56 protein-coding genes and 1 pseudogene (1 of these 57 running past the window's edge) are annotated in these 57,671 nt (G+C 40.8%); 33 read left to right on the top strand and 24 right to left on the bottom strand.

Features of this window, described 5'->3' with window-relative positions; all coding sequences use genetic code 11:
- Both Q0688_RS00485 and Q0688_RS00480 read right to left on the bottom strand, forming a co-directional pair.
- Positions 1-1,719, bottom strand: the 5' portion of a protein-coding gene (locus tag Q0688_RS00485; protein ID WP_299071606.1) for an efflux RND transporter permease subunit. It extends 1,629 nt beyond the left edge of the window; the window shows 1,719 of its 3,348 coding nt (coding positions 1-1,719); its start codon is at positions 1,717-1,719; the stop codon falls past the left edge of the window.
- A gap of 9 nt (positions 1,720-1,728) precedes the next feature.
- Positions 1,729-2,871, bottom strand: a complete 1,143-nt coding sequence (locus Q0688_RS00480) for an efflux RND transporter periplasmic adaptor subunit (protein ID WP_299071603.1) — start codon at positions 2,869-2,871, stop codon at positions 1,729-1,731.
- Positions 2,872-3,158: 287 nt separating this feature from the next.
- Here Q0688_RS00480 and Q0688_RS00475 point away from each other — a divergent pair, with 287 nt between their 5' ends.
- Both Q0688_RS00475 and Q0688_RS00470 read left to right on the top strand, forming a co-directional pair.
- Positions 3,159-3,605: a YaiI/YqxD family protein gene (locus Q0688_RS00475; protein WP_299071859.1), complete on the top strand. Its 447-nt coding sequence runs from the start codon at positions 3,159-3,161 to the stop codon at positions 3,603-3,605.
- A gap of 215 nt (positions 3,606-3,820) precedes the next feature.
- The gene (locus Q0688_RS00470; RefSeq protein WP_299071601.1) at positions 3,821-4,549 is read left to right on the top strand and encodes a hypothetical protein; all 729 of its coding nucleotides are present in this window, start codon (positions 3,821-3,823) and stop codon (positions 4,547-4,549) included.
- Between the two features lie 81 nt (positions 4,550-4,630).
- Here Q0688_RS00470 and Q0688_RS00465 read toward each other — a convergent pair whose 3' ends face one another.
- Positions 4,631-5,938, bottom strand: a complete 1,308-nt coding sequence (locus Q0688_RS00465; RefSeq protein WP_299071599.1) for a DEAD/DEAH box helicase — start codon at positions 5,936-5,938, stop codon at positions 4,631-4,633.
- Between the two features lie 201 nt (positions 5,939-6,139).
- Positions 6,140-8,989, bottom strand: a complete 2,850-nt coding sequence (gene rne / locus Q0688_RS00460; protein WP_299071856.1) for a ribonuclease E — start codon at positions 8,987-8,989, stop codon at positions 6,140-6,142.
- Positions 8,990-9,603: 614 nt separating this feature from the next.
- On the opposite strand from rne, the gene rluC reads away from it, so the two are divergent.
- Positions 9,604-10,557, top strand: coding sequence for a 23S rRNA pseudouridine(955/2504/2580) synthase RluC (gene rluC / locus Q0688_RS00455; protein WP_299071596.1), 954 nt, complete (start codon positions 9,604-9,606; stop codon positions 10,555-10,557).
- Positions 10,547-11,188: an HAD family hydrolase gene (locus Q0688_RS00450; RefSeq protein WP_299071593.1), complete on the top strand. Its 642-nt coding sequence runs from the start codon at positions 10,547-10,549 to the stop codon at positions 11,186-11,188. Before rluC ends, Q0688_RS00450 begins: the two co-directional genes overlap by 11 nt.
- Here Q0688_RS00450 and Q0688_RS00445 read toward each other — a convergent pair.
- Complete coding sequence (locus tag Q0688_RS00445) at positions 11,162-11,788, bottom strand: nucleoside triphosphate pyrophosphatase (RefSeq protein WP_299071582.1); 627 nt, start codon at positions 11,786-11,788, stop codon at positions 11,162-11,164. The genes Q0688_RS00450 and Q0688_RS00445 overlap by 27 nt on opposite strands.
- Before the next feature lie 118 nt (positions 11,789-11,906).
- Between Q0688_RS00445 and yceD the strand changes: the two genes are divergently transcribed.
- The 12 genes from yceD (at position 11,907) to Q0688_RS00385 (ending at position 21,424) form a co-directional block, all read left to right on the top strand.
- Complete coding sequence (gene yceD, locus Q0688_RS00440; protein ID WP_299071573.1) at positions 11,907-12,434, top strand: 23S rRNA accumulation protein YceD; 528 nt, start codon at positions 11,907-11,909, stop codon at positions 12,432-12,434.
- A 10-nt stretch (positions 12,435-12,444) separates the two neighbouring features.
- Positions 12,445-12,615 carry a 50S ribosomal protein L32 gene (gene rpmF, locus Q0688_RS00435; protein WP_299071569.1) on the top strand — a complete coding sequence of 57 codons (171 nt, stop codon included), beginning with the start codon at positions 12,445-12,447 and terminating at the stop codon, positions 12,613-12,615.
- Between the two features lie 17 nt (positions 12,616-12,632).
- A complete protein-coding gene (plsX, locus tag Q0688_RS00430; RefSeq protein ID WP_299071566.1) occupies positions 12,633-13,649 on the top strand; it encodes a phosphate acyltransferase PlsX in 1,017 nt (338 codons plus the stop codon).
- Positions 13,650-13,784: 135 nt separating this feature from the next.
- Positions 13,785-14,711, top strand: coding sequence for an ACP S-malonyltransferase (fabD, locus tag Q0688_RS00425; RefSeq protein ID WP_299071561.1), 927 nt, complete (start codon positions 13,785-13,787; stop codon positions 14,709-14,711).
- A 24-nt stretch (positions 14,712-14,735) separates the two neighbouring features.
- Positions 14,736-15,473, top strand: coding sequence for a 3-oxoacyl-ACP reductase FabG (gene fabG, locus Q0688_RS00420; RefSeq protein ID WP_299071558.1), 738 nt, complete (start codon positions 14,736-14,738; stop codon positions 15,471-15,473).
- Positions 15,474-15,632: 159 nt separating this feature from the next.
- Positions 15,633-15,872, top strand: coding sequence for an acyl carrier protein (acpP, locus tag Q0688_RS00415; RefSeq protein ID WP_299071555.1), 240 nt, complete (start codon positions 15,633-15,635; stop codon positions 15,870-15,872).
- 72 nt (positions 15,873-15,944) lie between these two features.
- Positions 15,945-17,183, top strand: coding sequence for a beta-ketoacyl-ACP synthase II (gene fabF / locus Q0688_RS00410; protein WP_299071552.1), 1,239 nt, complete (start codon positions 15,945-15,947; stop codon positions 17,181-17,183).
- 59 nt (positions 17,184-17,242) lie between these two features.
- On the top strand, positions 17,243-18,085 hold the full coding sequence (gene pabC, locus Q0688_RS00405; RefSeq protein ID WP_299071549.1) for an aminodeoxychorismate lyase: 843 nt from the start codon (positions 17,243-17,245) through the stop codon (positions 18,083-18,085).
- A complete protein-coding gene (gene mltG / locus Q0688_RS00400; RefSeq protein ID WP_299071546.1) occupies positions 18,085-19,080 on the top strand; it encodes an endolytic transglycosylase MltG in 996 nt (331 codons plus the stop codon). Before pabC ends, mltG begins: the two co-directional genes overlap by 1 nt.
- Positions 19,081-19,091: 11 nt before the next feature.
- Positions 19,092-19,721: a dTMP kinase gene (gene tmk, locus Q0688_RS00395; RefSeq protein WP_299071544.1), complete on the top strand. Its 630-nt coding sequence runs from the start codon at positions 19,092-19,094 to the stop codon at positions 19,719-19,721.
- Positions 19,722-20,609: a DNA polymerase III subunit delta' gene (gene holB / locus Q0688_RS00390; protein WP_299071541.1), complete on the top strand. Its 888-nt coding sequence runs from the start codon at positions 19,722-19,724 to the stop codon at positions 20,607-20,609. It abuts the gene before it with no gap.
- A 35-nt stretch (positions 20,610-20,644) separates the two neighbouring features.
- Positions 20,645-21,424 carry a TatD family hydrolase gene (locus Q0688_RS00385; protein WP_299071538.1) on the top strand — a complete coding sequence of 260 codons (780 nt, stop codon included), beginning with the start codon at positions 20,645-20,647 and terminating at the stop codon, positions 21,422-21,424.
- A gap of 51 nt (positions 21,425-21,475) precedes the next feature.
- Here the strand turns inward: Q0688_RS00385 and Q0688_RS00380 are convergent, their stop codons facing one another.
- From Q0688_RS00380 to yfbR, 6 genes are all read right to left on the bottom strand, one after another.
- Positions 21,476-21,949, bottom strand: coding sequence for a YchJ family protein (locus Q0688_RS00380; RefSeq protein WP_299071535.1), 474 nt, complete (start codon positions 21,947-21,949; stop codon positions 21,476-21,478).
- A gap of 98 nt (positions 21,950-22,047) precedes the next feature.
- Entirely contained in the window at positions 22,048-22,425 is a 378-nt protein-coding gene (locus Q0688_RS00375) for a hypothetical protein (protein ID WP_299071532.1), read from the bottom strand.
- 63 nt (positions 22,426-22,488) lie between these two features.
- Positions 22,489-23,148: a protein-methionine-sulfoxide reductase heme-binding subunit MsrQ gene (gene msrQ, locus Q0688_RS00370; RefSeq protein ID WP_299071529.1), complete on the bottom strand. Its 660-nt coding sequence runs from the start codon at positions 23,146-23,148 to the stop codon at positions 22,489-22,491.
- A 12-nt stretch (positions 23,149-23,160) separates the two neighbouring features.
- Positions 23,161-24,165, bottom strand: coding sequence for a protein-methionine-sulfoxide reductase catalytic subunit MsrP (gene msrP / locus Q0688_RS00365; RefSeq protein ID WP_299071518.1), 1,005 nt, complete (start codon positions 24,163-24,165; stop codon positions 23,161-23,163).
- A gap of 113 nt (positions 24,166-24,278) precedes the next feature.
- A complete protein-coding gene (locus Q0688_RS00360; RefSeq protein WP_299071507.1) occupies positions 24,279-25,601 on the bottom strand; it encodes an anti-phage deoxyguanosine triphosphatase in 1,323 nt (440 codons plus the stop codon).
- 88 nt (positions 25,602-25,689) lie between these two features.
- The gene (gene yfbR, locus Q0688_RS00355) at positions 25,690-26,301 is read right to left on the bottom strand and encodes a 5'-deoxynucleotidase (RefSeq protein WP_299071504.1); all 612 of its coding nucleotides are present in this window, start codon (positions 26,299-26,301) and stop codon (positions 25,690-25,692) included.
- Positions 26,302-26,534: 233 nt separating this feature from the next.
- On the opposite strand from yfbR, the gene Q0688_RS00350 reads away from it, so the two are divergent.
- The gene (locus tag Q0688_RS00350; RefSeq protein WP_299071500.1) at positions 26,535-27,053 is read left to right on the top strand and encodes a hypothetical protein; all 519 of its coding nucleotides are present in this window, start codon (positions 26,535-26,537) and stop codon (positions 27,051-27,053) included.
- Between the two features lie 63 nt (positions 27,054-27,116).
- Here Q0688_RS00350 and Q0688_RS00345 read toward each other — a convergent pair whose 3' ends face one another.
- Entirely contained in the window at positions 27,117-27,476 is a 360-nt protein-coding gene (locus Q0688_RS00345) for a hypothetical protein (RefSeq protein ID WP_299071498.1), read from the bottom strand.
- A gap of 132 nt (positions 27,477-27,608) precedes the next feature.
- Between Q0688_RS00345 and Q0688_RS00340 the strand changes: the two genes are divergently transcribed.
- Entirely contained in the window at positions 27,609-28,370 is a 762-nt protein-coding gene (locus Q0688_RS00340) for a Nif3-like dinuclear metal center hexameric protein (protein WP_299071495.1), read from the top strand.
- Between the two features lie 14 nt (positions 28,371-28,384).
- On the top strand, positions 28,385-29,173 hold the full coding sequence (locus Q0688_RS00335; RefSeq protein ID WP_299071491.1) for a methyltransferase domain-containing protein: 789 nt from the start codon (positions 28,385-28,387) through the stop codon (positions 29,171-29,173).
- Here the strand turns inward: Q0688_RS00335 and Q0688_RS00330 are convergent.
- Complete coding sequence (locus tag Q0688_RS00330; RefSeq protein ID WP_299071488.1) at positions 29,159-29,647, bottom strand: glutathione peroxidase; 489 nt, start codon at positions 29,645-29,647, stop codon at positions 29,159-29,161. The two genes, Q0688_RS00335 and Q0688_RS00330, sit on opposite strands and share 15 nt — an antisense overlap.
- A 101-nt stretch (positions 29,648-29,748) precedes the next feature.
- On the opposite strand from Q0688_RS00330, the gene Q0688_RS00325 reads away from it, so the two are divergent.
- Positions 29,749-30,618, top strand: a complete 870-nt coding sequence (locus Q0688_RS00325) for an NAD(P)-dependent oxidoreductase (RefSeq protein WP_299071485.1) — start codon at positions 29,749-29,751, stop codon at positions 30,616-30,618.
- A gap of 17 nt (positions 30,619-30,635) precedes the next feature.
- On the opposite strand, the gene Q0688_RS00320 is transcribed toward Q0688_RS00325, so the two are convergent.
- From Q0688_RS00320 to Q0688_RS00310, 3 genes are all read right to left on the bottom strand, one after another.
- Positions 30,636-32,291, bottom strand: coding sequence for a DUF342 domain-containing protein (locus tag Q0688_RS00320; RefSeq protein ID WP_299071853.1), 1,656 nt, complete (start codon positions 32,289-32,291; stop codon positions 30,636-30,638).
- Between the two features lie 118 nt (positions 32,292-32,409).
- Entirely contained in the window at positions 32,410-33,840 is a 1,431-nt protein-coding gene (gene sbcB, locus Q0688_RS00315) for an exodeoxyribonuclease I (RefSeq protein WP_299071482.1), read from the bottom strand.
- A 323-nt stretch (positions 33,841-34,163) separates the two neighbouring features.
- The gene (locus Q0688_RS00310; RefSeq protein ID WP_299071480.1) at positions 34,164-34,403 is read right to left on the bottom strand and encodes a CPCC family cysteine-rich protein; all 240 of its coding nucleotides are present in this window, start codon (positions 34,401-34,403) and stop codon (positions 34,164-34,166) included.
- Between the two features lie 146 nt (positions 34,404-34,549).
- On the opposite strand from Q0688_RS00310, the gene Q0688_RS00305 reads away from it, so the two are divergent.
- The 8 genes from Q0688_RS00305 (at position 34,550) to Q0688_RS00270 (ending at position 44,950) form a co-directional block, all read left to right on the top strand.
- Positions 34,550-35,359: a lytic transglycosylase domain-containing protein gene (locus tag Q0688_RS00305; RefSeq protein WP_299071851.1), complete on the top strand. Its 810-nt coding sequence runs from the start codon at positions 34,550-34,552 to the stop codon at positions 35,357-35,359.
- Positions 35,360-35,434: 75 nt separating this feature from the next.
- Positions 35,435-37,051: a hypothetical protein gene (locus Q0688_RS00300; protein ID WP_299071477.1), complete on the top strand. Its 1,617-nt coding sequence runs from the start codon at positions 35,435-35,437 to the stop codon at positions 37,049-37,051.
- Positions 37,038-37,571: a hypothetical protein gene (locus Q0688_RS00295; protein ID WP_299071474.1), complete on the top strand. Its 534-nt coding sequence runs from the start codon at positions 37,038-37,040 to the stop codon at positions 37,569-37,571. Before Q0688_RS00300 ends, Q0688_RS00295 begins: the two co-directional genes overlap by 14 nt.
- A gap of 23 nt (positions 37,572-37,594) precedes the next feature.
- Positions 37,595-38,854 carry a hypothetical protein gene (locus Q0688_RS00290; RefSeq protein WP_299071472.1) on the top strand — a complete coding sequence of 420 codons (1,260 nt, stop codon included), beginning with the start codon at positions 37,595-37,597 and terminating at the stop codon, positions 38,852-38,854.
- 2 nt (positions 38,855-38,856) lie between these two features.
- Positions 38,857-41,892, top strand: a complete 3,036-nt coding sequence (locus Q0688_RS00285) for a bifunctional serine/threonine-protein kinase/formylglycine-generating enzyme family protein (protein WP_299071469.1) — start codon at positions 38,857-38,859, stop codon at positions 41,890-41,892.
- 176 nt (positions 41,893-42,068) lie between these two features.
- Positions 42,069-42,254, top strand: coding sequence for a tetratricopeptide repeat protein (locus tag Q0688_RS00280; RefSeq protein ID WP_299071456.1), 186 nt, complete (start codon positions 42,069-42,071; stop codon positions 42,252-42,254).
- Positions 42,255-42,274: 20 nt separating this feature from the next.
- Positions 42,275-44,356, top strand: coding sequence for an FKBP-type peptidyl-prolyl cis-trans isomerase (locus tag Q0688_RS00275; RefSeq protein ID WP_299071444.1), 2,082 nt, complete (start codon positions 42,275-42,277; stop codon positions 44,354-44,356).
- Positions 44,357-44,464: 108 nt separating this feature from the next.
- Positions 44,465-44,950, top strand: coding sequence for a protein kinase (locus tag Q0688_RS00270; RefSeq protein WP_299071441.1), 486 nt, complete (start codon positions 44,465-44,467; stop codon positions 44,948-44,950).
- An 18-nt stretch (positions 44,951-44,968) separates the two neighbouring features.
- On the opposite strand, the gene Q0688_RS00265 is transcribed toward Q0688_RS00270, so the two are convergent.
- The 8 genes from Q0688_RS00265 to Q0688_RS00230 all read right to left on the bottom strand — a co-directional run bounded on the left by Q0688_RS00265 (position 44,969) and on the right by Q0688_RS00230 (position 52,123).
- Positions 44,969-45,985: a serine protease gene (locus tag Q0688_RS00265; RefSeq protein ID WP_299071438.1), complete on the bottom strand. Its 1,017-nt coding sequence runs from the start codon at positions 45,983-45,985 to the stop codon at positions 44,969-44,971.
- A gap of 22 nt (positions 45,986-46,007) precedes the next feature.
- On the bottom strand, positions 46,008-46,481 hold the full coding sequence (locus tag Q0688_RS00260; protein WP_299071436.1) for a hypothetical protein: 474 nt from the start codon (positions 46,479-46,481) through the stop codon (positions 46,008-46,010).
- 32 nt (positions 46,482-46,513) lie between these two features.
- Positions 46,514-46,780, bottom strand: coding sequence for a hypothetical protein (locus Q0688_RS00255; RefSeq protein WP_299071434.1), 267 nt, complete (start codon positions 46,778-46,780; stop codon positions 46,514-46,516).
- Between the two features lie 50 nt (positions 46,781-46,830).
- Positions 46,831-48,258 (bottom strand): S8 family serine peptidase, encoded by a 1,428-nt coding sequence (locus tag Q0688_RS00250; protein WP_299071431.1) that lies wholly within the window; start codon positions 48,256-48,258, stop codon positions 46,831-46,833.
- Between the two features lie 70 nt (positions 48,259-48,328).
- Positions 48,329-49,210: a hypothetical protein gene (locus tag Q0688_RS00245; RefSeq protein WP_299071428.1), complete on the bottom strand. Its 882-nt coding sequence runs from the start codon at positions 49,208-49,210 to the stop codon at positions 48,329-48,331.
- Positions 49,211-49,232: 22 nt separating this feature from the next.
- The gene (locus Q0688_RS00240; RefSeq protein ID WP_299071425.1) at positions 49,233-49,961 is read right to left on the bottom strand and encodes a hypothetical protein; all 729 of its coding nucleotides are present in this window, start codon (positions 49,959-49,961) and stop codon (positions 49,233-49,235) included.
- 12 nt (positions 49,962-49,973) lie between these two features.
- Positions 49,974-50,894 carry a hypothetical protein gene (locus tag Q0688_RS00235; RefSeq protein ID WP_299071423.1) on the bottom strand — a complete coding sequence of 307 codons (921 nt, stop codon included), beginning with the start codon at positions 50,892-50,894 and terminating at the stop codon, positions 49,974-49,976.
- Entirely contained in the window at positions 50,882-52,123 is a 1,242-nt protein-coding gene (locus tag Q0688_RS00230) for a hypothetical protein (RefSeq protein ID WP_299071420.1), read from the bottom strand. Before Q0688_RS00230 ends, Q0688_RS00235 begins: the two co-directional genes overlap by 13 nt.
- A gap of 481 nt (positions 52,124-52,604) precedes the next feature.
- On the opposite strand from Q0688_RS00230, the gene Q0688_RS00225 reads away from it, so the two are divergent.
- The 5 genes and pseudogenes from Q0688_RS00225 to Q0688_RS00205 all read left to right on the top strand — a co-directional run.
- Positions 52,605-53,510 carry a hypothetical protein gene (locus Q0688_RS00225; RefSeq protein ID WP_299071417.1) on the top strand — a complete coding sequence of 302 codons (906 nt, stop codon included), beginning with the start codon at positions 52,605-52,607 and terminating at the stop codon, positions 53,508-53,510.
- 4 nt (positions 53,511-53,514) lie between these two features.
- Positions 53,515-54,084: an OmpA family protein gene (locus Q0688_RS00220; RefSeq protein WP_299071414.1), complete on the top strand. Its 570-nt coding sequence runs from the start codon at positions 53,515-53,517 to the stop codon at positions 54,082-54,084.
- Between the two features lie 73 nt (positions 54,085-54,157).
- A complete protein-coding gene (locus tag Q0688_RS00215) occupies positions 54,158-55,048 on the top strand; it encodes a hypothetical protein (RefSeq protein ID WP_299071411.1) in 891 nt (296 codons plus the stop codon).
- A gap of 124 nt (positions 55,049-55,172) precedes the next feature.
- Positions 55,173-57,482 (top strand): serine/threonine-protein kinase, encoded by a 2,310-nt coding sequence (locus Q0688_RS00210; protein ID WP_299071408.1) that lies wholly within the window; start codon positions 55,173-55,175, stop codon positions 57,480-57,482.
- Position 57,483: 1 nt separating this feature from the next.
- Positions 57,484-57,671: pseudogene (locus tag Q0688_RS00205) on the top strand (hypothetical protein); the annotation flags it as partial.

Here is a 57,671-nt window from a genome sequence, read left to right as displayed (position 1 = left end):
GACTTTGCATAGGACCCTAAATAGCAAAATAACACAAGCACTCAACGCAAACGGGATAAAGTGAAAAATCACTTTTACTAGGCCATGAAATGGCAGAGCGAGATAATGAAAAAACCAAGCCAACTTAGTTGAAGGCTGTGTTTTAACCGGACTATCCCCTAAATCTAATGGCGCATAAGTATGCTCTGAGTCCCTTGATTTTTCTCTGGCGGCCAACATAGGAATAAGGGTTAAGGCAACCACCAGAGACGCTGCTAACGCAAAAGTAACGGTTAAAGCTTGGTCGCTAAACAATTGTCCTGCGATACCCTCTACAAATACTAAGGGGAAAAACACCGCCATAGTAGTAAGGGTTGAGGCAATAATCGCCATTGACACTTCTTTAGTACCCTTGGCTGCCGCTTGCTTAAAATTTCTAGTCTTGCTTTTATGCTGAGCGATGTTTTCTAACACCACTATGCTGTTATCAACCAGTAGTCCAATGGCCAGTGCTATTCCTCCTAAACTCATGATATTTAGACTTATATCATTGGCGTACATGAGGTTGAAGGTGGCAATGATTGACACCGGAATGGAGATTGAAATGATTAAGGTAGTCCAAATATTCTTAAGAAATAAAAACAGCACTAACATTGCCAACAAGCCGCCAATTAGGGCGGCGGACTTAACTTGATCAATGGCGCTGGCAATAAACTTGGATTGGTCGTAAATCAACTGTAATTGATAATGGCTGGGAATATGCTCTTGTAGCTGGGCAATACGAAACTGAATATTTTGTGCCACTTGCACAGTGTTGGCGTCTCCTTCTTTGTAAATGGCTATTTCTACGCCCTCAAAACCGTCAAATCGGTTGATTGAAGTAGGCTCTTTGTGGGCGTCTTGAATAATGGCAATATCGCCTAAACGAATGTTTTTGCCCATTTTATTAGCAATAAACAGATTACGAATATCATCCAAGGTTTGAAATTGATTTAGGGTGCGCACCAAATATTCTTGGGAGCCGTCTTTAACCCGACCGCCAGAGCTATTAATGTTCTCTTCTTTTAAACGTTTAACTACCTGACCTACCGAGATATTTAACTGACTGGTTTTTTCTTGATCGAGCAATACCTGAATTTGATGCTCTAAACCACCGCCAACTTTGACAGATGCCACGCCTTGAACCGATTCTAGTTGGCGCTTGATTTGTTCTTCACCGTAAAGCCGTAATGCCATAATAGCTTGCTGGCTTAGTGGCGTAATTTGGCTTTGTTGTTCATGACTGGCATCGGTTGATGCTAAGGCTGAAACGCCTCCTAAGCCATAGCGCATAACCGCATCTAAACTAGGGTTAAAACGCAGTAAAATGGGCTTTTTTACCTCAAGGGGCAATTGTAAGGTATCTAGTTTTTCTCGGACTTCCAGACTAGCTAAGTCCATATCGGTACCCCATTCAAACTCTAATAGCACGTCAGATTGACCGGCTTTAGAGGTTGACGTGACACTACGCACACCTTTTACCACCCCTATGGTTTCTTCAATCGGCTTGGAAACAAGTTGTTCAACTTCAGCCGGTGCGGCGCCTAAATAATCAGTACGAATTGTTAAAGTAGGGTAGGATAATTCGGGCAGTAAATTAATCGCCAACCGTGACAAGGACACCATGCCAAATAAAATAACCGCTAAGGTAAACATCCATACCGTAACGGGGCGTTTAACCGCAATATCTACAATCTTCATTGGTATGCCTTACCCGTTAGCTAATTGATTAGTTGCATCCTGAACAATTTCAACCAGTTCACTCGGGTTATTGTCATTCACAACATCCACCGGCGATTGATCCTTAAGATTTTGATGGCCAGTGATCACTACCGTTTCTGATCCAGTTAGGCCAGCTAACACCTCGACTACTTCACCCTCTTGATAACCTAGTGTGACCGATTGTTTGCTAGCAATACCGTCTTTTACGGTAAATACATTGACGCTATCGTCTATGGCAAGTAGGGCTCTACGAGGTAAAAGTACCGCATTCTGTTTAGTGTCGTAATTTAATTTAACTTGAGCAAACATGCCGGATTTGAGGAGGTTACGAGGATTGGGGACCCGTAACGTCACCTTAAAAGTGCCAGTTTTGGCGTTGATAACGGGGCTAATACGCTCCACGAAGGCAACAATGCTCTTTTGATCGAAAGCCGTTAAATCTAATGTGGCATGCTGTTCTTTATGTACTTTAGACAGCTCTTTTTCAGGTAAATGTACAATGCCGTATAGTTCTTTTTGTTGCACTATATGAAACATGCGTTCCCGCTGAAATGATTCACTTAAATTACCAACCTTGGCATTTCGCTCTGCAATAAAGCCTGCGATAGGCGCGGTAATCGTGGCTTCTTTAAGATCAAGCTGTGCCAGTGAAAGCGTCGCTTTGGCCGACTCGTATTGAGCGGTTAATTTGTCATAGGTGTCGTCGCTGACTAACTTTTTATTATACACCTTGTTAATTTTAGCCAACTCTTTTTCAACACCTACTAGATCGGCCTTTGCTCTATCAAGGTTTAAGTGATAACGGCGCGTCTCTATTTGCGCCAAAATTTGGCCTTTTTCTACATAGTCACCTTCTTCAACATAGATATGCTGAATGATCCCAGAGGCTCTAGGTACCACAAATGCTTCTTCTTTTGCTTCTAATACTGCAGTAGTGGCGTAATTTGATGAGATATCACCGATCGATACTGATGACACTTCAACTGGAACCGATATCACTACCTGTTCTGCGGATTTGTCATCTATCGCCTCGGCTTCACCGCAACCACTCAGTAGACTCACTGAAAGTAAAATGGGCAATATCGAAAGTAATTTGAAACTGATATTTTTGTCTATTGTGGCTAGTTGCATGGTTTATTTCCTGAAAGCGTATTAAAGTCGCGCATGAGTTGTTTATAATCACGGATATAGCACCGACCATGCCACAAAAACAAAATCCTTTTAAAACAATTGGATAGCGGGTATCTGCAGTTGGTGTTTGCAAATCAAAATCGCTATTTTAGTGAGATTAGCCACTTGTTGGTGTAAATGATTAAGTCATCACCCAATGAAATTATTATATTCACCCCAATACTAAAGTGGCAGCCCGTACAAGGTTCATAGAGTTTGGGGCGTTAATCATGCAGAGAGAATTAAAAATGAAAATATGGGTAGATGCCGATGCGTGTCCTGTGGTGATAAAAGACATTATCTGCCGCGCCGCAGAGCGTACACAAATCGAAACCATTTTTGTCGCCAATCAATATATTCGTACACCACCATCAAAAGTTATCCGCTCTATGCAAGTGAGCGCAGGCTTTGATGTGGCAGATGATGAGATAGTAAGGCTAGTGGAGATGAATGATTTAGTGATCACTAGCGATATTCCCCTAGCTGCCGAAGTCATAGAAAAAGGTGCACAAGCACTAAGCTCAAGAGGGGAGTTGTATACTACAGAAAATATCCGCGCTCGGCTCAATATTCGGGATTTTATGGATACCATGCGCGCCAGCGGCGAACAGTCAGGTGGGCCAGCACCGTTAAATCAGAGTGATAGGCAAAACTTTGCTAATCATTTAGATAGGATATTAACGGCTTATAGTTAAGATAAACCGCCTATGAATGCACCCTAAATCAATGGCCTACAATAATTTTAAGGTGAAAAATAAGCTATGCTTTACTGGATGAATTGAGTCAAATAAAAGGATGGCCGTTGGTTTTTGTTACTTTAACTTTTCGTTAAATGAACGGTTTGAAGTTGTCCTATTAGGGCCAGCTTGCGATATGCACATAATACCATAAATGGTATAAGGAGAGTTCAATGAACACCACAAGGGCCTTACCTATATGGGTACAACATTGGTGGGTCTGGTTCGCAGCAATCTTTGGCATTTCGTTTGTATCATTCTGGCCTAGCTTCTTTTCAGCTATTGTTAATGTTGAAACGCACCTTGTTATTCATGGCGTCAGCGCAATCGCCTGGATGTTACTGACAATTATCCAAGCAGGTTTAATCAAAAGTGGCTGCCGAAAATATCACCGTATCGTAGGTTATTCATCTATTCTGTTTGCTGCGGTATTAGTGGTGAGTGGCTTATATGTTGTGCAGACCATGATTTTGAAAAATGGCGGTATGGTAGACGGGATCCCCACCACGGCCATTAAGTTTTTCTACATTGATATGACCGCTCTGATGTTGTTTTGTGTTTTTCTTGGGTTGGCGATCAAAGCCGCACGAAGGGGCGATATTGCACTTCACTTACGGTTAATGGCCTGCACCGCCATTCTGCCACTCGAAGCTGCGCTAGAGCGAACTTTTATTTATGGGACCCCAAGTATTGTCCCTAATTTCAATACCGCTCTTTATGCATCTGTTATCACTCTTATTGTTCTCTGCGCTGTGCTTGTAGCGCTCGAGTGGTGGTACAAGCGAATACGTTGGCCTTTTTTAACCATGCTGGCCTATTATGTGGTCACACTTCTTACGACAGATATTCTCGCACGAGCTCAGTGGTTCAACGCTATGGCCATTAGTTACGCTAACCTATAACCCTAAAAAAGAAGCCATTCACAACGTGCGATCCTATATGACTAAAACTTACACCTAAACCGGTGCTAGTGTCATTGCAAATTAACGATTACCACTATTATTGTTTCTGCTTGTATTTCTACCACGGCTAGTGCCTGAAGGGTTGCCTCCTGCGCGGCGTGCTCCTGATCGTTGGCCATCTCTGTGGTCAATTTTTGGCTTTTTAGGTTTTTTCGCTTTAATGGGACGTTGATCGGGTTTTGATTCTGGAAGTGCCTGCGTTGGTTCAAATCCCGCTATGATTTTACGCTGAATAATTTGTTTGGTGAATATTTCAATGTCTACCAACTCTTTAAATTCATCTTGGGTCACCATAGAGATGGCTTGACCTGTAGCGCCAGCGCGGCCGGTTCTGCCAATTCTGTGTACATAGTCCTCAGCTACATTGGGCAAGTCAAAATTGACCACTTGTGGTAATTGGTCGATATCTAAGCCACGGGCGGCTATATCTGTAGCAATAAGGGCTTTTACCCGGCCTTGCTTAAAGTCGGAGAGGGCCTTTGTGCGAGCGCCTTGGCTTTTATTACCGTGAATAGCGGCGGCACTGATACCGCGACTATCAAGTTGTTTAACTATTCTGTTGGCACCGTGCTTAGTGCGGCTAAAGACTAAAACTTGTTGCCAATCATTGTCTTTAATTAAATGGGTGAGAAGTTGAGATTTACGGCTTTTATCCACCGGATAAACCCATTGTTCCACTAAATCAACTGTAGTATTGGCAGGAGTTACTGACACTTCTACGGGGTTATTAACTAAGCCTTTGGCAAGTTTGCGAATGTCGTCGGAAAAAGTGGCGGAAAACATCAGGTTTTGACGTTTTTGAGGTAACAGCTTAATTATTTTTTTGATGTCGTGAATAAAACCCATGTCTAACATACGGTCGGCTTCATCGAGCACCAAGACTTCAAGCTCACTAAATTTCACTGCATTTTGTTGATAGAGATCGAGCAGACGACCTGGGGTCGCCACTAGAATATCTACACCCTTACGTAATTTTTGCATTTGCGGGTTGATGCCCACGCCTCCAAATACTACGGCAGAGCGAAGAGGTAAGTCGCTGCCATAGGTTTGTACACTTTCTGCAATTTGTGCTGCCAGTTCACGAGTAGGCGTAAGTATTAAGGCCCGTGCTTGATTAGGTCTCGCAGATTGACCTTGGCTTAATAAATGTAATATGGGCAAAGTAAAGCCAGCCGTCTTACCTGTACCTGTTTGTGCTGCTGCCATAACATCACAGCCTTGTAGTACGGCAGGTATGGCTTTTGCTTGAATGGGGGAAGGAGTCGTATAGCCTTTATTGGCAACTGCAGATAATATTTTGGGTGAAAGGCCTAGATCGGCAAAACTCATAGATAATTCTCAAATAAGGTAATTGGTTTATATGTTAGACCAAGTCATTAACATTGCATTACTTCAGCTTGAATTTCAAACAGCTAAAAATAGTCGCGGGAGGATACAGTAATTTACTGTTAATAGCACTTAGCGCAGTAATAAAAATGCCGCAAGACTTATAGTCTTGCGGCAGGATTTATACGCTTGAAAAAGCCTTGTTTAGTCGCTCAGTGAACCCGGGCGAGTAGCGGGAGCAGTGGCTGCATTGGCGGCACTTAAAAACACTGCTGATTTACCAGAACGTGTCAATTCCGGTCTAGCTGCATCGTCTAAAGAGCCAACATTGATTTTTTCAAAGGCATCATTAATGGTCTCTGGTCGCGCCATTGGTGCAGACACAGCTTCCTTTTTAGCTCCTTTAGTTGCTACTTTTAAAGAACTTGCCTTCTTCACCACTTTTTTAGCTGGTGCCTTTTTAACCGGCTTTGCCGCTTTTTCTGGTTCAGGTTGAGAGTCGACAACAACACTTTCCGTCTCGCTAGTTTTCTCAATTGCCTCTGGCGCTACTTCAGCTCCAATTGGGTCGGCTGCTAACTCCATAGTGACTTGTTCTGGCTTTTCTGCAATTGTGTCAAGCTTTGCTTCTGTTTCAACTTTTGGTTGGGCTGATACGGCAACCGGCTCATCAAACTGCAGCTCGTCTTGAGTGACTTCAACAGTATTTTCCGTAACAGCTTCGTTATTTTCGTTGGCTTCTTTGCTGTCTTTACGACGCTTTTGACCTGCGGCTCGTATGTGACGTGGGGAGCGACGACTACGAGTTCGAGGTGCCGGCGTCTCATCATTACTAGTATTTGAAGCGACCTCATCAGTTGTTTCAGAAGGTGTCGCAGCGTCCACTTTTGCAGAAGCAGATCCAGGAGCCTGTTGTTCGCTAACTGGGTTACTGGCTTCAATTGCCGTACTTTGAACAGTAGTCTCAACTTGTTCTACTGCAGCTACTTGGGCTTCTGGCGTTGAAGTGATTACCTTATTCTTTTCTTCATTGGTTGCTTCAACTCTTACACTGCGTCTGGTATCACGACGTTTTCTACGCTCGGCAACTTGCTCTTTTTTCTTAGCTGGTGCGTTCTGCTTTGGACTTAACGCAGCGTCTTGAGTTGCATCTTTGCTATCACGACGAGGTTTACGATTATCTTTTCTTGGTTTGCGTTCAGAACGCTCGTTTCTATCTTGGCGATCGTTCCGATTAGTCGTTTTATCACCTTGATCTTTGCGATCAAAGTTTTTGCCATTACGTTTATTCCTATCAGGGCGTGCATTTTTATTTCTACGTTGATTGGTACCTTGGTTGCGGGTACGTGTTGTTTTCTTAGGTACTACTTTTTCTTCTGCCTTAAATAACCCAGAAATCCATTTGCTGGCTTTTTCGAGTAAACTTTCAGAATTTTTATTAGGCGTTGAAGGCGCATTTTTTTTCTGCTCGGGCGCAATTAAGCTTTGCAAAGCAGGTTGCTCTTTTGCCATGGCGGGAGCAACGGTTTTATCAGTAATATTTTCCGCTTGTTCAATTAAAGGTAAGTTGTAGCTCATTTCTTGAACCGCATCATCTGGGCGTCTGCGAGCTACACTATACTGAGGGGTTTCCATACCTGGATTAGGAATAATAACCAATTGTACATTGTGACGTTTTTCAACGCTGCGTACTGATCTGCGTTTTTCGTTAAGTAGATAGGTTGCAACATTAACAGGCAATTGCGCTTCAATTTGCCCTGTGTTGTCTTTGATACTTTCTTCTTCCATGATCCTAAGCACAGACAATGCTAATGACTCAGTACCACGAACTGTGCCATGACCACTACATCTTGGGCACACATTATGAGCCGAATCACCCAAGGAAGGACGTAAACGCTGGCGTGACATTTCAAGTAAACCAAAACGCGAAATACGCCCTAGTTGTACGCGCGCTCGGTCTCCACGAACCGCATCTTTCATACGATTTTCAACTTCACGTTGATGACGTACCGGTGACATATCAATAAAGTCGATAACCACTAAACCACCGGCATCACGTAAACGCAATTGACGGGCAATCTCGTCTGCTGCTTCAAGGTTGGTATTGAAGGCTGTTTCTTCAATGTCACTGCCTTTAGTGGCGCGGGCCGAGTTGATGTCTATGGAGATGAGTGCTTCAGTTGGATCAATAACAATAGAGCCACCTGAGGGCAGCCTTACTTCACGTTGAAATGCCGATTCAATTTGACTTTCAATTTGATAGTGACTGAACAAAGGTACATCACCTTTGTAGAGCTTTACACGGTTGGCGTAGTCAGGACGCATTTGTTCAACGTGTTTTAAGGCTCTTTCGTGTACGCTGGTTTTATCAATTAGGATTTCACCAATATCACGTCTTAGATAATCACGAATTGCACGAACAACTACGTCACTCTCTTGGTGAATAAGGAAAGGAGCAGGGCGTGAATCGGCCATTTCTTTGATACGGCCCCAACCAGATACGAGATAATCTAAATCATATGCGAGTTCTTCAGAAGATTTACCCACGCCAGCGGTTCTAACGATTAAACCCATACCATCAGGCAATTCTAAACCACTTAGAGCTGCTTTTAATTCGGTACGCTCATCGCCTTCGATGCGACGAGATATACCACCCGCTCTAGGGTTATTTGGCATCAGAACTAAATAGCTGCCTGCTAAACTGATAAAGGTAGTGAGTGCCGCGCCTTTTTGGCCTCGCTCTTCTTTATCGATTTGCACAATGACTTCTTGGCCTTCTTTGATCACCTCTTTAATATTAGGGCGACCTTCAAATCGATAACCTTGTGGGAAGTAAGTTCTGGCAATTTCTTTTAAGGGTAAGAAACCATGACGGTCAGCGCCGTAATCGACGAAAGCCGCTTCTAAGCTAGGTTCAACGCGGGTAATAGTTCCTTTGTAAATATTGGCTTTTTTCTGTTCGTGTCCTGGACTTTCTATATCCAAATCATACAATTTTTGGCCATCGACAAGTGCCACGCGCAATTCTTCTTGCTGAGTGGCATTGATTAACATTCTTTTCATTCTTGTTAGCTCGGTAATGTACCGACCACCACAAGTAAAGAACTACGCAGTAATGTGACAATTATTCTAATGCAGCCTCACGACTGTATCTAACAGGTTAAGTTTTTGCTTAAGTGTTTATTTCATTAATTATGTAATGCATTGTTTTTAAACACCTTTACCTACAATTAGTAGGCGCTAAATATGACTTTGTATTTAGCTTACTGATATATAATTTAAAACTTAGCGATATTCAAATCTCGAGTGCTTGTCTGGCTATTTCGTTATGCAAATATCTTGTCAATTCTTTTGTATTCTTTACATCTATGGCGATCAATAGGTTAAATATATCGCTGATGTAAGGGCTCTGTTTAATAATCAAGCCTGTGAAAAGTTACTCACTTCACGGTTGACTAGTCGTATTAGACTTGCAATTTACGCTATATATTAGCGAGGTACGACAATTGGGTCGTTGTTGCATACAGGGCTGATTCATTCATCTGTTTGTTTCATCAATACATTTTATGTATGGAAACCGGCATATTATCACATTAAAGCACTGACACTGGCAAGAGATTAAAAATACTAGACAACTAATAGCCCAATTCAGTTACAATACGCGGCTTATGACAGACTTATCATTTCAAAAAGTTCAATTTATAACTATCGATCCTGACCTAGAAGGCCAAAGGATAGATAACTATTTACGGGTTTTCTTAAAAGGAGTGCCTAAAAGCCTTATTTATCGCATTTTGCGTAAAGGCGAGGTAAGGGTGAATAAAAAGCGGGTTAAGCCAGAGTATAAGTTACAGGCTAATGATGAATTGCGTATTCCTCCTGTTCGCGTATCCGAACCAACTGATTTACCTTCTACAAAGCTAAGTAAAGTATCGAGCTTAGAAAGCCATGTTTTATATGAAGATGACTGGTTGATAGTATTGAATAAGCCATCTGGTACGGCTGTTCATGGTGGTAGTGGCTTAAGCTTTGGCGTCATCGAAGGATTAAGAGCATTGCGACCGCAACAAAAATTTTTAGAATTAGTGCATCGATTAGACCGAGATACATCGGGGTGTTTACTTATCGCCAAAAAGCGCTCTGCTTTAAAGAATCTGCATGAGCAATTAAGAGACAAAAAAGTAGATAAGCGGTACCAAGCACTGGTGGCAGGAGAGTGGCCCGCCAATCGGTTTAAAGTAAAAGCGCCACTTTTAAAAAACACCTTAAAATCTGGTGAGCGGGTAGTGCTTGTTAATGAAGAAGGTAAACCATCAGAAACACGCTATCGTATTTTAGAAGCCTTTAATCAAGCGACGTTAATAGAGGCTTCTCCTATTACGGGGCGCACTCATCAAATTCGCGTTCATTGTTTACATGCCGGTCATCCTATCGCCGCTGATAATAGATACGGCGATAAAGAGTTTGAGCAAAGATTACAAAAGTTGGGTCTTAAAAGACTATTTTTGCATGCTCACTCTTTGGCATTTATTCATCCAAATACTGACGAAAGAGTTAGTTACAAAGCACCACTAGAGCCAATTTTAGTCAGCGTGTTAAAGAGACTTAGAAGTGAAATATAAAGCCATAGTGTTTGATTGGGATGGTACCTTGATGGACTCTATCGCCAAAATTGTTGAAAGTATGCAGGCCAGTGCTAGACATTTGAATTTACCAGTACCTAGTTATGATCAAGCTAAAAATGTTATAGGCATCAGTCTTTTACCTGCATTACAGCAGCTATTTAATATACATGATGATAAAGCAGCGATGGATCTTTTTTATACCTACAAAGCGCAGTTTAAAGATCATAAACAAGTCAGTAGCCCACTGTTTGATGGGGCGATAGAATTATTGACGACTCTTAAAAACAAAGGCTATGTGTTGGCGGTTGCCACTGGAAAAGCCCGTTTGGGTCTTGAACATAATTGGCAACACTCAAATACTGGGCATTTTTTTAGTCTGTCTAAAACTGCTGATGATGCAAAAAGCAAACCTTCGCCTGATATGCTGCAACAGATCTTATCAGAGTTAAATTTATCAGCTGATCAGGTTTTGATGGTGGGGGACACCACTTACGATATGGCGATGGCTGAAGCCATTAATATGGATAGAGTTGGGGTGAGCTTTGGTGTGCATAGCACAGCAGCCTTGCAAAAGCATAAACCCGTGGCGGTGATCAACGAGTTAAGTGAGTTGTTGCTGCACGTTTAAATGGTGTGGTTGCATATAGTCAAACAAATCTACAGACATAGATGTAAACATATCTATCAGGGCAATCAATGGTAAGCCAACTAAGGTATTGGGATCTCTGCCTTTTAGAGATTCAAACAAGGCTATGCCTAAACCTTCACATTTAAAACTACCGGCACAATCAAAAGGCTGCTCAATGTGCAAATAAGTTGCGATTTGACTTTCAGTCAAAAGTTTAAAGGTCACGTCAAAGGTTTCTGTTCGTTGCAATAATTGATTTGTTGCAGTGTGAACTAGGCATAATCCAGTATAAAATGTAACAGTTTGACCACTACACATCATCAGTTGTTGTTTAGCTTTTTCAAACCCTCCCGGCTTACCTAATATTTGACCGTTAATGCTAGCTAATTGATCTGAGCCTATAACATAGCTATTAAAATGAGCATGTTGTGTGGCTATGGCTAGTGACTTTTCTTTGGCAAGCCGTTGTACTTGAGTTGAAATAGACTCATTGGGCACCGATGACTCATCAATATTGGGAGCAATACTCGAAAACGGCACATGTAATTTTTCTAAAATGGATTGGCGGTAAGAAGAGCTCGATGCCAGAATGATTTTCATAGAAAGGGTTACTAAATTATAGATTGTGCCTCAAAGCATATAAAATGCCGCACTTGGTGTCACTAGCTATGATTTTTTCTTTGACTAAATGCCATTGTCGCTATAATATGCGCGCGCTATGCAGAAAGTGAAACTACCCAAGCAGGTAGACCCAGTTAAAAGCGCCACATTACGCTCTGATTATCAGGGTGTAGTTTTGTCGTCTGAGATGCCAAGATTGCTTGGAGCTGTAGCCGATATTGCTAAAGAAGTTGATGTTGAAGTTAAATTTGCGAAAGACGAGCAGGGTCTAACGTATTTTCAAGGTCATATGGCATGTGCTACATCACTAGTATGCGAGAGATGTAATGAAGTCTTTGATCATCCATTGGATGTATCTTTTTGTTTTAGCCCCGTGCAGAGTGCTAAAGAAGAAGATGAAGATGAGTTACCGGAAGTTTACGAACCGGTTGAGGTCGATGACCATGGAGAAATCAATTTATTTCAAATTTTTGAAGACGAATTGATTTTATCATTGCCTATAGTAGCCCTTCATGCAGAGAAGGATTGCAAACAAAAGCGTGATAAAATGAGTTTCGGAACAATTGAACCGGTCGATGAACGTCCAAACCCGTTCGCGGTTTTGAAAGAACTTAAGCGAGACTAGGAGTAAAGTAATGGCTGTACAGAAGAGTAAAAAAACTCGTTCAAGACGTGGTATGCGTCGTTCACACGATGCACTTGGTACTGCGACTTTGTCTGTAGATTCAACGTCAGGTGAGACACATGTTCGTCATCACGTGACCGCTGATGGTTACTACAAAGGCAAAAAAGTTTTACCTCTTTAATTTAAAGAGTTAGAACTTTGAGTCGTCTAACCATAGCGTTAGATATCATGGGGGGCGATCACGGCCCCCATATTATTTTTCCGGCTGCGTTAACTGCACTGCAACAAACACCCCATCTTCACTTTATATTTTGTGGTCCTTTGACTGTTATGTCTAAGTGGCTGGATAAACAACTTCCCGATATTCAACAGCGGATTACCTTATCTGATTGCCCAGAAACAGTGGCAATGGATGATGCGCCCGGCCATGCATTACGTCACAAAAAAAACTCATCCATGCGACGCATTCTCGATTTAGTAGAGAATAATGACGCCGACGCTTGTGTAAGTGGAGGAAATACTGGTGCTTTGATCAGCATGGCATATTATGTATTAAAAACGCTTCCAGGTATTGTTCGTCCAGCCCTTGTAACTTTAGTACCTACCCTTAATAACGGTAATGTGTACTTTCTGGATTTAGGCGCAAATATCAGTTGTGATTCAGAAGTGCTATTTCAACATGCGGTTATGGGCTCTGTATTAGCTGAACAGGTTGCAATTATTAATGAGCCAAAAGTTGGGCTCCTAAATGTTGGTTCTGAAGAAATAAAAGGTAATGACCAAGTCAAGCAGGCCGCTAGATTATTAACTGAAAGTAAAGATATAAATTACATAGGATTTGTTGAGGGCAATGATATCTTCTCCGAAAAAGCTAATGTGATTGTTACCGATGGTTTTGTTGGCAATGTTGCATTGAAATCTTGGGAAGGATTAGTGAATTTCGTTATTCAAGAAGTTAAAAATGCATCTCAGCGTAGCTGGGGTTCAAAAGTTTTGGCTAAACTCGCTATGCCTTTGTTTCGCAGTATTTTTAAACGGATGAAACCCGACCAGTATAACGGTGCAAGTCTGTTAGGATTGCGCGGAATTGTAGTAAAGAGCCATGGTAATGCATCGTCTAAGGCTTATTTATATGCTATTCGAGAGGCTATCCAGCAAGTTGAACTACAAGTGCCAGAAAAAATAAAAGATCGAATAGCCGTTGTTTTAAAGTAAAATCCATTTTGTAATTAAGATAATTGCAAAAGTTATTTTAGAGTCTTACAAGGTATTAATAACTACAGTTTTAGCCATTTTGACTGCGCAGCAGCATAAACACATGACAAAAATAAAATTTTTAGAGAAACAAATATGAGTAAACAAGCATGGGTTTTTCCTGGTCAGGGCTCCCAAACCTTAGGTATGTTAAGTGATTTAGCCGCCGAAAATACAAGCATCCATACCACCTTTGAACAGGCCAGTAATGTCTTAGGCTACAATTTATGGGATGTGACTCAGAATGATGAGCAGAAGCTTAATCAAACCCATATAACTCAACCAGCATTACTCGCGGCTAGTTATGCAATTTATACCCTGCTAGTTGAAAAGGGGGTGAGTGCACCTGCCTATATGGCCGGCCATAGCTTAGGAGAGTACTCGGCTTTAGTATGTGCAGGTGCTATAGATTTTGCTGATGCTATTAAATTGGTAGAGGCACGAGGACAATTTATGCAACAAGCAGTACCAGCAGGTGTTGGTGCGATGTATGCCATCATTGGCCTAGATGATGACAAAGTAATGTCGAGTTGCAATCAAGCTCAGTTAAGTACCAATGAAATAGTCGCAGCCGTCAACTTTAATTCACCGGGTCAAATAGTTATTGCTGGAAACAAAAGTGCAGCTGAAGTCGCCGCTGAGCTCTGTATAGAACAGGGGGCTAAACGAGCTTTGCCTTTAGCTGTGAGTGTTCCTTCTCATTGCGCATTAATGAAACCTGCAGCGGAGCAACTGGAACGTTTACTAAAAGAGATAACAATTCATACACCAAAAATCCCCGTCATTAATAATGTTGATGTTGCAAGTCCCACAGTTCCAGAAGAGATAAAACAGGCTTTAATCGAACAGTTATATAGCCCTGTTCGCTGGACAGAAACCATCACTAAACTGGCCAAGTTAGAAGTCGACTCGTTATTAGAAGTGGGACCATCAAAAGTTTTAACTGGTTTAACCAAGCGTATTGATAAGCGTATAAGTTGCACCGCAATTAACACTGTGGAATCAATTAATTCATTGATTTAATTTACTATTTTTAGAAGAGAATGTATGGCTAATTTAAAAGGCAGTATCGCACTAGTGACAGGCGCAAGTAGAGGCATTGGCAAAGCAATAGCCGAGCGCTTGGTTGCCGACGGCGCAACAGTAATAGGTACTGCGACATCCCAAAGTGGTGCTGAGGCGATCAGTGACTATCTGCAAGGCAGCGGGGAAGGGAAAGTACTTGATGTTTCAAGCCCCGATTCAATGCAAAGGTTATTGACCGAGATCACTGAAAAACATGGTGGTGTGGATATTCTTGTCAATAATGCGGGTATCACTCGTGATAACTTGCTGATGCGTATGAAAGACGATGAATGGCAAAGTATAATGGATACTAACTTAACCTCTATCTTTAAAATGTCTAAGGCGGTACTTAGGGGGATGATGAAAAAACGTAAAGGACGGATTATTAATATAGGCTCAGTGGTCGGCTCTACGGGCAATGGTGGACAAGCCAATTATGCAGCTGCCAAGGCTGGCGTAATAGGTTTTAGTAAATCCATGGCCCGTGAAGTTGCCTCAAGAGGCATTACTGTCAATGTTGTAGCGCCGGGTTTTATCGATACAGATATGACCAAATCACTCACCGATGAGCAAAAAGAAAGTATATTTAAAGATATTCCAGCGAACCGTTTAGGCAACCCTAAAGAAATTGCCGCAACTGTTGGATTTTTAGCCAGTGATGAAGCTGCATATATCACTGGAGAGACAATACATGTTAACGGAGGCATGTATATGGGGTAAAGTGTCAGTAATTGATGCTTTACTAAACGAATAAATATTTATTAAGCTGCGAGTGGTTAGACCAGAAAGAAAGATGAATCTCTTGCTTGCAAGGGGGCACTTAGCCCAATACACTACTCGCAAAATTTATATCTAGCGACTTAAAGGAAAACTAGAATTATGAGTACTATCGAAGAACGTGTTAAAAAAATCGTTGTTGAACAACTTGGTGTTAAAGAAGATGAAGTTAAACCAGAAGCTTCTTTTGTAGATGATTTAGGTGCGGATTCATTAGACACTGTTGAGTTGGTAATGGCGCTCGAAGAAGAGTTCGATACTGAAATTCCTGACGAAGAAGCTGAAAAAATCACAACTGTTCAGTCTGCTATTGATTACGTCAACGCTAACAAAGACGCGTAAAATATAAAGCGGTCCTTTCTGGGCCGTTTTTTTTCTCAAATAATCATTTTCTATAGATAGTCGGAGGACGATGTGTCTAAACGTCGCGTAGTTGTGACTGGCCTTGGCATGTTTTCACCTAACGGCAATACAGTCGATTCTACTTGGAAAAATATTCTTGCCGGAAAAAGCGGCATTGCTCCCATTACTTCATTTGATACTGATTCTTTTGCTACTCGTTTTGCTGGTGAAGTCAAAGATTTTGACGTTGAGCACTATATTCCCAAAAAAGAAGCCAAGAAAATGGATCGGTTTATTCAGCTTGGTATAGCTGCTGGAAAACAAGCGCTTGAACACTCTGGCTTTAAGGTAACGGCAGAAAACGCAGGCCGAATTGGTGTCGCTATTGGCTCTGGAATTGGTGGCTTAGGCTTGATTGAAGAAAATCATCGAAAGTTGATTGAATTTGGTCCTCGTAAAATATCCCCGTTTTTTGTACCTGCCACTATTACTAATATGGTGTCTGGTTTTTTCTCGATATTCGAAGGTATCAAAGGCCCAAATATCAACGTAGTCACCGCTTGTACCACAGGGGTGCATAATATTGGTATTGCAGCCCGGACCATAGCTTACGGTGACGCCGATGCCATGATAGCAGGTGGCGCTGAGTCTACAGTCTGTGCTTTGGGTATAGGGGGCTTTTCGGCCGCTCGGGCTTTATCAACCCTTAACGAAAATCCAACTACTGCCAGTCGTCCTTGGGATAAAGACAGAGATGGATTTGTTATGGGAGAGGGCGCAGGGGTCATCATGTTGGAAGACTATGATTCAGCTATTGCCCGTGGTGCCACTATTTATGCAGAACTCGTTGGTTTTGGTATGAGTGGTGATGCCTACCACATGACATCGCCCCCAATTGATGGGGAAGGTGCCGCCGCTGCTATGAAAAATGCCATCAACGACGCTAAGGTTAGCCCAACAAAAATTGGTTATATTAATGCCCATGGTACCTCTACATCAGCCGGAGATTTGGCCGAAGTCGCAGCGATTAAACAAGTCTTTGCTGATCATGCTGACAAGCTATTGGTGAGTTCAACTAAATCGATGATAGGGCACTTACTCGGAGCGGCTGGTTCAGTAGAGGCTATTTTTACGATCCTGGCGTTACGTGACCAAATCGCACCTCCTACCATTAATTTGGATAACCCTAGCGAAGGTTGTGATCTCGATTTTGTTGCTCATACCGCCAGACCAGCTAAGTTGGAATACGCCTTATGTAATTCATTTGGTTTTGGTGGCACTAATGGTGCGTTGTTGTTTAAAAAACACTAGGCAAATTTTAGCATTTGAGTATGATTGAAGCTCTATTATCCCTCTCAACCCAAGAATAAATGATTGTAAACGGTAGTCAGCAACAAAATATCGATATTGCAGACCGAGCCTTTCAATATGGTGACGGTTGCTTTACAACTATGGCGTTTAGAAACGGACATTTAGAGCTTTTTGAAGCTCATATTGAACGCCTAAAGTGGGCCTGCCGTAGGCTGTTTATAGAATTTGATAAGTGGTCTAAATTAAAAGATTGTATTCTTGACTCTATAAAATCTAGTAACGAAATTGTCGTAAAAGTTATGATAACCCGAGGCTCGGGTGGCAGAGGGTATCATCCTGAAGGAGCAGTCAACCCACGATTCATCATAACCCATCACCCTTTGCCTACCCATTACTCGGATTGGCAAAGAAAGGGTATCAGTGTCACAACTAGCCCTATCGAACTCGCTTTGCAGCCACTATTAGCTGGGATCAAACATTTGAATCGATTAGAGCAAGTTTTGATTAAACAAGCGCTGGCAAAAACGCCATTTGATGATGCGATTGTGTGTGATACTCGACAACAAGTCGTTGAGTCCTCAATGGGGAACCTATTTTGGTACAACAAAGATGTATGGTATACCGCAGATCTTAGCGGTGCGGGTGTTGAAGGGGTTATGCGTAACCTTGTTTTGGATGTTATGCAACAAATTGGGCAAGAAGTGCTGATTGTTAAGCAGGGTATTCATACTTTGTTTAGTGCCCAAGAGATTTTTGTGTGCAATGCCTTGATGAAATTAGTACCCATCACTAGTGTATTTGATCATATGATTCAAAAACGAGTGAGTTATCCCATCAAGCACTGCACGCAACTACAGCAACATGTTCATCAAGCCATTAAACTCAAGGCGATAAAAGTCTAATGAAAGTTGTAAAGTGGTTATCTATTATTGGTTTGATTTTAGGTTTGCTTTTTATTGCGGTACTGTTCTATCTAGACAAAAAAGTGCATCAACCGCTTAATCTTTCTAAGGCAACGAGCTATACAGTTAAGTCTGGAGCGTCTGCTAAAGGATTACTTAATCGTTTAAAGAAGCAAGGAATAATTAGCGATAATCTTGGCCTTAAAATTAGACTGAAACTCGAACCAGAGCTGGCCAATGTTAAGGTGGGCACCTATGAATTATTGCCCTCTATGAGTGCCTTAGACTTACTAGAATTGTTTTCAAGTGGTAAAGAAATGCAGTTTTCAATTAGTTTGGTTGAAGGACTCAACTGGCGTGAATGGTTGTTGGTGCTGAAAGCTCATCCTCAGATTGTGTTTAGCAATGACTTTCAGCAGAAGCTCGAGGAGATATCCAGATTATTACCGCATCAGTCGATTGAGGGATTTCTTTTACCCGATACTTATCATTTTGTGGCACAAACCAAGGCTATTGAGTTGGTTAAACGTGCCCATTTAAGTATGCAACAATATTTGAATACTGCATGGAGTAATCGAGCACTCAATTTGCCTTATCAATCTGCCTATGAAGGTTTAACTATGGCCTCCATAATAGAAAAAGAAACGGGAGTAGCCAGTGAGCGCCCTCGGATATCAGGTGTTTTTGTTAATCGACTCAATTTAAAGATGCGTCTACAGACCGATCCAACGGTTATTTATGGAATGGGCGATAGATTTGATGGCAATATTAGGCGAAAAGATCTAAAGACTGCCACTCCCTACAATACTTATGTAATTAAAGGATTGCCGCCTACACCAATAGCTATGCCAAGTAAGGCTGCTATTGACGCTGCTTTTAACCCAATGACCACTGATGAATTGTATTTCGTGTCAAAAGGAGATGGAAGTCACCAGTTTTCAGTCACTTTGCAACAGCACAATTCTGCTGTGCGTAAGTATCAATTAAAAAAATAAGAGAGTATTCGTTGCAAACATCGGGCAAATTTATTGTTATTGAAGGCTTAGAAGGTGCAGGGAAAAGCTCCGCCGTAGCTATTATCTCTAAGGCAATCTCTGCCTCAGGCCATACTGTGGTACAAACTAGAGAGCCTGGCGGAACGCCTATGGCAGAAGCTATTAGGGATATCGTTAAACATGACTGGAATATTGAAAATGTCACAGTCGAAGCCGAACTGTTATTAATGTATGCCGCAAGAGCGCAATTAGTGCAAAACGTGATCCTGCCTAACTTAGATAAAGGACATTGGGTACTAGGAGACAGGCACGATATGTCTTCCCAAGCTTATCAAGGGGGCGGTCGTCAGATTGATCAACATATGATTGAAAGTTTAAGGGCTATTACACTAAAAGAATTTAAACCTGATCTTACCTTGTACTTGGATGTTGAACCCAAAGAAGGCCTAAAGCGTGCAAAAGGTCGAGGCGAACTTGATAGAATCGAACAAGAAGATTTGAGTTTCTTCGAAAGAACCCGCCAGCGATACCTAGACTTAGCTCAGCAAGATACAAATTGTATCCTGATCAACACTATGCAAAGTATCGAAGCGGTGCATAAAGATATTGAACGGGCAATTCAACAATATTTGGAGCGATAAATGTATCCTTGGCTAACGTCTTCTTTTAAACATTTAAGTAAGCGGATAACCAATGCAAAACTGCATCATGCGCTGCTTATTCAAGGTCCTTCTGGACTAGGTAAATCAAGTTTTGCATTGCAGTTAGCGCAGTTACTTTTATGTAACCAAAAGCAAGAAGATAAGGCTTGCGGTCATTGCCAGTCTTGTTTGTTAAACTCCGCATCAACCCATCCTGATCTGCATATTATAGAGTCTGATAAGCAGATTGGTGTAGATCAGATACGCGACGCTATAAAGATCTTGAACGGCTCTGCTCATTTATCGGGTACAAAAGTATTGATTATTGCTGCAGCCCACACCATGACCGAATCAAGTGCCAACGCACTACTTAAAACCCTAGAAGAGCCTACCGCGAATACCTTTTTATTGCTGACTACCGACAAGCCTGAGCGCATCTTAGCAACAATCAAAAGTAGGTGTGAAAAGGTCGCCTTGCCATTACCTACTTTAGACACCACTCTTGCATGGATTAACACCCAATATGCAGATGAAATTGATATTAATTTGGCCCAGCTATTTAGCGCAAGGCCACTGGCCCTGTTGGCAGAATTACAAGAGGAGCAGAGCTTTACCTATGAAATTTTCAGCCAAGGCATACAGGCTTTATTAAAGGGTGAAACCCATGCGATGCAATTGGCAAGCGACTGGCAAGAGAATGCAGATAAAATGCTCAAATGGACCCAATACTGGGCTAGGCAGCAAAGCCAGCAACAAATATCAGACGCCCAGTGGCAACTAAACCAACAGGCGATTAAGGTGGTTAAGCAGTTGCGCAACCCAGGTGTAAATAAAACCTTAGTCTTAACCTCGTTATTAACTCAATTAGCAGAAGCTAAAACCGCATAACCCTTTTAAACCCCTTATTATAATGGAAAAATTACGTGTTTGTTGATTCTCACTGCCACTTAGACCGATTAGATAAAACCCCAGAAGAACTGTCAGAAGTACTCAATTTTGCAAGAAATAGAGGTGTAGAGCACTTTTTATGTGTCTCTGTATCTGTCAAAGACTTCCCTGTGATGTTAGACGCCGTGAAAGGCTTTAACGATGTATCGGTCTCTTGTGGTGTACACCCATTACATCAAGAAGATGCCTGTAGTTTTGATGAGCTCCTTGAAATGGCTGATAGAGAAGAGGTGGTGGCCATAGGTGAAACCGGCTTGGATTATTTTTACAGCGCAGACACTAAGGCCGTACAGCTCACTTCCTTTGTTGACCACATTAAAGTCGCCAATAAGCTAAACAAGCCCCTGATCATTCATACCCGAGATGCGCGTGAAGATACAATTGCTTTGCTCAAGCAGCACAAAAGCGAGTCAACCCAAGGTGTATTACATTGTTTTACTGAAAACTGGGAAATGGCGCAAGCAGCGATAGAACTGGGTATGTATATTTCCATATCAGGCATAGTCACTTTTAAGACCGCCACTGAACTACAAGAAGTCGTCAAAAAAATCCCACTAGACAAACTCCTGATTGAAACCGACTCACCTTGGTTAGCGCCTGTTCCTTACAGAGGTAAACCCAACCAACCAGGATTTGTTCGGGAAGTAGGGGAGTTTATTGCCAATTTAAAAGGAGTAAGTGTTGAGGAATTAGCGAGGGTGACCACTGAAAATTTTTATGCGCTGTTTGATTTGGTTGAAGGTAAAAGAAGTTGATAATAATTTAAAAAAAGGGCGTTGATCTCAGTTCTGAGTTTGTTAAAGATACTAAGCGCCACAACACTTTTTAAATTTTTTGCCGCTAGCGCATAAACACTGACTATTTCGTTCTGGGAAAAATTTTCCAGAGCCATTTTGAATTACTCCGCTGGTATACAACCACTTTCCCGCCTCAAAAACAAAATCTGACAGTTCGTGCATCACAAAATAACCATTGTCTACTTGATAGAAAGCTTTAAATTCAACTTGGGCAGTACTTTTTTGAACATGATGTGCAAGAACTTGTAAAGATAACCAGTGAGTATCCAGACTGCTATTGGCTAGTTCGCTTACAGTGAGCTGAGCACGCTGGGTTGATGCGTAGGTTAGTAAGATGTACTGATAATTTTTTATCACATAAGCGGAAAAGCGCGAACGCATAAGCGCTTCGGCATTTTTGGCAGCCACTTCGCCATTAATAAGCCCTTGGCAACATTGTTCAAATGTGAGCCCGCTACCACAAAAACAGTTTTTAATAGTCATTACCAAAATCTAAAAATAAAATTATAAGATTGGCAAGCCTAGGCGATGACACTGAGCTTAGTCAATAGCCAACAATAGCTGTATCTTAACTTAAATATCTACCAAGGACCTTTTACGACATTGTCTTTTTGCTCATTTTGAGGCATTAAGTTAACCAGTGCCACATTGAAGTCGATACATAGTTGTTTTAAACGCTTAAAGCTTATTTCGTCCAAAGACAAATGTTCAACAAACAGGTTTGCACATTGACCTGCAGTCACAATTTTTTCAAGCCATAGTGATAAATCGCTTTGTTTAGGCTTAGTTAAGCGAATGCAATAAGCTGACTTGTCGGTAAAGCGAATATGATTGGCCACTAAGAAGGTCCATTTGTTGGCATGGCTAACATTAATATTGCCGTTATGCCTGTTGTCTGCAGGCACTTGCATGGTGGCGAGTGGAGTAGAGCTATGGGTAAATGCATGTAAACTTGCCATGATGATTTCTCAGTAGTGATGTTATATACAGTGGTTGGATATACAGTAGTACTGTATAAAACATCATGCAAGCTTTTTTTTGTTTTGTTGTCTTTTATTTCGCCTATTTAACGCAGATCTGAATGGTTTTAGAAACTTATCCTTTCGGGTAGCTAACAAAGTCAGTAGCACTACAGCGTAAATTATTGGCTGAATCAAATCCGATTTTACTGACCAGAGATAGTGTAAAGCTACCAGTAAACTCGCCACATACACCCAGTTGTGGGTTTTTTGCCAGGTTTTCCCCATACGTCTTTGTATGGCTTTCGTAGACGTAGTGGCCAGCAGAGTTAAAATAAGTAATGCGCTAAAGCCAACAGTGATATACGGGCGTTTGACGACTTCTGAAAATATAAGAGACCATTCAAATTGTAACTCAAACATAATGTAACTTGTGACATGGCAAAGCCCGTATGCAAACGCGTACAGGCCAACGGGTCTTCTAAGCGTAAGTAACTGACCTAGGCGTAAATATTTAGCAAGAGGGGAAATAAGTAATGACAGCAGTAATAGGTTAAATGCGCCAATGCCTGTGAAATGTAATAGTGCTTCCACTGGATCTGCGCCGAGTTGATCACTGTAAGCTTGATAAAAGGTTAATGACAACAGCGACAAGGCCGCAACATGTAGCACCATTTTTAACCAAAAAGTTTGCCCTAGTGTAAGACGTACAAATTTATTCACTATAAAACCCACTTAATAATACTTTCTCAAATCCATATCGGTATACATAGACGCCACTTCTGGGTAACCGTTAAACATTTGGGTGTCGATGCGATTGCGAGTAAACAAGCCACCCGATGTGATACGCCGTTCGCTGGCTTGGGTCCATCGCGGGTGATCAACCTTGGGATTAACGTTAGCGTAAAAACCATATTCGTTAGCGGCGAGTTGATTCCAAGTTGTAGCTGGCATTTTATCGGTGAGTCGAATACGCACCACAGACTTAATACTCTTAAAACCATATTTCCAAGGCACAACAAGCCTGATAGGTGCGCCGTTTTGTGGGGGCAGGGTTTTGCCATATAACCCCACTGACATCAGTGTTAAAGGGTGCATGGCTTCGTCTAGTCTCAAGCCTTCAATGTATGGGTAATCAATCCCGCCACCAGAAAATCGATTACGCTGTCCGGGCATTTGATCGGGATCGTATAAGGTTTCAAACACCACATATTTTGCTTTGCTCAGTGGGTTGGCTTTTTTAATCAAGTCAGCAAGAGAAAATCCAATCCACGGCACCACCATAGACCAGGCTTCAACACAGCGTAGTCGGTAGATACGCTCTTCTAAATCGAAGTGTTTATATAAGTCGTCGTATCCTAATGTGACAGGTTTTTCTACCAGCCCATCTATGCGTAAAGACCAAGGTTCCACCTTGAAAGATTGTGAGTTTGCAACGGGATCAGATTTGCTAGAGCCAAATTCATAGAAGTTATTGTGGCTAATAATTTTTTGTTCGGGAGTGAGTATTTCATCTGAATGGTAAATTTGGGGTTGTGAGAATGTCAGTGCGGTGGTTTTGAAGGTGGTAGCTTCATCCTCACCAAACCAATTTACAGCCCTTGCATGGGGACTGGCCATTAAGGCTGAAGCCCCTAAAAATCCCATCGACTTGAGTATTTGTCGTCGGTTTTGATAAATGTGCTCGTCAGTGACCTGATGCTCTTTTATCTGACTGGACTTAGGTGTGCGAATTAACATGTTATTCCCATGATTTTGATTCAGTGACTTGTACCAGTAGACAGCTAACTCAGCGAAAAAATTTCCTCACATTTTTATCACAGAAAATCCACCCGACTGTTTGGCACCTCTTGTTATCCCATTTTTTCTGACACAACGGAAGAAGAGGGCATAAACAAACTGCCATATAATTTTGAAGCAAATCCGTCGGTCATGCCTGAGATATAATCGGCAATCACTCTGCGACCGTTACCCGCCTCATCTGCTTCTATCCAACGCTGGCGCGTATTGTCGGGGAGCAACCTTTGAGGATCTGACGCAAAGGCCTGAAATAATTCCATGACTATTTGTTGACCTTTATATTCGAGCATTTGGATGTCCGGTTTTCTGATGACGCGATTAAATACGTAGGCTTTAAAAATACTCAGAGCTTGATTGAAATGCGCAGGGAACACGGCGTTGTATTTTAATAAGTCTTGTTCAAATTCAGGGGCCGTCTGGGTTATTTCAATATTGGTAATAAAACAATTAACCAAGGCCCCAATGGCGTCTTTGCGTTCATGATGGTGTTGGCTAAATAGTTTTTCGCTAAGGGCCGTTATGTTTTGGTTCATCCAATCAATATTTAATGTCAGCAACGGCTCAGTCACTTCTTGATGAAATTGGGAGTGGTTAACTATGCCCATTACTATGGCATCTTCAAGATCATGTATGCCGTAGGCAATGTCATCCGCCAATTCCATGATTGAACAGTCAAAAGATTTATATAGGGTTTTATGATGGCCTTTAGCTGTGCTGGTAAATTTCATAAACCGCTGAGTATCTTGAGTAGAAAATCCCTCGAATAACCAGTCAAAAGACGCTTTATCACACTCATACAAACCTTTGGGCGGATGCCAAAGCGATGCCTTTACTTCTCGATGTGACGTTGGCTTTTGCTCTTGTGGCTGTTGATTAAGTTGCGACAGGTAGTTGGGGTATTTGATTAGACCTAACAAGGTGCGCCGACTGAGGTTCATGCCATGTTCGGCGGTATAAGGTTCGAGTTTAGTGACTATTCTAAAGGTTTGGCCATTGCCTTCAAAACCACCATGCTCACGCATCATATAGTGCAATGCGACTTCACCACCATGTCCAAAAGGGGGATGGCCGATATCATGAGCTAAACACAGCGCTTCAATCAAGTTGTCATTAAGGTCTAAATGTTGGGTTAATTCAGCGTATTTACTTCTCAGCTGTGCCGCTATGCCCTGTCCAATTTGTGACGCTTCTAAAGAATGGGTAAGGCGAGTGCGGTAAAAGTCACTCATGCCCGCACCCAATACTTGGGTTTTGGCTTGTAAGCGCCTAAATGCAGCCGAATGCAGTATTCTGGCTTTGTCTCGTTGATAAGGCGTACGATGATCACCTTGGCGTAGTAGTTTTTGACTATGTTTGCGCTGTGTCCATAAATCCATCACTTACATCTACTCCATTGTGAGTTTTTAGGCGAATTACATCTAATCTAATGTGACCAGATGCTGCCAGGTTAATCAAGTTTTGTTGTTACTGATCATCTTGGGTGATTTCATCTAGGCTAAGGCTAAAACTGGGTATATAAGCTTTCATAAAATAATCGACTTCCTTTGAATGGTAATCTTTCAATATTTTATCTAAACGTTTTTTGGCGAGTTCAAACTCTTTATTTCCAGCAGAAAGCTCTTCCAGTGTTTTAAGATAGGCACAGATCACATCGGCGGCTTTCACAATAAACCCTATATCTTGGTCGTGATGGTGGTGATCAATCAGCTTCGCATAATCTTCTGCAAACTCATCAGGTGCCATGTTGATCAGTTTTTGCTCTGCGAGTTTTTCAATTTTTTTGTATTCGTCGCGAATGATCGGGTTTGAATATTTAACAGGGGTGGGTAAATCCCCCGTGATGACTTCAGAGACGTCATGAAACATAGCAATAGTCGCTATTTGATTGGGATCAACATCACCGTCAAAATATTTGTTACGAATAAGTGCTAAAGCATGGGCCACCATAGCCACTTGTAGACTATGCTCTTGTACATTTTCAGTTCTGACATTACGCATTAAAGGCCATCGATTAATCAACTTCATACGTGATAGATGGGCAAAAAAGTGACTTTGTTTTGGGGATATGTGGTTCATGTATGCGACTTATTAGTGTTTTTCATTAAATGTGAATAATTTCCTGCTTGGGCGACAGATTAAACCAACAAGGGTAGGGGTGTTAAGTGTTTAATTAAATATGTGGCAAAATTCAATTAGTCAATTATGCCCGTGCCACCTCAATACGCTGTTACATCCCATTACATTCGAAATTTGCTTTTTGGTAGCGTTTCATTTTATCTAGAGCTAAATCTTTTGCTGAGGAACGCTATATGCCTGCTCCTTTATTGTGGCTCGGTGCTGGTGTCATCGCTATGTTGGCGGGTACCAAATATTCAAATGGTAAAAAATTAGAGCAATCTGTTAGCCGGTTACCCGGTAATTCTGATGAAAAAGTTAAGCCCATTAATGGCGCCGTTGTGACATGTGGCATTTACGGCCTGTTTGAGCACACCGGTATATGGGTGGATGGGAATATCTTGGAGCTTAAAGGAAACGGTTTAATTCGTGGTATATCACCAAACAGGTTTCTTCAAGAACGCAGTGGTGATGAAATTTACGTTGCCTGTGGTGGCAATAATACTCCGTTAATACAAGCAGGTACCGCAGATAGAGCGGTCTCGCAGCTGTTTAGTTATTCAGAATATGACGTCATCAAAAACAATTGCCACAAATTTGTATGGCAGTGCATCTCTGGTGAAAGCAACCCACTCACGCGCTTTTCTGAATTAAATCAAAAATTAGCAGAACGTTTTGATACCACTATCCACTGGCATCCTATTGATGAGTAATTGTTTGGGGCAATAAAAAAGCCCCATGATTAATGTGTCATGGGGCTTCTTAAAACTTTTTGCTTATCGGGGTAACTTAGAACCAGTATTTTGTTGTAACACTTTTTCAGCCCAAAATGCTTTGACTGAAAAATCTGATTTTTTAGCCTTTTTCTTAGCTGGGGCTTTAGCTGGTTTTTTAGTGGCTGCTGGTTTTTTAGCTTCGGATTTTTTGGGTTTATCCGCATCAGCTTTTGATTTTTTAGCGGGGGCAGCTGAACCGAGCTCAGCAATCATCCCATTCAAATCTGCCAAACGCATATTTTTGCCACCATCAACACTATACCAGCCACCTTTAGCTTCTACGGTGGGCGCCTTACCATTGGCTGCTGTGTAAGCTTCGGTAAAAGCTGCGATTACTTGATCTTTATCCAATTTACTCATAGTCAGGTCTTTGCCTTTTATATGTTTATTTTCAGAATATGGACAGGTTTTATACCTTTTTTTATTTATAATGTCTAATTAGTCCTAGGTTTTAATATTTGAGACCTGTTTTTGGGTTGTTAAGGAAATAGAATGTCAGTATCAAATAACCATTTATTACAATTACTTAATACTTTATTAAGGCCTGACAAGGTCAAAGATTTTTGTCCTAATGGTTTGCAAGTGGAAGGTAAAAATACTGTGGCTAAGCTAGTTACGGGAGTCACGGCTTCACAAGCGCTGATCGATCACGCCGTGGCCATCAATGCCGACGCAATTTTAGTGCACCATGGGTATTTTTGGAAAGGTGAGTCGGCGTGTATAACAGGCATGAAAAAAAGGCGCATTCAAAGTTTGTTACACCATGATATCAATCTATATGCCTATCACCTGCCGTTAGATATTCACCCTCTACTTGGGAACAACGCTCAGTTAGCGAGATTATTTGGGATTGTCGATATTTCACCTTTAGAGGAAAATAATCCCCAGTCGGTGGTGATGCAAGGCCGATTCGATGGTGGGATTTCACCATCAAAATTAACACAGTTAATCTCCACTGAACTTTCTAGAGATCCTTTATATGAGGCGGGGGAAAACCATACAATAGAAACTGTCGCTTGGTGTACCGGTGGTGGTCAAAGTTACATTGAATTGGCTGCAGAAAAAGGCATAGACGCCTATATAACCGGTGAAGTATCGGAACAAACAATCCACACGGCACGAGAAATGGGGATTCATTTTTATGCTGCGGGGCATCATGCCACTGAACGCTATGGGGTAAAAGCACTAGGCGAGTATATCCAAACTGAGTTTGGCGTAGAAACCGTATTCGTTGATATCGATAATCCAGCTTAAGGGAACTTGTATTAATGCAATCAAATACACAAGATCAAAATTTTGATGCCTTTGCCGATAAGTTTGAGAAAAATATCTATGGCTCAACCAAGGGGCAATTGCGCCATGAACTGTTACTCCATCATCTACAAGAATATACCTTGGAACAAGGTAAACCGTTAGATATTTTAGATGCCGGTGGCGGCACGGGTGTGATGACTAAGGCCTTGCTTGAGCTCGGTCACAACGTCACCCTAACGGATATCTCAGGTGAAGTATTGGAGCTTGCTAGACAAAAGTTAGGTAAAGATAGCCATCTTGAAATATTGCATAGGGATATTTTGTCCCTAAGCACTGATAAGCAATATGATTTAGTGCTGTGCCATGCAGTTTTAGAATGGATACAAGATCCAATTGAAGTGATCAAAAAATTGCTTGCCTCAGTTAAACCTGGGGGACACCTGTCACTTAGCTTTTTTAATTATGATGCCCAATTATTTGGCAATATGTTGTACGGTAATTTTGATTATGTTGAGCAAGGCATGGCCACCAAAAAAAATATTGTGCGATTAAGCCCCAATAATCCTCAAAAACCTAAGGTTATATTATCTGAGCTCGACGCCTTACCCGTAAATATTATAAAACGTGTGGGCATACGTTGTTTTCATGATTATTTAAAACAGCCAGAAAAACAGCTAAGCGATTATCAGCAGCTTAAACAGCTAGAAATTAAATATGGCTCCACAGAGCCATATTTATGGTTAGGTAAGTACTTTTTAATTGTGGCTCAAAAAAAACAAACCATTGAATTATTCAGCGAGTAACTTTTCAATATCTTTAATCATCTCAGCTGGTTTAGTGGTAGAGGCATATCGCTTGGTCACTTTGCCTTGTTTATTTACTAAAAACTTGGTGAAGTTCCATTTTACACTTTTACTACCCATAACCCCAGGGGCTGCTTCTTTAAGGTATTGATAGACAGGCGCAGTGTTTGAACCATTTACTTCAATCTTCTTAAACAAGGGAAAATTAACATTGAAGTTTAAACTGCAAAACTCTTGGATCTCTGCGTCTGCACCTGGCTCTTGGTGACCAAATTGATCGCAAGGAAACCCCAGCACTTCTAAACCTTGAGCTTGATAGTCTTTATAAAGGCTTTGCAGACCATCATATTGAGGCGTAAAACCACATTTGCTGGCAGTATTCACAATTAACAGTACTTTGCCTTTATAGTCTTCAAAATTAATATTTTCGCCATTATTTAAAGTGGCTTCGAACTGATATATGGTATCTGACATGAATATTCTCTTGGTATATGTGTTTAATATAGCTATATGTTGTCACTAATTTACTGTGTTTCAAGCATTTAAGATCAATAACTTCAAATTAGGAAAATAAATTGGGACAAAAAATTGCGTTTATTGGATTAGGAGTAATGGGTTATCCCATGGCCGGGCATTGTCAAAAATCCGGTTATGAGGTCACAGTGTTTAATCGCACCACAGAAAAAGCCCAAGCTTGGGTTAAGGCGTTTTCTGGCTCTATGGCCGACACCCCCAAGCTGGCTGCAAAATCAGCTAATGTGATTTTGTTATGTGTGGGAAATGATCATGACTTACGCTCAGTTATGCTCGGTGAAAACGGCGTCTTAGCGGGCGCAAGTGCCGGTGATATCATTGTTGATCATACTACCGCTTCAGCAGAAGTCGCTCGGGAAATGGCCATGGTTTGTGCAGATATAGGCGTGGGGTTTTTAGATGCGCCCGTGTCTGGCGGCCAAGCGGGGGCCGAAAATGGCCAACTAACTGTGATGTTAGGTGGGCAACAAGCGCATTATAATACTGTTGAGCCGGTTATAAATTGTTATGCCAAATTCAGTCAGTTACTGGGTGATGTGGGAAGTGGGCAACTCGCTAAAATGATGAATCAAATTTGTATTGCAGGCACAGTGCAAGGTTTAGCCGAAGCCATAAGTTTTGGCGAAAATGCTGGGTTAGATTGCCATAGCGTTATAGATGTTATATCCAAAGGCGCGGCGCAATCTTGGCAGATGGAAAATCGTTTCGAAACTATGTTAGCGGACAAATTTGATTTTGGGTTTGCCGTTGATTGGATGCGAAAAGATTTAGATATTGCTTTAAATGAAGCAAAAAGAAATGGATCAACTTTACCACTAACGGCCTTAGTTGATCAGTTTTATGCTGATGTGCAGAAGAATGGAGGAGGGCGCTGGGACACATCTAGCCTATTAACTAGGTTGAAAAACTAACTTTAGAGAATTAATTTCTACGTTAGAGTCTCAAAACTCCATTGATGTTCGCGAAAGCATATATTTGCGCGATCGTATTCTCTATCAGCTCGCCAGGTACGATTATTTAGTTTGACAATTACACCTGGGTAAATACGTTTATTTCCTACGAGCTGAACATCACTTTGATATTTATCTTTGGAGTCTTGCATCTCAATGGCTTTGTTTTCAAGCCATTGAAGTAAATGAGTTTCGTCTTTAAACAACTGATTAGCTTCGTCGACCCGTTTCTGCATTTCTTTAGGAATAAACTTGGAGTTAATGATACTCATTCGCTCCATATGCCTGTAGTTATTTTGTTTAATTTGCTTAAGGAGTTCGTCAAGGGTGTCTTTTCGTTCAACTAACGTATTAAAACCTTCACTAAAATCAACACTTAAACTACTCCCAGAGACTGCGCCTAAGGTACCAGCGGATACTTTGTCTTGGCATTTAATTGAGCAAGCAAAAAGGTTTCCATTAGGTTTATCTTCACTACCCACCGAAACTTTTCCTTGGCAATTTATCCTACTGTAAGCAAGCTGTCTTCCAACCGTTACGTTGCCTTGACAAATAATATCTAAACCTTGGCCGTGTTGAATATGTATATGGCCTTTAGATGTTAGACTGGTGCTATATTGGGTGCCACTATCATTCACTTTACCCATAGCGCCTTCAGTAATGATGATATCTCCATCAGCATGAATGGTTGCCGACTCAATAAAGCCATTGATGGTGACATCTCCAGAGGCTTTGATTATCATTTTCTCAGTGACATCACCATTTACTAAAACTGAACCATCATAGTCAACATTGCCGGTACCTACATTTACCCCTTTGCAACTAAAAACATTATCTACCCACATTTTTTGGTCTTTAAACTTGGGCATACCTGAAATATCTGCAAGCAGTAAGTTTTCATCATTATCACTGATAACGGTGCCATCACCAGGCGTAAATTTCAGCCAATCTCCTGCTTTAGCAGAAAGCACACCGCCCCCTACTGTGTAACCATTTCTACCTTTAGTTGGCGGCATTCTACGTAGAAGTTTGGTTCCCTTTTGAATGCAAAGTATGGCGCCGAGGTTCCGCATATCAACCCGCGAAGCACTTTCTTCTTGAGGCTTTAAAATTCGATCTAGAGCATTTTGTACTAATGGGAGTAAATGCGAAGGCTTGCCTGGTTTTGGTGCTAATCCTTTGGCTACTACCTCTTCAAAAACTTCGCCAGGTAGAGCCTGTGCGCTTTGTTTCACTAAATTGGATAAACGTTTATGGCTTATTCCTCGTTTTACCCCTGATTCGTCTAATGCTTTACGCAATGACTCTATCGAAACTTGAGTGCCTGCATATTCAGATGTGACAGTTAAAATCGCAGACAGTTGATCGTCAGTCACTTTACATTTTATTTCGGCATCTCTTCGCTCACCAATGCGTTGTTCGATGATTGTTACGCTATTGCTTTTGACCGCTGACTTATAACTGTTAATTGCATCGACGATATTTTCATCAAAAATAAATAATTCTTTGTATTTGCTACTTTTAATAAATTCATGAACAATGGCCACATCAATCTTATCTTGCACTAGGTCTGGGCTAATATTTAAATTCAAATATTGGTTTGAGTTGTCAATATTAAGTGTTACGCCAAGCATGTAATCGCCTTTGATTATTTCAATCACTTCTTATCGGCCTATCACAAGCTAACATTAGGTAATAAGAGTGAATCGAGGTTAAGTCGCAAAGTGTATATTAACAATATATGCGATTCGTTTATAAATTTTTTGCATAATTGTATAGTGCTTTCAATATCGCAATTTTTTCTGGGACGCGGGCATACTCGGTACTCATTTGTTCGAGCAGGGCTAAAAATTCCGACATTTTTATGCTGGCCGGTGATTCATTGTCGAAGAATTTGAAGTGCCGATAGCGCTGCCATCGTTCAATTTCATGCTCATTTAATGACTCAGGCGCATTCCTTGCACGATATCTAAATAACAGTGTATGTAGGCGCTCATCCTCAAAAGGTAAAGAAAGGTCGGTTAAGTCTTGCACATTGGCATTAACAACTTGGCTCATAAGGTTTTTGTCGGCTGACGAAAAGAAGCCGCCAGAATATAATGCATGTTCAGGATCAAGCTTAGTGCTTTGCTCATTTTGAGTGAATACGTCTTGCAACTTTTTTTTGAAATCCAGATTAGCTTTAATTTTCTGTAAATTGCTTAGACAAAGTTGTCGGTCGATCCCTAAACGTTCAGCACTCTCTGCACTGAGTGTTTTGGCTGGAGCAATCACGGGGCATTTATTAATATGAATAAGTTTAATCGGTAAACGCTGTTCGTCATCCGCTAACATAGCACTGGGTGTATACAATTTTTCTCGTATTTCACTCGCCGTAAGAGCAAAAAGTGGAGTGGGATCTAAGGCTAAATTAAGGACAATAATGGCATTTTTATTGGTTGGATGCTCTGCTACAGGCACTACCCAAGTGCAGCAACCTTGGCTTGCAGGAATTTTGGAAGAAACATGCACCAAAGGTGTAAGTTGCGTCACATCGATTTGTTCTAGCACTTTTCGTTTGTTTCTTAAGTTAAATACGTAATCGAATAATTTGGGTTGTTTCTTTTTAATTAGCTTGGCTACTTCAATGGTGGCATACACGTCAGACATGGCATCATGAGCATCTTGATGCTGAATATCATTAGCTTTGGTTAATTCTTGTAACTTAAAACTAGGAGTTCCATCCTGATTGACGGGCCAATTAATACCTTCTGGTCGAAGAGCATAGCAAGCTCTTGCTAAATCAATAATGTCCCAGCGACTATTGCCATGTTGCCATTCTCTAGCATAAGGATCATAGAAATTTCGATACAAGGTATAACGGGTAATTTCATCGTCAAAACGAATGTTGTTAAAGCCCGCAACACAAGTATTAGCGACAGAAAACTCTGCTAATATTTTAGCGATAAACTCTCTTTCAACTACCCCTTCTTTTAACGAACGTTGAGGAGTAATACCTGTCACTAAGCAAGCTTGAGGAACGGGTAGACAATCATTAGCTATTTGGCTGTATATCATTAACGGCTCACTAATGATGTTCAAGTCAAGATCGGTGCGAATACCGGCAAACTGACAAGGAAAATCCTTCTGAGGATTGGCACCCCAAGTTTCAAAATCGTGCCAATAAATACTAGGGCTGTTCATAGATGTACCATTTACGTATTAGAGTGTATTTAATGCTTCTAAGTCCTTGCAAAATAAGTCTTTAATTAATTTGAAAATGTTAATAACAGTACTTGGACATATTTTACTAGTAAATAAATGTGTCACTATTGTGTCGAAATTTCCAAAAAGGTGTGTCGCAGACAATTCAGCTTTTAAATGAGTAGGGTACAAAGAGAAAGTCTAGCATACAACTGCTGTATCAAGTTGATTTGCTAGCAAGTTGAGAACTGTCCGGAAAAATACGTTTTGTTTATAGTCCCCCAATACTTAAAATCGTTGTTATTGATAGCTTCCATCCTTTCTTATTGTAATTTAGCTTGTTTTGTAACGTAACAAGCGCCTAGTTCATCACAAGCACCAATAGTTAGAAAGTTATCTTGTTCCTGCCTCAAAAATATATGATTTGGCTTACTGTAGTCATCCGGATTCTGCGCACCATCGTCTTCCCAGAAACATACTTCACAAATTTCATACATACCTAGTTGGGGTAACGTTAAGTAGTTGCAACATGGGCATGCAACTAGCTTTTTAGTGTCATTCAAAGTGAGTCAATTCAAATTGTTGTAAATGTTAAGCCTAATGTTGACTGAAAAAACTCTCAATGAGCGAAAAATAATGACTCAAACCTTTTTATATATCATGTCAACCCAAATCGGTTGGATTTATAGGAGTGTGAAACGTGAAACTAATGATTAGAATGTGTATGGTTGCTTTTTTAAGTATAAGCACAACTTCTTTTGCTTATTCTGAACAAGAGGCAGAGATTAAAAAAATTGTTATTGAGCAGGCAAAAATAATAGGGGTTGAACCTGCACTAGCGTTAGGTATCGCTAGGGTTGAGTCAAATTTTAACCCCTTAGCTTTAAGTTCTGCGGGTGCAAAAGGCGTGATGCAAATCATGCCGCAAACGGCAAAGTTGGAATTTGGTGTACCTAGCTACAAGTTGTATAATCCTACAACCAATATAAAAATTGGTATCGAATTTATTAAACACTTAATTGAAGTATACGATGGCCGAGTAGATATAGCGCTATCTCACTACAATGGTGGGTCAAGAGTACGTTCGGCCACTGGTGAATTGGGGGTTATTCCAGCAACTAAACAATATGTTCGTTCAGTACTACAATATGCTCATCAGTATAAACTTGCAGGTTACAACCAAGAGTTTACACCTCAATTTCAACCGTCTTTCGTAGATAAAACAAAACACCAAGCGTTACTATCAAATTTAGATGACTTCACAGGAAAAAATAGAATTAAACCAGCATCAAGCTTGAGTAATCAACATCAATCAATTAACCACGAGTCAATTGTCTATTCTGCTCATCAGTCCAAAATAGAAATTCTAGATCGATTACAAATACACAATTTAACTCGGCAAATTTCCCAACTAAGCCCAGTAGTTAAGTCGCATGCAAATGCTAGGCAAGTATCTCGCAACATTGAAAAAAGAGGCAAACAAGCCTTGGTCGATAGCTGGGAGTCGGCATTTAACTAACGGATTGAATTATATTTAATTTCTTGACGTTTTTAGCTACAGTGGAGGGCATAAATAAGGATAAAAGGAATCAATATGCCAACAACAGCTGGTTTTGGCGTAAGCGATACATTACGCAGTATATTTGATGGATTAAGGCAAGCAGAGGGAATAAACGGTCTTAAGTATATTAGCCGTGATGTGAATCTAATACAGCAATATGTCAGTTGTCGTAACTATGCCAAAGCCTGTTTAGAATTGGTTTACCTTAATTGGGCTGTGGTTAACGCTTATCCAAATAAAAGAGTAGGCACACCAATTGAGCGTTTTTTTTGGCTAGATGAGGCCTACACACCAAAGCGAGTCAGGGCCGCCTTTGCAGAGCCATGGTCTTCGGGCGAGAACAGCGTCAAGGTCACCCCCGAGGTGATTCATTTACAATTAGCCCATCATCAATTTGATATTTCCCCCGTTAGGGTAAGTACTTTGGCAGTATTAATGGAATTTGTATTAGCCGTTGATCCAAGTTTTATTGGTCTATTTGATAAAGAGTTAAGGGCGGCAAATCAAACACAGGTCGACCAAATAGCAAAAAAACTTCAGCAAGCTATTTACCGATTTTTGAAAGAGCATTTACCCGAAGCGCAAATGCAAAACCGATTTCGGTATTTCGAAAATTGGATGAAGAATCAGCAAATTACCCCTGATGACGTGAATGACCAACACATTTTAGATTTTTGGCAACAGGCAAGTGACGACCCACATGCAGAAAGTTATGTATTATACGCTACAGCGTTGTTTGATGTATTTGATGCAATGAGTGCTATGGATGTTGTTGAGACTCAATCACAGATCCTTTATGCCAAGTCATTAGGTGCCAATGCTGAAAACCAAGAACTCGATCTTGAGCGCTTATTCTCTGAAGAGCCAAGTCAAGGGGTGCAGTGGGAACAGCATATACAAGATACCGTGTTTTCTGATAGCAAACCTATAACAGACGTTAAACAATTGTGTTTAGCACCAAAATGTTTAACTCAGCAAGAAGCTGACCGACTACAACCATTAATGAGTTACTCGGCTTATTCACAAAGATTTCTTCGTTCATTTTTACGCTTACAAGTGTTTGCTAAGTGGCAAGCCGTGCTAGTACAAGCTAAGCGAAAATCCGTTGCTAGATTGCAAGATAAACTCACTCAAATACCAGAAAACGCTTATGCAACATACCTTGAGGATGTAGTCGACTGTAGTAATAGTATTCAGCAAGCATTGTTGTGTATCTGTCATGTGATGTCCGAACTACAACCAGAAACAGCCTGCTCTGAATATTTAGACGCAATTGAACCTAAACAAATCCCACCTATTGGCCAAAAAATATTGGAACTGAAACAACAGAAGCTAGGTTGGAACGCTATTTTTAGTGCCTTAAATCTACAATTTCCAGCGTTTCGCCAACAACGAGAAAAAACAGAGAAAGCCTTTAAGAAAAATAACAAATCAGGATTTAAAAATTTAGATGAGTTATTAGATGAAGACGAGTATTACCACGCACAACAAAATCTGCATGCGGCAAAAGCTTCAATAGCTGAACATATACACTTGATTCAGCAATTAGATGAGCAAACCACTTCGTTAAAGCAAATTTTTGCCTCTGATGTTTGTATATTCACTAGCAGATTTAATTCTTTTTATGGAGTCGAACATGCAGTCCAATAAATCGGCACAGCCAGAAAGACTTTTCACAGCAAAGGTTGCCTTTCGTGAACTGTCTCAGCCAACAGGCACGCCTGCTGTGCTATATAATGATTTAATACAGCTCGCTCTAGGCAATAACATTCAGCATTCTGAGCAAATTATGCGGGCTTTAAATTCTCAACTGCCCTTGCGTAGGCAATATCAACAAATTGTTAAATCTTTAAGTTTCTCAGAAAGCCCAGCTCAAGCCGCAGCGAGTACCACTAATGCCTTGAGTACTCGGCAAACCGATTTATTTACAATTAAGTTTAAGCGAGATAAACAGCAAGCATCTCAAATTTTTGTGATACTCCACATTCCACATCCCACCACTAATCAAATTCAGCAAGGCGTTGTGTTGAATGTTATAAGCGATCAAAAAACCCAACAGATTAATTTTCCGGCCCTCATCGAAGGTACCTCGCAGTACCTTTTTGATGAACAAGACCCACGTTTACAGTTGTTACTTGATATACAATCTCATATCAGCATCATGCCGTAATTCTCGCCAGGACTAGCATTCATATGAAATTACACGTTTTTGTTGCGACTACACAGGGATTGGTCGCTATTCAAAAAATATACGCTCAAGACGCAGATATTCAGTCTGTGGTGTCTGTTCGAGGAACACCAACCGTTTCTCCTATAACCTCGGCATACCATAATTTTGTCCGAAAAGGGGCAGGGATCATAGAAGCTGATTTTGGTGACTCGTCCTATCGTGTCAATGTAAGTGCATCAATCGATCAAGGGAATAGTTGGCAACTTGGCTTTTATTTGGCTCATGCTGCCCATTATCGCGAATTATTAGGTGATGGCTCCCCAAAAGCGGGTGACAAAGTATTAATTGCAACGGGCGAACTCAATACCAGTGAAAGGCTTGTCTTACCTGTGCAACAAGTACCGCTAAAAGTCGCTAAAGCCGCTGATACTATTGCAGCATGGCAAAGCAATATCGACATTAGCTTTTTAGTGCCTACTCAAAATCTACATGAGTTAAATATACAGACATCAAACATAGCTATTTTGGGTGTTAATACCCTTGAACAAGCAATGGCCACCTTTCCTGCGCAAGCCGCAACATCAAGCAGTCATAATAGTTCACCAAAAGCAACGCCCAACACCCAAGTAGTACAAGTCGCAACAGCTAAAACAATCCGTGTCACACATTGGTTGATAATATTCATGCTAGCTTTGTTGGTAGGAGTAGCTGCATTTAGTTTTGATTTTTCATTACAAACACAATCTGCTGCGCTCCAACAGGTTAAACCTAACCCTATAAAACAAACTACACAAAGGCCTAATTCATTAGCCAATTCCCAAGCCACTAAGGTAAATTATCCTCTTGGTTTAACAGCCAATTTTAGCTATGCAAATCAAAATAATTGTTCACAGATTAATAAGTCAGCAATCTCGCAATTTTTAACTGTACAAAATCCTGTTAGCCAGCCCCACCAAAACTTATGCAAAATTAGCATTGTAGCGGCTGAACAAGTTGCGTCGCTTATGGCCGTTAACCTGCAATCTCATCTATTTGTATTAGGCAAAAAGGTGAAGGAACACTGGGCAATTCCCGTACCTAAACGACCAGCTAAAGTTATAGTAATAACATTCTCGTTAGCTTTATCAGAAGATGATGTGAGCCAAATACGCCAATATTTATTTAATTACCCTGACAATCAAACCTTGGATATTCAAGGCTTTATAGATAGTATTCAATCAAACAATAAGCATTTAAAGAATAATATTCTAAGTCATTATTCATTGCAGTTAACAGGGTCGTGACCATGGAAAAAATAGGTAAGTACAAGGTTATAAGGGAATTAGGCGCCGGCGGCTTTGGAGCAGTGTATTTAGCCGAAGATACTCGCTTTAGCGACATCAAAGTAGCCATTAAAGTGTTCAAGGTGCGCGACGAAAACTTAGCCGGACAGGCAACGTCTAGTTCAACCGATGCTATAGGTGTATTACAACAACGCTTCATGGACGAATACCAAACGCTACATAAATTATCGGCTAATCCATACATAGTGAATATTCGCGATTTTGACGAACTTGAAGACGGTACGCCTTATTATGTGATGCCGTATTTGCCTCAATCACTTGAAACCGAAATTGGCAAAGACGCTTTTAGTCGCGGTAAATTAGAAGACACACCAAAACACCTACACCCAAGAAAGCTGGCCAGCCAAAAAGCTCTAAGTATACTCGAACAAATTCTGGATGCCTTAAGTGCGGTGCACCAAGCAGGGTTAGTGCACAGAGATATTAAACCAGCCAATATTTTATTTGACGAGCAAGGTAACGTGCAACTGTGTGACTTTGGTATTGCCAAACTACCCGACGCGGAACACAGCCAAAGTGGCGTAGGTATGGGCAGCCGTAATTACATGAGCCCAGAGCAAAGAGAAAGCGCCAAACATGTGATGCCCGCCAGTGACGTATATAGTGTAGGGGTATTGGCTTACCGAATGCTCACTGGGCAGTTGCCCAGTATACCGTTTAAACCCCCCAAAGAGTTTGCACCGGAAATAGGTGATAAACTAAATGAATTGTTAATCAACGCTATATCACAACAAGAGCAAGACAGACCCCAAGACGGCGCAGACTTTTTAAAACAATTTAAACAAGCGATAAAAGGTGTCACAGAATCTCAAGATGTAGACGAAGCCACAGGCACCTGGGTAGACGACAAGACAGCCGATATCAAGGCTGAGTTAAAGCCCTTAAAAAACAAAATCATTGCACTGCTGCACACCCAAGGTGAAATAAAAGACTCAGACAAAATTGTATTACAAGCGTTAGCGGACATAGGCAATGTGGATGCGGCTGGACTGTCTGCGTTAATTGAACAAATCATTCAACAACAGGTTGACATCGACCCACAACAAAAAGCGTTTCAGCAATGGGTGTTGGGGGTAAACAAACAGCATCAACAACATAATAAAACATTAAGTCAAGCACAGATAAGTGCCCTAGTCAGTGCAGGTGAAGCCACCACAGGTAAAACAGCAGCAGAGCTGACTCAGATAATCGAAGGTAAAAACACAAAAGCCCATAGCCATGATAAGGCCAATAACCCACCTACAAAGACAACCAATAAAGGTGTGGGTAAAAGCGTGATGTATAGTGTTGTGCTTATTTTATTAATAGGCGGTGGGTATTTTGGTTACCAAGGTTATCAACAACAGCAAATTGAGCAGCAACAACAGGCTATTGCCCAAAAGAACGAACAAGCCGCGTGGCAACAAGCGATAAAACTAAATACAGTTCAAAGTTATCAACTGTATTTAGATACCTGGCCAACAGGTAAACATAAACAGCAAGCCAAAGCAGCCATCGACAAGCTACAAGAGCAAGCAAGGCTGGCTAAGTTATCAACTGAGCAGCAACAGACCGAATTAACTAAACAAGCCCAACAACTACTTATCAAACATGGTTATACCGTATCTGAAAATGGCATGACAGATACTCGCACCCAAAAAGCGATTGAGGCTTTTGAAAAATCCGAAGGATTATTAGTCACAGGAGCGGTGGATAATATTCTAATAAGTGAGCTAGTTAAGTCTTATGAAACAAAAGATAACGCAGCATGGGATAAAGCCAAAAATAGTCATACGAGCCGTGGCTATCAAACTTATTTAACAGCGTTTCCACAAGGGCAATATGTAAAGCAAGCAAAAACAGCACACAATACAGCGAAAAAAGCAGAGCAACGATTGATGGCTAAAACAGAGGCCAAAAAACAAGATGAATCGGCTTGGAGTCAAGCCAAGCAAGCAAACACGATTAACGCTTACCAAACATACTTAGCCGAACAAACAACAGGTACCTACAGGCAACAAGCCCAACAAAAAATAGCGGCCATAGAGCTAGAAAACTCAAAAGTGGCCCTGACTATTACCACCACGCCTAGTGATGCAAAGGTAGAAATACTGAATATTAAAGATAAGTACCAAGCAGGTATCAGGCTTTTACCCAAGACCTATACTATTAAAGTCAGTAAGCAGGGTTATCACAGTCAAAATCACACAGCAACACTAAGAAGCGATAATAAAAGCTTTAGTTATCAGTTAGAAAAAGCAATGCCCCCAGCCATCAAACAGTTGGTCAATAGTATAGTAAGCATTCCCGCAGGCAGCTTTATGATGGGCAGTGAAAACGGCGATGATGATGAAAAGCCAGTGCATCGAGTTAACATTAAGGCCTTTAAACTAATGCAAACCGAAGTCACATGGGCCATGTACCAGCCTTGTATTGATGCAGGTGCGTGCCCTAATAACAACAGTGTCGGCGGTGATAAAGGTTGGGGTAAAGGTAATCGCCCAGTTATCAATGTGAGCTGGAACGACATCACCCAACACTATATCCCTTGGTTAAATAAACATACGGGGCAAAAGTTTAGATTACCTAGTGAGGCGGAGTGGGAATATGCCGCCCGTGCCGGCAGCACAACAAAATTCAGTTGGGGTAATTACATAAGTTGCTCTCAAGCCCGTTATGGCAATTATGATGGTGATTGTGGTAATGACCGCAAAACTGTTTCTGTAAAAAGTTTTAGTCCTAATGCCTTTGGTTTATACGACATGCATGGCAATGTATGGGAATGGACGCAAGATTGTTGGAATGTTTCATACCAAAATGCCCCTAATAATGGCAGTGCTTGGACTAGTGGCAATTGCGACAAACGTGTGTTGCGCGGCGGTTCGTGGTACTTCAAACCGGCCAGCTTGCGGTCGGCTTACCGCTACATCAACACGCGCACGTATCGGAACATCTACACCGGTTTTCGTTTGGTGTTGTCGTCTCGTCCAGGGCCTTAATTCTTTGACCTTTGTTCTTTTTATAAATTACATCCCTGTAATTTCCCCTGCGGGCCAGCTAAAGCTGTTCAAATTTGATCCGGTCAAATTTGTCCCTTTGCATCTTTTGCCACCCTCCTTTGGAGGGGCTGGGGGAGGTACAGCGCGTAGCGCTGTTAAATATTTTTAGGGTGAGTATGCATAAGGAAAATACACCACAAGCGGTGCAAAAAGGTTATGCTGACGCGCAAAATAATCTTGGATATATGTATCAGAACGGAAAAGGTGTTGCACAAGATGATAAGCAAGCCGTATTTTGGTACCGCAAAGCGGTAGAGCAAGGTTATAAAAGAGCCAAAGAAAAATTAAAGCAATTTCAGTAGCGCCATTAATAGGGTTTTCCATGCAGCAAATAGGTAAATACAGAATAATCAAGGAGCTTGGCGCCGGAGGCTTTGGCGCAGTGTATTTGGCCGAAGACCCGCGCTTGCATACGCAAGTTGCTATTAAGGTTTTTCAAGTACGCGACGCCAATATTGCTGGTCAAGCCACCAGTGCCACCAGTGATGCCGTTGGTGTACTTACCGAACGTTTTATTAACGAAGCCAGAACCTTACGCACATTATCGTCTAACCCCTTTATTGTCGATATGTACGAGTTTGACGAACTCGAAGACGGCACGCCCTATTACATCATGCCGTACTTAACCCGTTCTTTAGTCGATGTTATGGGTAAAGACGCCTTTACCGTAGGTGCCATAGAAGAAACCAGCCCAGAGTTACACCCCAAAGCCATTGCACCAGCACAATCCATTTTGTATTTAAAACAATTACTCGAAGCCTTAAGCGAAGTACACAAAAGTGGCTTAGTGCACCGCGACATTAAACCTGCCAATATTTTACTGAATAACAAAGGCCAAGTGCAGCTGTGCGACTTTGGTATTGCTAAATTACCTGATGCTGAACATAGCCAGAGCGGCTTGGGCATGGGCAGCCGTAATTACATGAGCCCAGAGCAGCGCGACAGCGCTAAACATGTCACACCGAGCAGCGACATTTATAGCGTAGGCATATTGGCTTATCGTATGTTAACCGGACAATTACCTTTAGGACGTTTTCAAGACCCTATTCACTTCGCCCCCAATATAGGCGAAGCCATAAACGCCTTAATACTACAAGCCATAGAATTACAGCCCGACCAAAGGCCAGTAGACGCAAGTAAAATGTTGAAAATGCTCAAACAAGCTGAGCAACAAATGCAAGGTGGAAGTAATTCACAGGAAGATGAAGTCACAGGTACATGGATAGATGAAGGTAATAACACCTCTAGCATCAAAGCAGAACTTAAGCCGCTAAAAGATAAAGTCACCGAGATCATTTTAAGAGAAGGGGAAGTACCCAAGCAAGAGTACTTTCAATTAGAAGCGCTAGCCGCCATAGCGAGTCTAGATAAAACACAATTAGATGATTTTATAAAGCAAACCAGTGATCAGTTAGCCCCGCAGCTTAAACCTCTTCAAAACTGGTTGGCATTAGTTAGGCAAAAAGCTCAAGCTGATGAGTTAAATGAAAAAACGGTTGAAATATTAACAAATACGGCCAGTAATATTGGCTTAAACACTCAGCAGGCCACAACAAAAATAGAGGTTATTTATAAGGCCTATGCCCCCAAGAAAGTGGACGATAAATCAGCGGTAAATAACCAAGATCAAGTTAACGTTAGAATGCCAAATGGGTCTAGTTCAAGAGTAAAGGGTTTGATATTCGTTATGGTGAGCTTATTGGTTTTGGGTGGAGGGGGCTATCTTGCTTACGAAAGTTACCAAGACCAGCAATTTTCAGAGAAAAACCAAGAAGTACTTAAAGAAAACGATAAGAAAAAGACGCAACAAGTTAACCAAAAACAGCTTAACGATGAAAGTAGCGCCGAGAGAAAAAGCCTTCAAAATGCTCAAGACCAAGCTGTACAACAAGAGCAGAAAGATTGGCAGCTAGCGCAAAGTATAAACACAAGTCAGTCTTATCAGGATTATATGACCAAATATCCTATAGGCAAATATCAGGAACAAGCTAAAAAATCTCAACAAGCACTTACTAGTCCTAGTAATGCCAAAGAAAGAAGTTTGTTTTTACAGGCAAATGCTAAAAAGCCAGGGGTAATTGTTACCAAAAGTGGTTTACAGTACGAACAGCTAGTTTTAGGTTCGGGTGAAAAACCTACCGTAGAGCAATCCGTTTCTGTTCATTATAAAGGGTCTTTTATTAATGGAACCGAGTTTGATAGCTCTTATCAACGAGGTGCTCCCTCTGACTTCCCTGTCAATAAAGTAATTCTGGGATTTACTGAAGCTCTGCTCTTAATGCCAGTAGGCAGTAAATTTAGAGTGACTATACCACCTGAATTGGCTTATGGAAAAAAGGGGGTGGGTAAAATTGGTCCAAATACAATACTTATTTTTGAAATAGAACTGCTAGGAATTAAATAACATTCAGTTAAGATTTGAAGAATGCCCCGAGCGACATGTTATAAATACAATATAACTGAAAAATAAAAATAGTGGCTAAATCAGTTGGTTAGGGAATGAAAAAGAGCTATGCAAAACATAGGTAAATACAAAATAATCAAGGAGCTTGGCGCCGGCGGCTTTGGCGCAGTGTATTTAGCCGAAGACCCGCGTTTAGGTGAGCAGGTAGCGATTAAGGTATTTCAGGTAAAAGACAGCAATGTGGCAGCGATGGCCACCAGTGCCACGTCTGATGCTGGTGAGGTGTTAAACCAGCGTTTTTTAAACGAAGCCAAAACCTTAAGACAACTTAACCGTAACCCCCACATTGTTGACGTATTTGAATTTGACGAAATGCCCGATGGCACGCCTTATTATGTGATGCCGTATTTACCTCATTCGTTAAAAGACGAATTAGGCAGTGACGCTACCGATGCGACTGTGATTGCTGAGCTAGAGCCAGAAGACAAACCCAAACCCAAACGCTTACCCATTAGCCTTGCACTTAACTATTTAGATCAATTATTACTGGCTTTAAAAGATGTGCATAAAGTGGGCTTGGTGCACTGGGGATAGTCCGTTTCTCTCAATGGTTTACCACCTCACACACTCAGTCTTTCCATCTTCTTTGTTAATTTTCATGCCGTTACCATTACAATCGGAATTTTTAGGCTTTGCGGGGGAAGGTGGCTTAGGCGCTGGTACTTTTTTAGGTTTATCCATTTTGGGTTGTGGCTGAGGTGTTGGCTTAGTCGGTGTTCTTGCTTTTTTAGGTTGAGCTTTTCTAGCATTTTGTTGCGGTAAATAGCTGTTAATTTCGCTATATATCTGGGAGGCAAGTATGCCTTCATTAATGAGTCCATTACCTTTTTTGTCATTGTATCCAGCGTGGTGCAGTGCAATTAGGGTTTCACCATTGGCAGAAAATACAGGTGAGCCACTTGAGCCTGGCTCAGTGTCAGCAAAATAGTGTACCACCCCCTTATTCATGTGCTTTTTATAGAGTTGCGCATTTTTTGTAGTGATTTCTTTTGAACGTCCTTTGGGGTGCTGAATAATTCTAACGTTACGGGAGGAGTTTAATAAATTGTCGTTTTTCTCTATTTTAAGCCAGCCTAATTGGTTGCCAATCGGAGCGCTTAATTGATACAAGGCATAGTCGAGTTTTGCGTTATATTTAAGTAACTTCGTTGCTTTTAATAGGGGGTGTTGAGTCACTGTTTGTAAATCATCAAGGTAGTAATTAAAGCTGAACAGGTATTTGTTGAGCGGTATGGCTTCTCCACTTGAGAATGCACAATGTTCATTAGTTAAAAATAAGTCAGGACCTACTAATGATCCGGTACAAGCTGCTCGCCCATTAATAAATACGGCGCCTACTTTTTTGCTTAGCTGATACACATCGCTGTTTGAAGAATAGCTCCTTACTTTTTCAAAATCTTTTGTACCTATTACTTTTTGTATTGAATTGCTAGTGTCTATTTTACTCTCTGTAGGGGGGACGATAAAAGATGCGCTTGGGTAATTGTCGCTTATTGTCAACTCGTTTGCGTGGCTTATTACCGTAAAGCAAGTGACAAAATAAGCCACTAATGAGTATTTGATGCTCATATTCTACATTCCTTATAATTAACTAATTAGGCTCTGAAAAACGGATGTTGGCGCTTGATACATCACGCCATTGTTGCCCTGATTCAAATTTATACTGAAATTGCATATCGTTTAGTTTGAAGTCTGCTACTGATTGCCATAAACCATCGACTAAAATTTCAGCTTTGGAATTGTCCGATGTTACTTCTAAGGGAGAATATAAAGTATCAATAGCGATTGTAACAACGGAGTCGTCATTGTGTAGATTTAGGCGGATCTGCGGCGGATAACTTTCTAAAATAGCGTTGTCAGACTGATAGGCAGGCCACAGCCAGCCTTTATGGGCAGTTAAAATAAGCTTACCCTGGGCTAACACAGCCCATTGAAAGGCACTGTATTGCGGGCTTTTTAACGTGATAATTGCTTCATTATCCATTTTAGTGTCGGATTGGCAGGCATTGAACGTTAACAGGCTAACCAATAATAAAATGGTGGCTCTATAAGTTTGGATAAACATTGTTTGGGTTCCTTTCTTTTTAATTTTGTTCATTAGCGAGGATTAAACTTATCAGCTTGAATTAAACGCACATCTGGGTAGTGACTAACACTTAAAAATTGCGATTTGGTGATGCTAATAAAAAACTGATCAGTTACTTCAATGGTCGAAAGCAACGCAATATCTTGCTCTGCAAGAAACCTCTTAAATTCATTTTGGTCAGCTTTAAGGGTAAGGGTAACTATGGCAAGTATACTGTGATTGTTATCGAACTCGTGGCAAATAGGCGCAAATTTTTCACAGGCTTCTTTTTCATTCATCGAGCAACTCACCAAAAAATGACAAACTAAAATGACAACGCATAATCTTATTACCATGTGATCTCTCCCGTATTTTGGCAATCTTTACCTTTTCGTTGTACCACTATTCCATCAATTCGTTCGGTACATTTTTTGCTGTGCTTTTTAGGTTTTGTGGTTGGTTTATCTCTTGGGTTGGTAGTTGTGTTTTGTTGTGAAAGCCAATGCAGTGATTTTGGCAAATATAAGCGTGGTGTTATTACACTGTTTCTAGGATCCCTAAACGTTTTTCCTTGCTTGAGTGCCGCCACAATTTGATTCGCAGTGGCATCAGGATATGCAGACTTTAATACCGCTATTGCACCCGCCACATGGGGGGCTGCCATAGAAGTACCAGAGGAGTGCGCATAATCTCCGTTGACAGTTGAAGAAGTAATATCCCCCCCAGGTGCCACTATATCAAGGTGAGGGTAACTATTTGAAAAATTTGAAATGCTTTGATTGGGCTCTAAAGAACCTACTGTTACGGCACTTTCAATACACGCAGGACTGGCAACACCATCCTTACGGCCATCATTTCCCGCTGCAATCACAGAAATAACATTTTTGTCTCGCAATTTTTCGATCATGGCAGCAATAGGCGAATCATTACAATATTGCTGAAAATAACCGCCTCCTAAACTCATATTAACCGCCACAACATTGTGCTTCTCTGCATTTTGATAGACCCACTCCAGACCAAGAATAATGTCAGAGTCTAAGGCTCCTAACCTTACTCCATCTGTAGAAAATACATTGACGGCTAAAAGCTTAGCATCAGGTGCTACACCGCTAAAATTAGGATTTTTACCAGCAACAATACCAGCTACATGAGTGCCGTGAAAACAACCTTTCGCGCCAATACAAGGAGTTGAAGCCGGTAAACCAAATAGTGTTCTTTTATTGTTAGGGCATGAATAAAAACCTGAAAAACAGGCTCCATCAATAACCTGATCTCTTAGAAATGGATGGTTATATTCCACACCAGAATCAAGTACTGCTACCGATACTCCTTTGCCCCTACTAGCAGTATTGAGCTGAGCCAGTCCCACGGTTTTGGTGCTTTTCGACAATGAAGCTGGGTTGAACTTATCTTGGTGAATGCTGGCTACAATATTTGAGTTTTGTAATCTTTCAAATTCATTGGCATCAATGCTTTTTGCAATGGCTGCTACCTCTTTGTAACGCACAATATTATTAAAGTTTACCCAACCCATTTCTTTTGATAGCGCATTTTGAGCTACGGCAACATAGTTATTAAAGGATTGCCATTGGCCATTTTGCGCCGTTGTAGCAGTGCTGTTTTGAGTCGGGTGCTTTAACGCGACTATAACTCGGGTAGAAGATTTACCAGCTAAAAGTTGGCTAAAGGATTGTGTAGAGTTAATTTCACTCGCATTGATAACACTGCTTACAACCAGGCTGAAAAAATAAACAAGATAAATTACACAGTGTTTCATTAAAGGATCCATTTAATTTGACTACCAAAGGTTATACACACATTTGAGAAAAATTATCATTCACTCTGATTTACCAATCACTTTCTACAGGTTTTAGCTTAATTTCACTTGTAGGTTCGAGGACGTTTTTTGTCACAATCAGCACATTGTTGGTGCGACTAATTTGAGCTGAAGGATGCTTTACGCGAATTAATTTAAGTAATTCGTTCTGCATTTTAGAAGGTGAAAAAATGGTTTCGTACCAAATTTCCGGTTGCTTGCGCCCGTTGCTTATAACTAAACTCTTATGCCCTTCAAAAGCTGTTAGTTTTAACTGTAGCTCCTCAACTTCCTCAAGGCCTAGATCATTAAAGCGAAGTAAATATTTTCTGATAAACCCTTGGGAAATGATATATGACATTTGTTCAGCCAACACTGCGCCCACATCATTAGCGAGATATTGACTGTTCAAACCTAAAGTTCGTTGTACACATTGAACATCACATTTCGCTTCAGCAAGCCATGAGCGGGGCGAACTAGACTCAAAACTTCCTAGTTGTTCGCCAGTATGTACACTAAGCAACCTTCCGCCTACCCGAGCCTCAATTTTATTCATTAACTCAGTTTCAACAATACGGGCATATATTGTGAATAACACCACTAAATCCATTGAGGGCTCTCTAACTGTACGTGCAATGCTTAACAGTTCGTTGTCACTGCGACGAATTTTTTTATTGGCCAACATTCCTTTGGTGGCAGCCACTTCATCAAATACATTGTATCCATACCCATTTAACTGTTCTTTGAGCGCATTTTGTACCCGAGCGTACACACGGCTATGGCGCGGTATCGAATCAGGATCTGCGTTTTCTCCCATAACTATAAAGTTAAGAGATCCCGTAGCTTTGCTAGACGTTGGTATCAACCCGCAAATAACAATGGGTAAAATCAAAAGGGCAACTTTTAAAATCATCTGTTTTAGCTCAATAGATAAACTACAATTCGATGTCACGTAAAACCGAATTGGCATCAGCAGGGATTTCAATATCTTGCTCTCGTGCATAGTCCATAATTAGTCCAAAAGTATCATATTGTACTTTTAAAAATGCAGGAGATGATTGAACAAAGGTTGTTAATATTAAGGTTTTCTTGGCATTACTAAGTAGTGAATTAACGTTACCTTTGGAACGATTGATTTCAGATGCATAATCTGAAGATTTCATGACCACAGCACGAGTTTGATAGAGTCCAGCCAAGTAGGGTACCCAACCTGCCGCAAATTTTAACTTTCCTTTGTCAGACATAGCTTCTTCTTTTTCTCCTGTTTCTTCAATAAGTACCTTTGTTTCTTGACTTAGTTCAGTAAAACGATCAATCGCATCTGAATCAATGACCGACCCATTCTCTAACGCTATCCGTTCAGTTCTTAATTGCGCTGCACCTTCTTCATTTCCCATGGCATCTAACCATACTTCTTGTGCTGTAAACATTAAAATAACTGAGGTGCCATATGCAGCTAACAGATGATCCTGACTTGCAAGAGCGGGGTTAATTCTAAACTGTTTTGATAAGTTTTCTTGTGAGGGCTCATTAGACTCACTCATCACATTACTAACTACATTTGTTGCAGCTGTAGAAATAGTGCTCATTGTACTTTCTAAAGTACTTTGGCATGCAGAAAGTGACAACGCTGTAACAAGTACTACTAGGGCTCTAATCTTCATTGATGTTTCCTTTTAGAATATTTCATTTGATATTAATGAATTGTTTAATTGAGTTGCAATTTGTTGACCGGCTTCGTGCAGGGCTTCGTGAATCAAAGTTGAATATGAAAGCCCTTGAAATTTTTTCTCAAATGATGCTGAAGTTCCGACGTTATCGTTAGTGATATCATTGACTTGTCCAAAGGCTCGGATTGAGATTGTTTGTAAGTCTGGTTCAAATTCGTTTCTTTCTTCCTCTTCGATTTCGAAAGTCCCCACTACTGTGTATAAATTACTGCCTAATTCAGCCGTCATGTAAGCCGCTAAGCTGGCTTTATCCCAATCTACGCTGCCGTCTCTAACAAAGTTTTGTTCCATTAATGAGTGATTAAAAGCATTACCTGTTAATCGTTCAAATTGATGATTGGATAGTACTTTATAGCCATTTTGTATAAAAACCTTTTGAATTGGCGCTTCAATATCACTACTAATTTCCAAGTGTTTGTAACCGTTGTCAGATTTCACTCTAGCCAAAAAAACAAAAGCAAATTGCGAACGCTGAGTATCGTTTGTTACGCGTTTTATTGTGCTAAATTTTGCTAGTCTTTGTTTTAGTTGCTCAACCTTAAGAATTGCTCTCACCTCAGTACTTAGCATTCCATTTTCTTTTGACTGCTCTATGACTTGGTACTTGCCCACTAACTCAAATATTCGTTTCACTATTTGTTTTTGCGTAGTGTGCTTTGTAAAAAAAGGTAAGTAGCCTGGCTCGTTTTCTGAAAAGTATTGACGCACCCCATTTGCTAACGCTTCTTTTATTCCTTGTTGTTGCATTTCATCGTTTATTTTTCCTTGAATGGGTAATATTGATACACCACTTATAACTTGCTCTGCGTGCAAAAACATTGAAAAAATACAAAGAAAAACCACTGCGAGTTTGTTTAGAGTTTGCATAATTGATAAGCCTTTTCCAATTTTACTATTTGTTTTTTAACCTTAGAATTTATGCTCTGTGCTTTATAAAACTCACTACGAGAGTTGTGTAAATCTGATGAGGTTTTTTGAAGTAAAGCCAATAATGATTCTCGGTATGCGGCCCATTCATCGATATTATCAAGTGATCGTGGAATAACTTTACTCACTGCATTTTTCAAGTTATTGCTAAAAACAGTTTCTTTTCCTTTACTTGTTTTTGAAACATCAAATTTGGAAAAACTCACAAATAATACGGTTTCACCCGATTTTTTTTTGTCGAGAACCACATTTTTGAACCCCCGCAATGTGTAATCGATGGAAAATAGCGGTTTAGGAAGCTCTAAATTGAAGGTCACATCTTTACCTGTAAAGCGACTTTGCATTTTTAATATACTGGCATCAACAACATAAGGCTGAGTAGCCACTTGCCATTGTTGAGAAATATTTTTTAATAATTGCTGCGCCACAAAACGTTTTAAAGCTCCGTTGTTTTTCTCTTTAAAAATCTTGGGTAGAATACTTTGCGCTTTGTCTTTAATGGTAACTGAACTCACTGCCAACTGAGCCAAACCTGCGCTTTTAGGGCCTTGTGAATCTTTGAGCAGTCTCACAAATTGTTGCAACAAACTAGGAATTTCACTTCCCCCTTTGACTAATAACTTCAATATCTGTTGTTTAATTTGTTGTTGAGTAGGAGGGCGATTGTATATCGAACGTAAGTCAACTGGCTTAAGTGGAAATGCAGCAATAAATTGAGAATGTATAACATCAAACATGACTATCTGCGCAGACAGTGCAGCCATTAGACGATGCTGCCGAACTCCATCAACAACAAAGCTTTCTTCACTAATATATTCACCGTCAATCATTAACGCGATAGCAAAGCGCTGCCCCTTATCCTTATCTAATATTCGCGGAGAAATCTGAAAATTAGCAGGGGGATCAGTTTTTAACATAGTAAACAGGTTTCGGGCTAACTGATGCTCTTCTACCAAGGCACTACTAAAAGGATATAACGAAGCGCGTTCGGGTTTTCCTCCTTGAAAAGTAATGCCACTAAAAGCCAGTGTTTCTATAAATGGTTCATTTTCAATAAGTTGAGCGCGGCTTGCAAACGATATAAAAAAACAATAAATAAAAACAAAAAAGTTTTTATAGAACCTATTGTTAAATCGCTTTTTGGATTGTTTAGTCCCAAACAATTTCATGCCGTTCCTTGCCTCATTTTAGTTACTTAGATTCTTAGGGGTATCAAAGTTTTTGAGGGTTATGTTATTCGTTGCTTTTAAATTAACGTGCAAAATTTCTAATTTACTAACGCTACTTGATTTTTTTGGAAAGCTCAATTGTTAATCAAAGTGATGTGTTATTAGCCGAAATTTGAATTCTATAATATGGCGCTTTTGACGTATGAAACGTTTGGTTCCAATCAAACAGGGTAACAATAATCACCGAAATAAGTGAAAAGTGCTTTTAAAATAAGCAATAACATCATAAATTTATAGCCGACCAAAGATTTTCTTTTGTTATATTCAATTTGTTGTGGGCAAATTTCGTTGCATGTATCCCATTTAGAAATTGAAATAACTCAATTATTTTTTATAAATGACAAAGAATATAAAAAAAGCCTCAAAAAATTTTATATGCATTGATAGCAGCAAACTACTAAATGAAAACAAGGAAATACATATGCACCATTTACTAAAATCTTTACTACTCACTTTAACATTAGGCATGTTGTTACCGGTTCAGGCCGCAGATAGTCCAAATCTACTGGTTATGGGTGATGATGCAGACGAAGACACCATCCCACGAAACAGTCGCGTATTTAAACGAGTGATTGCTAGTATGAATTCTGAACTAAACGATATTGTTGATGTTTATGACGAAACAGCGATAACACTAACTAACTTTAAACAAGGTCGTGTACGTCGTACTGATGGTGAGTTGATTGACATAGCACGCTCAGTGACACGTCCACCTATAGATGTTGTAGCCGTATTCAGCATTTATGCCAGCATGAAAGATACAGGTTATAGTAAAAAAGCCCGAGCAAGAGTCACAGGTAAGCTTCTCAATGTACATTCAGGTAAGTTTATCGATAATTTTGAAACCTCTCCGTATTCTTGGAATGTGTCTGCCGGATGCGACAATCGTGAATGTATACTTGAAGAAATGGGTGACGGAATCAAAACACTTGGCCAAGAGCTTGGAAACGTATTAGCCACCAAATATGATTGGCAGCTCTATGGACAGCACGGTAATGCACAAAGAGGTACGTCTACAAACGACATGATAGGTGATTTTTACCTTGAGTTTGACGGATTTAGTGCAGAAGACGTAATGGAAATTGAAGAGTATTTGGTGATTTTCTCAGGATACGAATCCCACCGTCCTACCGAGCAACGTCACACTCGCTCTGTTATGCTGTACCGCTCTAGTATCAGCAACGCTAAGCTTAATCGTAACCTTAAAAAAATGTTAGCTGAACTTGATATGCGCGCCACTATTAGCTTTGAAGGTAATACTTATGTAATGAAACGTATTAGCCTACGAGGTAAGCGTAACAAGCCTTCATCATCAGATGGCTGGTAATTAAGTGAAATCAATAGGTGTTTTTGTTGCGTTGCTGTTCAGTAGCAGCGCAATAGTTCACGCAAACGAGTCACGGCCTGAATACCAGAATTTAAGCAATATAGAACAAGCGTTGAACCCGCTAGATTTCATGGCAAACCATGACGGTATAAAACACAGTATTAACTTAAATATTCAATTTGCTGTTAATTCTGCTCGGTTGTTAGATAGCGCAACAGATCAGTTAAAAATTCTTGGTCAAGCACTTAATGGTAAGCGCTTAAACAACTGCCAAATACAGTTAACAGGGCATACTGATGCTACCGGCAACGCTAAATTGAATTTAATCTTGTCTGATGCCAGAGCCAAAGCTGTTAAAGAATGGTTAGTGACGCAGGCGCAAGTAACAGCTACGCAATTATCCACAAGTGGCAGTGGTGAAACCACATTGCTAGCAGGCTTAGCTGAGAGTGATGCAAAACATAGACGAGTCGAAGTGTCTTTAGTCGACGTAAAAGCGTGTCGAGAAAGCATGGCTTCTACAAATAGCCAAACTCAATCCAACTCTCAGGAAAAAGTCAAAATTGAGTGGTAGCGATTGGCGTAATAAATGATTTGCCAATACATTGCATAACCAGCCAATTTATATTGAATTAAGGAAAATAAAGATGAAAACCCTTTTATTAACTCTTTTAATAATTTTTATTGTGGGCTGTAGTAATGCGCCTTCTTCAAAAATTCCTGCAAATGTTGTGGTATTGGTAGAAGATAGCGGCGCCGATGCAATTACCTACGACAACCGAGCTATGCGTAGGTTGGTTAGCGCAATAAACAGCGATTTAAGCCAAGCTGGGCTAAACGTGTACGACGAAACACAACTTTTTATGGATGATTTTAATCGCAACCAAGCCCGAACCAAAGCTGCCTTAATCGACATGGCTCGTTCTCAACGCAAACGCACTTTAGATTATGTGATAATTATTAGTGCTGATGCCAATATTAACCAACAATCCCACACTACTGGTATTTCAACCTTAATCTCAGTACAAACATTAAATCCAAACAGTGGCCGTATGCTAGGAACAGGATCTATCTCTGGCAATAAGATCAATGCATCACCTGACTGTTCTCGTAGCTGTTTTATTGAAAAAATAGGTGAGTCTCTAAAAGCAGCAGCAGGCGACGTAGCGGCATTTGTATTAGCTGATATTCCATCTCACTCAGCGGTAAACTACCCCAGCCCGATAAAACAACAAACCCCTATTCAAGTTTACTCCCTTGTTTTTAATGGCTTTAGCCAGAATGATATTTCCGACATTCAGCCCTACCTTGATATTTTTAGTGGCCTGAAACAAGTGAGACTCGTAAATACTAGCCAGCACAGTACCGAATATTGGTATCAGTCGAGCATTGCTCGCCCAAAATTGAAGCGTAATTTACATCGAATGTTAAACGAGCTTGCTCTTAATGGCGCGTTACAACTTAATGGGCAGGTAGTGACTATTAGCAAACTACCTAAACCTAAAAAAAACACAAAGTTTGATTTAGACAATTGGTAAAATTAAAGCTTTAGCACAACTATTAATTGTGGCGCGCCAAGGTACGCTTAAAAGTATTGTGCCTTGGTTTTGGTTTGTATAGTATTTGCACACTAAGATGCTGTTTTATAAGTGATATTGTTCAATGGAAAGAATAGGTAAATACAAAATAATCAAGGAGCTTGGCGCCGGTGGTTTTGGCGCGGTGTATTTGGCACAAGATCCTAAATTGTCTAGCGTACAGGTGGCAATAAAAGTATTCCAAGTGAAAGATGAAAACGTAGCAGGGGCGGCTACGTCAGCCTCTACCGATGCAGCTGGAGTACTTAAAAAACGTTTTATGGACGAAGCAGAAACCCTGCATAAGCTCTCAGCCAACCCATATATTGTTAATATCCGCGATTACGATGAAATGCCTGATGGTACCCCGTATTACGTGATGCCGTATTTGCCTAAATCATTAGAAACAGAAATAGGCAAAGACGCTTTTAGTCGCGGTAAATTAGAAGACACCCCGAAACATTTACACCCACGTAAATTAGCCAGTCAACGGGCAATGGTGATACTCGAACAAATTCTTGATGCCTTAAGTGCAGTGCACCAAGCGGGTTTAGTACATCGCGACATTAAACCCGCCAATATATTATTTGATGAGCAAAACAACGTGCAACTGTGTGACTTTGGCATCGCCAAGCTACCCGATGCCGAACACAGCCAAAGTGGCGTAGGCATGGGCAGCCGTAACTACATGAGTCCGGAACAGCGCGAAAGCGCCAAACACGTTATGCCTGCCAGTGATGTGTATAGTGTGGGTGTAGTGGCCTATAGAATGTTTACCGGCCAACTTCCAATAGGCAAATACCAAGATATGGTGAATTACTGCCCAGAATTGGGTCAGCCACTCAATGACTTGATTGAAAGTGCATTATCTCAACACGAAGAGCAACGCCCTCAAGACGGTTCTGTTTTTTTACAGCAGTTTAAACAAGCCTTAAAAGGCGTGAGCGAAACAGCGCAAGAAGAAGACGAAGCCACAGGCACCTGGATAGACGAAGGTAACAACACCACCAATATCAAAGCTGAGCTTAAGCCGCTACAAGACAAAATCACCGAAATATTACTGCGCGAAGGCGAGGTGCCTCAGCAAGATTACTTTCAACTCGAAGCTTTAGCCGCCATAGCGGGTTTAGATAAAACAAAATTAGATAGTTTTATTCAGCAAACCAGCGAACAATTAGCGCCAAAACTAAAACCACTACAAAACTGGCTTGCTTTAGTTAAACAAAAAGCGCAAGCGGGGGATTTAGATGACTCAACGTCACAAGTACTCATTAGCGCTGCTAGTAATGTAGGGTTAATTGCTGAAAAAGCGAGTGCACGTTTATCGAGTATTAAGGCGCAATATGAACAAAAAGAAGATAAACAAGAGCTTAAGTTTAAAGAAATAGAAAAAAATGTAAAAACTTCACCACAACAATTTGATAATTCTAAGGCACACGTAAAGCATAGAAATAAAGGCGTTAGCAAGACAAGGAAAAATATTGGAGTAATAATTTTAATTGGTATTATTTGTTTTTTTGTGTACGCAGTCAATCAAGGTGAGCAAAATCACTTAAGCAAACAGAAGTCAATCAACGACAAGTCAGCCATTAATAACGGATTACAGCAAGACAAAGAGAAATACACTCTACAAAACGCCAAGATACCTTTAACCATTAACCCCACGCCTAGTGATGCCAAAGTACAAATACTCAACATTCAACCTCAATACTACGACGGCATTAAACTTAAAGCAGGTGAATATCAAATTAAGGTATCTAAAACAGGATACAACAGTAAAACGCAATGGATAACCTTAAATCAAGCTAACACCCAATATAGCATTATATTAGTGAAGGAAGTGGCTCAGAACTCAGTACATTCGGCTTCAAATATTGAAGCATTTAAACGTTACTTAACCGCAGCAGAGCAAGGGAATGCTGAGGCGCAATTTATAATAGGTGCCAAGTATAAAAATGGCGAAGGTGTTGTAAAGGACGGTAAGCGGGCAATGGATTGGTTCCGCAAATCGGCGGAGCAAGGTTATGCATTTGCGCAATTTAGTCTTGGTGTTGGATATGATGGTGGTTTAGGTGTTGCGCAAGATGATGAGCAGGCGGTGGTTTGGTATCGTAAAGCTGCGAAGCAAGGCTATGCTCCTGCGCAAAATACTCTCGGTTTTATGTATAAACGCGGCGAAGGTGTTCCACAAGATCATGATCAGGCAGTGACTTGGTATCGCAAAGCAGCGGAGCAAGATTATGTATATGCGCAATATAATCTTGGCCTTATGTTTGAACTTGGAAAAGGCGTTGCACAAGATGATAACCAAGCCGTAGTTTGGTATCGCAAAGCGGCAGAGCAAGGTCATGCCAATGCGATTAAAGCGCTGAAGCGTCGTAATTTATGGAATTGACATGCAGCAAATAGGCAAATACAAAATCATCAAAGAGCTTGGTGCCGGCGGCTTTGGGGCGGTGTATTTGGCCGAAGACCCGCGCTTAGGTGAGCAGGTAGCGATTAAGGTATTTCAAGTAAAAGACAGCAATGTGGCTGCTATGGCCACCAGTGCCACGTCTGATGCTGGTGAGGTGTTAAACCAACG

It is taken from the genome of uncultured Paraglaciecola sp. (genome assembly GCF_937123705.1).
Classification (GTDB): domain Bacteria; phylum Pseudomonadota; class Gammaproteobacteria; order Enterobacterales; family Alteromonadaceae; genus Paraglaciecola.
Note: the sequence above shows the minus strand (reverse complement) of the source record. Positions and strands in the feature narration are given on the sequence as shown.

Coding starts and splice junctions, on each gene's coding strand:
- mltG (WP_299071546.1), top strand. CDS start 18,085: ATGAAAGTTGTAAAGTGGTTATCTATTATTGGTTTGATTTTAGGTTTG.
- Q0688_RS00255 (WP_299071434.1), bottom strand. CDS start 46,780: ATGAATGAAAAAGAAGCCTGTGAAAAATTTGCGCCTATTTGCCACGAG.
- Q0688_RS00305 (WP_299071851.1), top strand. CDS start 34,550: ATGATTAGAATGTGTATGGTTGCTTTTTTAAGTATAAGCACAACTTCT.
- Q0688_RS00270 (WP_299071441.1), top strand. CDS start 44,465: ATGCAAAACATAGGTAAATACAAAATAATCAAGGAGCTTGGCGCCGGC.
- Q0688_RS00465 (WP_299071599.1), bottom strand. CDS start 5,938: ATGAGTTTTGCCGATCTAGGCCTTTCACCCAAAATATTATCTGCAGTT.
- Q0688_RS00250 (WP_299071431.1), bottom strand. CDS start 48,258: ATGAAACACTGTGTAATTTATCTTGTTTATTTTTTCAGCCTGGTTGTA.
- Q0688_RS00300 (WP_299071477.1), top strand. CDS start 35,435: ATGCCAACAACAGCTGGTTTTGGCGTAAGCGATACATTACGCAGTATA.
- Q0688_RS00335 (WP_299071491.1), top strand. CDS start 28,385: ATGCAATCAAATACACAAGATCAAAATTTTGATGCCTTTGCCGATAAG.
- Q0688_RS00275 (WP_299071444.1), top strand. CDS start 42,275: ATGCAGCAAATAGGTAAATACAGAATAATCAAGGAGCTTGGCGCCGGA.
- Q0688_RS00470 (WP_299071601.1), top strand. CDS start 3,821: ATGAACACCACAAGGGCCTTACCTATATGGGTACAACATTGGTGGGTC.
- rne (WP_299071856.1), bottom strand. CDS start 8,989: ATGTTAATCAATGCCACTCAGCAAGAAGAATTGCGCGTGGCACTTGTC.
- Q0688_RS00245 (WP_299071428.1), bottom strand. CDS start 49,210: ATGATTTTAAAAGTTGCCCTTTTGATTTTACCCATTGTTATTTGCGGG.
- Q0688_RS00360 (WP_299071507.1), bottom strand. CDS start 25,601: ATGGATTTATGGACACAGCGCAAACATAGTCAAAAACTACTACGCCAA.
- rluC (WP_299071596.1), top strand. CDS start 9,604: ATGACAGACTTATCATTTCAAAAAGTTCAATTTATAACTATCGATCCT.
- fabG (WP_299071558.1), top strand. CDS start 14,736: ATGGCTAATTTAAAAGGCAGTATCGCACTAGTGACAGGCGCAAGTAGA.
- Q0688_RS00265 (WP_299071438.1), bottom strand. CDS start 45,985: ATGAGCATCAAATACTCATTAGTGGCTTATTTTGTCACTTGCTTTACG.
- Q0688_RS00285 (WP_299071469.1), top strand. CDS start 38,857: ATGGAAAAAATAGGTAAGTACAAGGTTATAAGGGAATTAGGCGCCGGC.
- Q0688_RS00280 (WP_299071456.1), top strand. CDS start 42,069: ATGCATAAGGAAAATACACCACAAGCGGTGCAAAAAGGTTATGCTGAC.
- Q0688_RS00210 (WP_299071408.1), top strand. CDS start 55,173: ATGGAAAGAATAGGTAAATACAAAATAATCAAGGAGCTTGGCGCCGGT.
- Q0688_RS00350 (WP_299071500.1), top strand. CDS start 26,535: ATGCCTGCTCCTTTATTGTGGCTCGGTGCTGGTGTCATCGCTATGTTG.
- Q0688_RS00215 (WP_299071411.1), top strand. CDS start 54,158: ATGAAAACCCTTTTATTAACTCTTTTAATAATTTTTATTGTGGGCTGT.
- Q0688_RS00295 (WP_299071474.1), top strand. CDS start 37,038: ATGCAGTCCAATAAATCGGCACAGCCAGAAAGACTTTTCACAGCAAAG.
- yfbR (WP_299071504.1), bottom strand. CDS start 26,301: ATGAACCACATATCCCCAAAACAAAGTCACTTTTTTGCCCATCTATCA.
- Q0688_RS00480 (WP_299071603.1), bottom strand. CDS start 2,871: ATGCAACTAGCCACAATAGACAAAAATATCAGTTTCAAATTACTTTCG.
- Q0688_RS00345 (WP_299071498.1), bottom strand. CDS start 27,476: ATGAGTAAATTGGATAAAGATCAAGTAATCGCAGCTTTTACCGAAGCT.
- Q0688_RS00225 (WP_299071417.1), top strand. CDS start 52,605: ATGCACCATTTACTAAAATCTTTACTACTCACTTTAACATTAGGCATG.
- Q0688_RS00340 (WP_299071495.1), top strand. CDS start 27,609: ATGTCAGTATCAAATAACCATTTATTACAATTACTTAATACTTTATTA.
- Q0688_RS00320 (WP_299071853.1), bottom strand. CDS start 32,291: ATGCTTGGCGTAACACTTAATATTGACAACTCAAACCAATATTTGAAT.
- Q0688_RS00375 (WP_299071532.1), bottom strand. CDS start 22,425: ATGGCAAGTTTACATGCATTTACCCATAGCTCTACTCCACTCGCCACC.
- Q0688_RS00380 (WP_299071535.1), bottom strand. CDS start 21,949: ATGACTATTAAAAACTGTTTTTGTGGTAGCGGGCTCACATTTGAACAA.
- Q0688_RS00240 (WP_299071425.1), bottom strand. CDS start 49,961: ATGAAGATTAGAGCCCTAGTAGTACTTGTTACAGCGTTGTCACTTTCT.
- Q0688_RS00260 (WP_299071436.1), bottom strand. CDS start 46,481: ATGTTTATCCAAACTTATAGAGCCACCATTTTATTATTGGTTAGCCTG.
- sbcB (WP_299071482.1), bottom strand. CDS start 33,840: ATGAACAGCCCTAGTATTTATTGGCACGATTTTGAAACTTGGGGTGCC.
- rpmF (WP_299071569.1), top strand. CDS start 12,445: ATGGCTGTACAGAAGAGTAAAAAAACTCGTTCAAGACGTGGTATGCGT.
- pabC (WP_299071549.1), top strand. CDS start 17,243: ATGATTGTAAACGGTAGTCAGCAACAAAATATCGATATTGCAGACCGA.
- fabD (WP_299071561.1), top strand. CDS start 13,785: ATGAGTAAACAAGCATGGGTTTTTCCTGGTCAGGGCTCCCAAACCTTA.
- Q0688_RS00230 (WP_299071420.1), bottom strand. CDS start 52,123: ATGAAATTGTTTGGGACTAAACAATCCAAAAAGCGATTTAACAATAGG.
- yceD (WP_299071573.1), top strand. CDS start 11,907: ATGCAGAAAGTGAAACTACCCAAGCAGGTAGACCCAGTTAAAAGCGCC.
- msrP (WP_299071518.1), bottom strand. CDS start 24,165: ATGTTAATTCGCACACCTAAGTCCAGTCAGATAAAAGAGCATCAGGTC.
- Q0688_RS00445 (WP_299071582.1), bottom strand. CDS start 11,788: ATGAAAATCATTCTGGCATCGAGCTCTTCTTACCGCCAATCCATTTTA.
- Q0688_RS00290 (WP_299071472.1), top strand. CDS start 37,595: ATGAAATTACACGTTTTTGTTGCGACTACACAGGGATTGGTCGCTATT.
- Q0688_RS00235 (WP_299071423.1), bottom strand. CDS start 50,894: ATGCAAACTCTAAACAAACTCGCAGTGGTTTTTCTTTGTATTTTTTCA.
- holB (WP_299071541.1), top strand. CDS start 19,722: ATGTATCCTTGGCTAACGTCTTCTTTTAAACATTTAAGTAAGCGGATA.
- Q0688_RS00475 (WP_299071859.1), top strand. CDS start 3,159: ATGAAAATATGGGTAGATGCCGATGCGTGTCCTGTGGTGATAAAAGAC.
- acpP (WP_299071555.1), top strand. CDS start 15,633: ATGAGTACTATCGAAGAACGTGTTAAAAAAATCGTTGTTGAACAACTT.
- Q0688_RS00330 (WP_299071488.1), bottom strand. CDS start 29,647: ATGTCAGATACCATATATCAGTTCGAAGCCACTTTAAATAATGGCGAA.